The sequence below is a fragment of the Arthrobacter caoxuetaonis genome, assembly GCF_023921125.1.
GTDB lineage: Bacteria > Actinomycetota > Actinomycetes > Actinomycetales > Micrococcaceae > Arthrobacter_B > Arthrobacter_B caoxuetaonis.
The window spans coordinates 55,314-110,244 of record NZ_CP099467.1 but is presented as its reverse complement, the minus strand read 5'-3'; the positions used below and the strand labels follow the sequence as shown (position 1 = coordinate 110,244).

The 54,931-nt window shown below is 64.5% G+C and carries 64 protein-coding genes (2 of these 64 only partly in view); 44 read left to right on the top strand and 20 right to left on the bottom strand.

Annotated features, from left to right (window positions below; translation table 11 throughout):
- The 15 genes from NF551_RS17120 to NF551_RS17050 form a co-directional block, all read left to right on the top strand.
- On the top strand, nt 1–481 hold the 3' portion of the coding sequence (locus NF551_RS17120; protein ID WP_227897800.1) for a PspA/IM30 family protein. The gene continues 251 nt to the left of window position 1, outside the view; 481 of the gene's 732 nt are visible here — the last part of the coding sequence; its start codon lies beyond the left edge, outside the window; the stop codon is at nt 479–481.
- Between the two features lie 135 nt (nt 482–616).
- Nucleotides 617–1,237 (top strand): 3'-5' exonuclease, encoded by a 621-nt coding sequence (locus tag NF551_RS17115; RefSeq protein ID WP_227897802.1) that lies wholly within the window; start codon nt 617–619, stop codon nt 1,235–1,237.
- Nucleotides 1,234–1,854, top strand: a complete 621-nt coding sequence (locus NF551_RS17110) for a hypothetical protein (RefSeq protein ID WP_227897804.1) — start codon at nt 1,234–1,236, stop codon at nt 1,852–1,854. Before NF551_RS17115 ends, NF551_RS17110 begins: the two co-directional genes overlap by 4 nt.
- Entirely contained in the window at nt 1,851–2,891 is a 1,041-nt protein-coding gene (locus NF551_RS17105) for a matrixin family metalloprotease (protein ID WP_227897806.1), read from the top strand. The genes NF551_RS17110 and NF551_RS17105 overlap by 4 nt, the downstream gene beginning before the upstream one ends.
- 38 nt (nt 2,892–2,929) lie before the next feature.
- Nucleotides 2,930–3,295 (top strand): hypothetical protein, encoded by a 366-nt coding sequence (locus tag NF551_RS17100; RefSeq protein WP_227897808.1) that lies wholly within the window; start codon nt 2,930–2,932, stop codon nt 3,293–3,295.
- Between the two features lie 81 nt (nt 3,296–3,376).
- Nucleotides 3,377–4,261: a hypothetical protein gene (locus NF551_RS17095; RefSeq protein WP_227897813.1), complete on the top strand. Its 885-nt coding sequence runs from the start codon at nt 3,377–3,379 to the stop codon at nt 4,259–4,261.
- Between the two features lie 88 nt (nt 4,262–4,349).
- On the top strand, nt 4,350–4,667 hold the full coding sequence (locus NF551_RS17090; RefSeq protein ID WP_227897815.1) for a hypothetical protein: 318 nt from the start codon (nt 4,350–4,352) through the stop codon (nt 4,665–4,667).
- Nucleotides 4,668–4,933: 266 nt separating this feature from the next.
- Nucleotides 4,934–5,155 (top strand): hypothetical protein, encoded by a 222-nt coding sequence (locus NF551_RS17085; protein ID WP_227897816.1) that lies wholly within the window; start codon nt 4,934–4,936, stop codon nt 5,153–5,155.
- 54 nt (nt 5,156–5,209) lie between these two features.
- Entirely contained in the window at nt 5,210–5,437 is a 228-nt protein-coding gene (locus NF551_RS17080; RefSeq protein ID WP_227897820.1) for a hypothetical protein, read from the top strand.
- A gap of 105 nt (nt 5,438–5,542) precedes the next feature.
- On the top strand, nt 5,543–5,875 hold the full coding sequence (locus tag NF551_RS17075) for a DUF7455 domain-containing protein (protein ID WP_227897822.1): 333 nt from the start codon (nt 5,543–5,545) through the stop codon (nt 5,873–5,875).
- A 25-nt stretch (nt 5,876–5,900) separates the two neighbouring features.
- Complete coding sequence (locus tag NF551_RS17070) at nt 5,901–7,337, top strand: DUF5129 domain-containing protein (RefSeq protein WP_227897823.1); 1,437 nt, start codon at nt 5,901–5,903, stop codon at nt 7,335–7,337.
- A 102-nt stretch (nt 7,338–7,439) separates the two neighbouring features.
- The gene (locus NF551_RS17065; protein ID WP_227897825.1) at nt 7,440–7,901 is read left to right on the top strand and encodes a hypothetical protein; all 462 of its coding nucleotides are present in this window, start codon (nt 7,440–7,442) and stop codon (nt 7,899–7,901) included.
- A 43-nt stretch (nt 7,902–7,944) separates the two neighbouring features.
- Nucleotides 7,945–8,817: a hypothetical protein gene (locus tag NF551_RS17060; RefSeq protein WP_227897827.1), complete on the top strand. Its 873-nt coding sequence runs from the start codon at nt 7,945–7,947 to the stop codon at nt 8,815–8,817.
- A gap of 29 nt (nt 8,818–8,846) precedes the next feature.
- Nucleotides 8,847–9,272: a hypothetical protein gene (locus NF551_RS17055; protein WP_227897829.1), complete on the top strand. Its 426-nt coding sequence runs from the start codon at nt 8,847–8,849 to the stop codon at nt 9,270–9,272.
- A 35-nt stretch (nt 9,273–9,307) separates the two neighbouring features.
- The gene (locus NF551_RS17050; RefSeq protein WP_227897830.1) at nt 9,308–9,604 is read left to right on the top strand and encodes a DUF7455 domain-containing protein; all 297 of its coding nucleotides are present in this window, start codon (nt 9,308–9,310) and stop codon (nt 9,602–9,604) included.
- Here NF551_RS17050 and NF551_RS17045 read toward each other — a convergent pair.
- A complete protein-coding gene (locus tag NF551_RS17045; RefSeq protein ID WP_227897831.1) occupies nt 9,601–10,203 on the bottom strand; it encodes a recombinase family protein in 603 nt (200 codons plus the stop codon). The two genes, NF551_RS17050 and NF551_RS17045, sit on opposite strands and share 4 nt — an antisense overlap.
- A 254-nt stretch (nt 10,204–10,457) precedes the next feature.
- Between NF551_RS17045 and NF551_RS17040 the strand changes: the two genes are divergently transcribed.
- On the top strand, nt 10,458–10,625 hold the full coding sequence (locus NF551_RS17040) for a hypothetical protein (protein ID WP_227897832.1): 168 nt from the start codon (nt 10,458–10,460) through the stop codon (nt 10,623–10,625).
- 73 nt (nt 10,626–10,698) lie between these two features.
- On the opposite strand, the gene NF551_RS17035 is transcribed toward NF551_RS17040, so the two are convergent.
- Nucleotides 10,699–12,003: an AAA family ATPase gene (locus NF551_RS17035; protein WP_227897833.1), complete on the bottom strand. Its 1,305-nt coding sequence runs from the start codon at nt 12,001–12,003 to the stop codon at nt 10,699–10,701.
- A gap of 131 nt (nt 12,004–12,134) precedes the next feature.
- Between NF551_RS17035 and NF551_RS17030 the strand changes: the two genes are divergently transcribed.
- The 13 genes from NF551_RS17030 (at nt 12,135) to NF551_RS16970 (ending at nt 22,909) form a co-directional block, all read left to right on the top strand.
- Nucleotides 12,135–12,827: a hypothetical protein gene (locus NF551_RS17030; RefSeq protein WP_227897834.1), complete on the top strand. Its 693-nt coding sequence runs from the start codon at nt 12,135–12,137 to the stop codon at nt 12,825–12,827.
- A gap of 52 nt (nt 12,828–12,879) precedes the next feature.
- The gene (locus NF551_RS17025) at nt 12,880–13,977 is read left to right on the top strand and encodes a hypothetical protein (protein ID WP_227897835.1); all 1,098 of its coding nucleotides are present in this window, start codon (nt 12,880–12,882) and stop codon (nt 13,975–13,977) included.
- Nucleotides 13,978–14,077: 100 nt separating this feature from the next.
- Nucleotides 14,078–14,308 carry a hypothetical protein gene (locus tag NF551_RS17020; RefSeq protein ID WP_227897836.1) on the top strand — a complete coding sequence of 77 codons (231 nt, stop codon included), beginning with the start codon at nt 14,078–14,080 and terminating at the stop codon, nt 14,306–14,308.
- Between the two features lie 63 nt (nt 14,309–14,371).
- Entirely contained in the window at nt 14,372–14,560 is a 189-nt protein-coding gene (locus NF551_RS17015) for a hypothetical protein (protein ID WP_227897837.1), read from the top strand.
- Nucleotides 14,561–14,621: 61 nt separating this feature from the next.
- On the top strand, nt 14,622–15,962 hold the full coding sequence (locus NF551_RS17010; protein ID WP_227897838.1) for a vWA domain-containing protein: 1,341 nt from the start codon (nt 14,622–14,624) through the stop codon (nt 15,960–15,962).
- A complete protein-coding gene (locus NF551_RS17005) occupies nt 15,955–16,719 on the top strand; it encodes a hypothetical protein (protein ID WP_227897839.1) in 765 nt (254 codons plus the stop codon). Before NF551_RS17010 ends, NF551_RS17005 begins: the two co-directional genes overlap by 8 nt.
- Nucleotides 16,716–17,654 carry an RNase H family protein gene (locus NF551_RS17000; RefSeq protein WP_227897840.1) on the top strand — a complete coding sequence of 313 codons (939 nt, stop codon included), beginning with the start codon at nt 16,716–16,718 and terminating at the stop codon, nt 17,652–17,654. The genes NF551_RS17005 and NF551_RS17000 overlap by 4 nt, the downstream gene beginning before the upstream one ends.
- A gap of 72 nt (nt 17,655–17,726) precedes the next feature.
- The gene (locus NF551_RS16995) at nt 17,727–18,848 is read left to right on the top strand and encodes a MoxR family ATPase (protein ID WP_227897841.1); all 1,122 of its coding nucleotides are present in this window, start codon (nt 17,727–17,729) and stop codon (nt 18,846–18,848) included.
- A gap of 115 nt (nt 18,849–18,963) precedes the next feature.
- Nucleotides 18,964–19,206, top strand: a complete 243-nt coding sequence (locus NF551_RS16990; protein WP_227897842.1) for a hypothetical protein — start codon at nt 18,964–18,966, stop codon at nt 19,204–19,206.
- A gap of 53 nt (nt 19,207–19,259) precedes the next feature.
- Complete coding sequence (locus NF551_RS16985; RefSeq protein ID WP_227897843.1) at nt 19,260–20,804, top strand: KTSC domain-containing protein; 1,545 nt, start codon at nt 19,260–19,262, stop codon at nt 20,802–20,804.
- A 79-nt stretch (nt 20,805–20,883) separates the two neighbouring features.
- On the top strand, nt 20,884–21,474 hold the full coding sequence (locus NF551_RS16980; RefSeq protein ID WP_227897844.1) for a PH domain-containing protein: 591 nt from the start codon (nt 20,884–20,886) through the stop codon (nt 21,472–21,474).
- A 104-nt stretch (nt 21,475–21,578) separates the two neighbouring features.
- Nucleotides 21,579–22,346 (top strand): deoxynucleotide monophosphate kinase family protein, encoded by a 768-nt coding sequence (locus NF551_RS16975; RefSeq protein ID WP_227897845.1) that lies wholly within the window; start codon nt 21,579–21,581, stop codon nt 22,344–22,346.
- 41 nt (nt 22,347–22,387) lie between these two features.
- A complete protein-coding gene (locus tag NF551_RS16970) occupies nt 22,388–22,909 on the top strand; it encodes a hypothetical protein (RefSeq protein WP_227897846.1) in 522 nt (173 codons plus the stop codon).
- A gap of 61 nt (nt 22,910–22,970) precedes the next feature.
- Here the strand turns inward: NF551_RS16970 and NF551_RS16965 are convergent, their stop codons facing one another.
- The 14 genes from NF551_RS16965 to NF551_RS16900 all read right to left on the bottom strand — a co-directional run bounded on the left by NF551_RS16965 (nt 22,971) and on the right by NF551_RS16900 (nt 38,743).
- On the bottom strand, nt 22,971–23,699 hold the full coding sequence (locus NF551_RS16965) for a hypothetical protein (protein WP_227897847.1): 729 nt from the start codon (nt 23,697–23,699) through the stop codon (nt 22,971–22,973).
- Nucleotides 23,696–24,166, bottom strand: coding sequence for a hypothetical protein (locus NF551_RS16960; protein WP_227897848.1), 471 nt, complete (start codon nt 24,164–24,166; stop codon nt 23,696–23,698). The genes NF551_RS16965 and NF551_RS16960 overlap by 4 nt, the downstream gene beginning before the upstream one ends.
- The gene (locus NF551_RS16955) at nt 24,156–24,875 is read right to left on the bottom strand and encodes a hypothetical protein (protein WP_227897849.1); all 720 of its coding nucleotides are present in this window, start codon (nt 24,873–24,875) and stop codon (nt 24,156–24,158) included. Before NF551_RS16955 ends, NF551_RS16960 begins: the two co-directional genes overlap by 11 nt.
- 86 nt (nt 24,876–24,961) lie before the next feature.
- Entirely contained in the window at nt 24,962–25,504 is a 543-nt protein-coding gene (locus NF551_RS16950) for a hypothetical protein (protein ID WP_227897850.1), read from the bottom strand.
- 189 nt (nt 25,505–25,693) lie between these two features.
- Nucleotides 25,694–26,512 (bottom strand): fibronectin type III domain-containing protein, encoded by an 819-nt coding sequence (locus NF551_RS16945; protein ID WP_252604999.1) that lies wholly within the window; start codon nt 26,510–26,512, stop codon nt 25,694–25,696.
- 173 nt (nt 26,513–26,685) lie between these two features.
- Nucleotides 26,686–28,131, bottom strand: a complete 1,446-nt coding sequence (locus NF551_RS16940) for a fibronectin type III domain-containing protein (protein WP_252604998.1) — start codon at nt 28,129–28,131, stop codon at nt 26,686–26,688.
- Nucleotides 28,132–28,332: 201 nt separating this feature from the next.
- On the bottom strand, nt 28,333–31,401 hold the full coding sequence (locus NF551_RS16935; protein ID WP_252604997.1) for a fibronectin type III domain-containing protein: 3,069 nt from the start codon (nt 31,399–31,401) through the stop codon (nt 28,333–28,335).
- A gap of 57 nt (nt 31,402–31,458) precedes the next feature.
- Nucleotides 31,459–32,097 carry a prepilin peptidase gene (locus NF551_RS16930; RefSeq protein ID WP_227897226.1) on the bottom strand — a complete coding sequence of 213 codons (639 nt, stop codon included), beginning with the start codon at nt 32,095–32,097 and terminating at the stop codon, nt 31,459–31,461.
- Between the two features lie 103 nt (nt 32,098–32,200).
- Nucleotides 32,201–33,523: a type II secretion system F family protein gene (locus NF551_RS16925; RefSeq protein WP_227897227.1), complete on the bottom strand. Its 1,323-nt coding sequence runs from the start codon at nt 33,521–33,523 to the stop codon at nt 32,201–32,203.
- On the bottom strand, nt 33,520–34,683 hold the full coding sequence (locus NF551_RS16920) for a type IV pilus twitching motility protein PilT (protein WP_227897228.1): 1,164 nt from the start codon (nt 34,681–34,683) through the stop codon (nt 33,520–33,522). Before NF551_RS16920 ends, NF551_RS16925 begins: the two co-directional genes overlap by 4 nt.
- The gene (locus tag NF551_RS16915; protein WP_227897229.1) at nt 34,676–36,034 is read right to left on the bottom strand and encodes a GspE/PulE family protein; all 1,359 of its coding nucleotides are present in this window, start codon (nt 36,032–36,034) and stop codon (nt 34,676–34,678) included. The genes NF551_RS16920 and NF551_RS16915 overlap by 8 nt, the downstream gene beginning before the upstream one ends.
- Nucleotides 36,027–36,803, bottom strand: a complete 777-nt coding sequence (locus NF551_RS16910) for a hypothetical protein (RefSeq protein WP_227897230.1) — start codon at nt 36,801–36,803, stop codon at nt 36,027–36,029. The genes NF551_RS16915 and NF551_RS16910 overlap by 8 nt, the downstream gene beginning before the upstream one ends.
- A gap of 201 nt (nt 36,804–37,004) precedes the next feature.
- Nucleotides 37,005–37,826: a hypothetical protein gene (locus tag NF551_RS16905; RefSeq protein WP_227897231.1), complete on the bottom strand. Its 822-nt coding sequence runs from the start codon at nt 37,824–37,826 to the stop codon at nt 37,005–37,007.
- 59 nt (nt 37,827–37,885) lie between these two features.
- Nucleotides 37,886–38,743 carry a hypothetical protein gene (locus NF551_RS16900; RefSeq protein WP_227897232.1) on the bottom strand — a complete coding sequence of 286 codons (858 nt, stop codon included), beginning with the start codon at nt 38,741–38,743 and terminating at the stop codon, nt 37,886–37,888.
- A 176-nt stretch (nt 38,744–38,919) separates the two neighbouring features.
- On the opposite strand from NF551_RS16900, the gene NF551_RS16895 reads away from it, so the two are divergent.
- Nucleotides 38,920–39,339 carry a hypothetical protein gene (locus NF551_RS16895; protein WP_227897233.1) on the top strand — a complete coding sequence of 140 codons (420 nt, stop codon included), beginning with the start codon at nt 38,920–38,922 and terminating at the stop codon, nt 39,337–39,339.
- 116 nt (nt 39,340–39,455) lie between these two features.
- The gene (locus NF551_RS16890; protein ID WP_227897234.1) at nt 39,456–39,614 is read left to right on the top strand and encodes a hypothetical protein; all 159 of its coding nucleotides are present in this window, start codon (nt 39,456–39,458) and stop codon (nt 39,612–39,614) included.
- A 60-nt stretch (nt 39,615–39,674) separates the two neighbouring features.
- On the opposite strand, the gene NF551_RS16885 is transcribed toward NF551_RS16890, so the two are convergent.
- Nucleotides 39,675–40,340, bottom strand: coding sequence for a prepilin peptidase (locus NF551_RS16885; protein ID WP_227897235.1), 666 nt, complete (start codon nt 40,338–40,340; stop codon nt 39,675–39,677).
- A 167-nt stretch (nt 40,341–40,507) separates the two neighbouring features.
- On the opposite strand from NF551_RS16885, the gene NF551_RS16880 reads away from it, so the two are divergent.
- Nucleotides 40,508–41,206 (top strand): hypothetical protein, encoded by a 699-nt coding sequence (locus NF551_RS16880; RefSeq protein WP_227897236.1) that lies wholly within the window; start codon nt 40,508–40,510, stop codon nt 41,204–41,206.
- A gap of 53 nt (nt 41,207–41,259) precedes the next feature.
- On the opposite strand, the gene NF551_RS16875 is transcribed toward NF551_RS16880, so the two are convergent.
- Together NF551_RS16875 and NF551_RS16870 are read right to left on the bottom strand one after the other, a co-directional pair.
- Complete coding sequence (locus tag NF551_RS16875; RefSeq protein WP_227897237.1) at nt 41,260–42,354, bottom strand: type IV pilus twitching motility protein PilT; 1,095 nt, start codon at nt 42,352–42,354, stop codon at nt 41,260–41,262.
- 12 nt (nt 42,355–42,366) lie between these two features.
- Nucleotides 42,367–44,046: a GspE/PulE family protein gene (locus NF551_RS16870; RefSeq protein WP_227897238.1), complete on the bottom strand. Its 1,680-nt coding sequence runs from the start codon at nt 44,044–44,046 to the stop codon at nt 42,367–42,369.
- Nucleotides 44,047–44,205: 159 nt separating this feature from the next.
- Between NF551_RS16870 and pilM the strand changes: the two genes are divergently transcribed.
- The 5 genes from pilM (at nt 44,206) to NF551_RS16845 (ending at nt 48,007) form a co-directional block, all read left to right on the top strand.
- A complete protein-coding gene (gene pilM / locus NF551_RS16865; RefSeq protein ID WP_227897239.1) occupies nt 44,206–45,261 on the top strand; it encodes a pilus assembly protein PilM in 1,056 nt (351 codons plus the stop codon).
- Nucleotides 45,261–46,133 (top strand): hypothetical protein, encoded by an 873-nt coding sequence (locus NF551_RS16860; protein WP_227897240.1) that lies wholly within the window; start codon nt 45,261–45,263, stop codon nt 46,131–46,133. The genes pilM and NF551_RS16860 overlap by 1 nt, the downstream gene beginning before the upstream one ends.
- Nucleotides 46,130–46,900, top strand: a complete 771-nt coding sequence (locus NF551_RS16855) for a hypothetical protein (protein WP_227897241.1) — start codon at nt 46,130–46,132, stop codon at nt 46,898–46,900. The genes NF551_RS16860 and NF551_RS16855 overlap by 4 nt, the downstream gene beginning before the upstream one ends.
- Nucleotides 46,901–47,010: 110 nt before the next feature.
- Nucleotides 47,011–47,601 (top strand): hypothetical protein, encoded by a 591-nt coding sequence (locus NF551_RS16850; protein ID WP_227897242.1) that lies wholly within the window; start codon nt 47,011–47,013, stop codon nt 47,599–47,601.
- Nucleotides 47,602–47,854: 253 nt separating this feature from the next.
- Entirely contained in the window at nt 47,855–48,007 is a 153-nt protein-coding gene (locus NF551_RS16845; RefSeq protein WP_227897243.1) for a hypothetical protein, read from the top strand.
- Here the strand turns inward: NF551_RS16845 and NF551_RS16840 are convergent.
- Nucleotides 48,004–48,258, bottom strand: a complete 255-nt coding sequence (locus tag NF551_RS16840; RefSeq protein ID WP_227897244.1) for a hypothetical protein — start codon at nt 48,256–48,258, stop codon at nt 48,004–48,006. The genes NF551_RS16845 and NF551_RS16840 overlap by 4 nt on opposite strands.
- Nucleotides 48,259–48,423: 165 nt before the next feature.
- Here NF551_RS16840 and NF551_RS16835 point away from each other — a divergent pair, with 165 nt between their 5' ends.
- The 7 genes from NF551_RS16835 to NF551_RS16805 all read left to right on the top strand — a co-directional run.
- A complete protein-coding gene (locus tag NF551_RS16835; RefSeq protein ID WP_227897245.1) occupies nt 48,424–49,686 on the top strand; it encodes a type II secretion system F family protein in 1,263 nt (420 codons plus the stop codon).
- A 111-nt stretch (nt 49,687–49,797) separates the two neighbouring features.
- The gene (locus tag NF551_RS16830) at nt 49,798–50,286 is read left to right on the top strand and encodes a prepilin-type N-terminal cleavage/methylation domain-containing protein (RefSeq protein ID WP_227897246.1); all 489 of its coding nucleotides are present in this window, start codon (nt 49,798–49,800) and stop codon (nt 50,284–50,286) included.
- Nucleotides 50,287–50,412: 126 nt separating this feature from the next.
- The gene (locus NF551_RS16825; RefSeq protein WP_227897247.1) at nt 50,413–50,901 is read left to right on the top strand and encodes a prepilin-type N-terminal cleavage/methylation domain-containing protein; all 489 of its coding nucleotides are present in this window, start codon (nt 50,413–50,415) and stop codon (nt 50,899–50,901) included.
- Between the two features lie 71 nt (nt 50,902–50,972).
- A complete protein-coding gene (locus tag NF551_RS16820) occupies nt 50,973–51,161 on the top strand; it encodes a hypothetical protein (RefSeq protein WP_227897248.1) in 189 nt (62 codons plus the stop codon).
- 9 nt (nt 51,162–51,170) lie between these two features.
- Nucleotides 51,171–53,420 carry a hypothetical protein gene (locus NF551_RS16815; RefSeq protein ID WP_227897249.1) on the top strand — a complete coding sequence of 750 codons (2,250 nt, stop codon included), beginning with the start codon at nt 51,171–51,173 and terminating at the stop codon, nt 53,418–53,420.
- A gap of 8 nt (nt 53,421–53,428) precedes the next feature.
- On the top strand, nt 53,429–54,697 hold the full coding sequence (locus tag NF551_RS16810) for a hypothetical protein (RefSeq protein WP_227897250.1): 1,269 nt from the start codon (nt 53,429–53,431) through the stop codon (nt 54,695–54,697).
- Between the two features lie 86 nt (nt 54,698–54,783).
- Nucleotides 54,784–54,931 carry the beginning of a hypothetical protein gene (locus tag NF551_RS16805; RefSeq protein ID WP_227897251.1) on the top strand. The gene runs 2,981 nt beyond the window's last position, so 148 of the gene's 3,129 nt are visible here — the first part of the coding sequence; its start codon is at nt 54,784–54,786; its stop codon lies beyond the right edge, outside the window.

Sequence of the window (54,931 nt, the reverse complement as noted above, 5' to 3'; positions counted from 1 at the left end):
GGCGGACGAATTCCGTGCCGCCGGCCGTGAAGGCGATGCCGCCAAGTTCGACAACCTGGCCAAGGTCGCCATCGAACGCCAGATCGCCTCCGAGAAGGAAGCGTCCTCCGTCGAACCCACGATCGTCTCCCAGGAGGAAGTCGTCGAACGGCTGAAGACGGGCCTGAACCAGATGAAGGGCAAGCTCGGAGAGCTGAGCCGCAAGCGCGACGAGCTCGTCGCCCGCTCCCGCAACGCCGAAGCCCAGAACCGGATGCACGAAGCCATCAAGAGCGTCGGCATCCTGGACGCCACCTCGGAGGTATCCCGTTTCGAGGAGAAGATCCGCCGGGAAGAAGCAAAGGTCCGCGGCGCCAACGAACTCGCAGCCTCCAGCCTGGACGCACAGTTCGAGGCGCTTGAAGACCTCGGCGAGCAGACCGAAGTGGAAGCACGCCTTGCCCTGCTGAAGGCCGGACGCGCAGGAGCCATCGGAAGCTAGCAGCCTGCACGCGGCGGCCCGTTCCCTGAACCCCGGGGGACGGGCCGTTCCCATGCCCGGAGAGGTTTCAGCCGGCCGCCGCACACATAGGAGGTGCCGGCCCGGCGTGCCATCAACTTCAAGGAGACCCCCAGCGTGACCAACCCCCTGCCGATGAGCGCCAGGAACACTGTTCCCGGCCTCGATTTCGTTGCCATCGACTTCGAAACGGCCAACTCCAAACGCGCCTCCGTCTGCCAGATCGGCATTGCCAAGATCCGCAACGGCGTGGTCACGCACCAGTCCGCCGAATTCGTCATGCCTCCGCCGGGCTTCCAGAACTTCGGGCACTGGAACATCAAGGTCCACGGCATCACCCGCCGCATGGTCGACGGCGCCCCCGGATGGGAAGATATCCTGCCGCGGCTGATCAAATTCACCGGCGACCTTCCCCTGGTCGGCCACAACGTCTCCGTCGAGAAGTCAGTCATCGTCCAGGCCTCCGAAGCTCTGGGCATCATCCCGCCGGAATTCGAGTACCTGTGCACACAGAAGCTTGCCCGGTACCGGCTCCCGGACGCGCCCTCCTACAAGCTCGACAGCCTCATCACACTGCTGGACCTGCCCGGCTTCACCCACCACGACGCCGGCGAGGACGCGGTGGCCTGCGCCAACGTCGCCATCCACCTGGCGAAGGAAACGGGCATCAGCAACATCCGTGAACTCTTTCCCCCTGCCCGCAGGATGGCATCCAACTATCTCTGGGAGGCATCATGAGCACCGGCAGCGACGTCGAAATCCGTATTGGAACGCCCCTTCCCTCCAGCGTGCTGCTGACGGTCGGGTCGCTCATTGACGCAGCCTGGCCCGGCGCCGAAATCGCCACCAACCACGACCAGCGGGTCGACCAGATCATTTTCCGCATCAAGAACCGTCCGGCCCGGGCACTCACCGAGGAAGAGACCGAGGCTCTCGTCCAGGCACCTGAACCCGACGGGGACCTGGAAATCACCCGCCTGGGCGGCGACGGTGTCGGCGTCCTCACCCCGCAGGATGTGGCAGCGAACCTCCTTCCGGTCATCGAGCAGGCCTTCGAGGAGTTACCCGACGCGGAGAACTACCTGGAGATTCCCGTGCGGAACCCCGCAAACGGGCACCGGTACATCCTCACCTTCGCCCGCTCGGCCAGCCAGACGCCCCACGAACTGCGCATGGCCGCGGAAGTGAAACTGGAGAAGGCCTACGCGGACTGTTCTGCCGCTGAGCTGCGCGCAGTGCAGCGCCTCCTCGAGCAGCCCCGGGAATCCGGCAGCGAGGACACCTTCGAGGCCGGTGTCCGTGCAGCCATGGAAGCCATGCGTGGCCTGAACTTCGGGCGGCGTGCAGGTTCATGAGCCACGAAGGCCCCTTCGGCCCGTTTGATCCCTATCAGGCACCCGTTCCCAGGCCCGCCCCGGTCCCGGTCAGGCCCCGCCGCAGCTTTGGCGACTTCCTGGCCGGCGCGTTCCGGTTCCTGAGTTTCCTGGTCATGTCAGTGCTCGTTGTTGGGCTGAGCGGCATCGCCATGATGCTCCTTGCCCCGGACACTGCAGCAAAAGTCATGGCCTACGCCCCGCCCAGCTGGCAGCTGCCGCAGGCCCCGGGAGCCGAGTACTCCCCGGACCTGCTTGGCCCCGCGGAGGAACCGCCTGCCGTGCCTGACCTGAAGGATCCGGTCGCCGGCACGGGCCCGGAGTTCGTTCCGGCCGATCCCGACCAGACCCGGCCGACACCCGGGAGGGAAGCATCCGATACGCCCCTCGGTAAGCCTGCACCGCTGCCTGCCATCGACAACCGTTACAAGCTGCTGCGTGACGGCACAGCCTACGACCCGTGCCGGCCCATCCACTACGTGACCAATACCGACAACATGCCTCCCGGCGGCCGCGCGCTGATCGCAGAGGCTGTCGCTGAAGTGTCCAGGGCGACCGGGCTTGTCTTCATTGACGACGGGCTGACAACTGAGCCGGCTTCCGCGGAACGCCGCGCCTTCCAGCCCGAACGCTACGGTGACCGGTGGGCGCCGGTGCTCTTCATCTGGAAGACCGAAGCCCAGCAGCCCCGGTTCACGAACACGCAGTACGGCACCAACACCGTCGGCATCGGCGGCAGCGTCGCCTACACCCTGGAAGGAACCGGAAGCGTCTATGTCACCGGGGAAGTGCAGCTGAACGCCGCTGCCCTTTCCGAAGACCTGCAGAAGCCCGGGGGAGCAACCTCGGTCAGGTCCGTCATCGCCCACGAGCTGGGACACGTCGTTGGCCTGGACCACGTGGAGGACACCAGCCAGCTCATGGCACCCACCAGTACCGACGAAGTCACCAGCTTCGGCCCCGGTGACCTCAACGGCCTCGCCAAGCTGGGGCAGGGGATCTGCATACCGGAGCTCTGACCGCTCTTTGGGGCCACAGCCGCACACAGATAAGAGTGATGACTGAGACCCCTGCACCTGCCCCTGCATCCGAACCGCTGGTCCTTCCCGAGACGCCGGCCGACAAAATTGACCTGGGCCGCGGCTGGGATGCCGCCTGGGCTTCCCTGACTGATGGCTACCCGGGCCTGGGCAGCACCCTGGCCTTCGTCGGCGTTGCGGTCGTCGTCCTGTCCCTCATGCAGTGGGCATGGGCAGCCCGCCGCGGCCGCGCCCAGGGGCAGGCAGCCAAGCCGGTGTGGGGTGCCCTGATCATCGGGTCGCTGCTCACCGCACCAACGGTCATCGTCCCGCTCCTTCTGGGGGTCCTGAGCACGCTCATCAACATCGTGATCTCCCTGTTCCGCGGGGCAGTAGGGTTCTAGGCAACTCACAGACTGCCAGAGTTACAGACTGACAGAGTGACAGAGTTGGGCTGCGGGATGCCCAGCCGCACACAGCTGGGCATGAGCAACGTCATTGATTTCAGGAACCGCCAGCCCCAGGGAATCCCGGCCGGCGGACAGTTCGCAGCAACCGCCCACGGTGAAGCATCCGGTGTCAGCCTTGGCCGGCATGCAGAGCCCGCCCGCAAAATCCCCGAGAAACTCCTCATGGGCGCCGTCCCGGATCCGAAGGCGGCCGAGAACCTGCAGTGGCAGGTCCAGATGGCTTCGGACTACGGCAACCCGGAGCACTACCTCGAGAACTTCGCCGCCGCAGTGCCGAACCTGCCCCGCGGGGAAGCCGAAGAGCTGTTCTTCATGGCCCTGGACTCCCAGGATGGGGAAGGCGTCAAGGGATTCTGCGAGACGGCCGCCGAGCGCAACACCCAGCTGCATCCCGGCGGAACCGTCAGCCCCGGCTACATCCCGCCGAACTCGAAGATCGAGCCGGGATACCAGCAGGGCATCCTGCAGACGGGCGAGAAGTACACGGGATACCGCGATGCCGCCTACGTCGCCAAGGACATCCGCGCCGACCTGAAGGCAGCCACAGCAGGGAACTACCTGCCCAAGGACCTCACCTATTCGGTGCGGATCGACAAGTTCTCCGGAGGCCAGTCCATCGACGTCACCGTCCAGGGCCTCGCCGACGCAGACCGGCTCGACCCCGACAGCTACGACTTGGTCTACCGGCGCTACGACGAGCGGCCTGAAGCGAAGGAGCTGCGCAAGCGCGTGGAGGAAATCACCAACGCGTACAACCGTTCCGACACTGACGCCCAGTCCGACTACTTCAACGTCTCCTACTACTCCCACGTGCGCCTTGAGGACGACCGATCACGCGAATACCGCGAAGCTGAGGCCGAGAAGCGCCGGCTGAAACGGCAGCTGGCCAAGTCCGCCTAACCGGCATCCCGCCAGGGGCGTCTCCATCCAGGAGGCGCCCCTTCTTGATGTGGTGAGCGAGAGACATCCTGCCGCACACATAGAAGGCATGGACAAGACATTTGTGGGAGTACGGGAAGACGGCACAACCTACCTGAGCGGCGTCCGCCGGGAATACCCCGTCAGCGGCGACAGCCTCGTACTCTTTGGCTGGAAAGCCAAGAGCCGCCTCCTGGACCGTGCGACGAAGGTTTTCGTCGAATCCCCCGAACTGGTCTCCCGCGCCGCAGCCGCACTCGGCATCGAAACCGGCCCGGGCATGGAATACGACAGCTGGGCCGTCGCAGGACAGGTCCATGCCGTACTGCCCGGCGGAGTCCCCGCCTTCGTAGCCAGCGGCGGTGCCGAATACCCGAAAGCCGCCTAAGGAGCGTCTGTGTCAGCCGTCAACAAGCGGGTCATATCCATCACCCGCCACGAATACGTCATTCCCGCTCTGCCTGCTGGACGGACGTCAACAAAGCCTTCAGCCAGGCCGTCCGCGACCGTGAGGAAGCCGGATACCGCTCCCACAGTGATGACTCCATCCGCGTGGTCGGAGAGGCCGAGGAAACCGTGACCGTTTTCTGGGAGGAAGACCAGCGCAGGGTCCACCAGCCCGGGGCCGGGAACCTCTAACCTCAGGGAGCCGCGTTGAGCCTCAAGTACATCAGCCAGAACTTCAACGTTCCTGCCGTCCGGGATGCCCGGGTGGCCACCAAGGAACTGAACCCCCGCTTCGGCACCATCATCGGTGCACGGGGGACGCTTCTGCGTGTCCGGATCGACGGAGAGGACGACTCGGTCCTCCTGCACCCGCGCCGGGACGTCCACTACCTCCAGGCACCCGGGGAGAACCTGAAGCGCACCGCCTAGGGCCGCGGCATGCCCGCGGTGAGATACCCGTACCGTTCCGCACACATAGTTGCCATGACCAGAACCGCCGAATCAACGGCCGCTGCCGTGAAGACCGTGAACAGCCTGCAGGACCTGGACCTGCTTCCCGAAGGATCCATCGTTACCCTCGGCTCCCTGAGCGCAGAAGCGGGCCCCCACGGATGGCTTCTCCCGGGGAACAGGAAGCCCGTCCCCACCTGGGATATCGTCCGCCGTTCCGGAACGACCCATGCCTCCGTCCTGCGTGAAGGGAAAGGGTAGGCGGAACAGCAACCGGGTACGTCTCCGCATGTACGCGGGCAAGGACCCGCAGCCGGATCGGTCCCGGCGGTGAGCGTCTTGCACCGTTCCGCACACATAGGGGGTATGAGCACAAACACCATGACAGCACCGAACACCCTTACCGCCGACGCCGTGGAGAGCATCAAGAAGGTCATCCAGGAACAGAAGAAGTCCCCGGTAGATCCCATGGGCCTGTGTGACAGGTGCAGCAAGAACGCCAAGTCCCAGTTCCTGCTGCCCGGACATGAAACGCCCCTGCTCTTCTGTGCCCACCACATGCGCGCCCACCTCGGGGGACTCATGGCTGCCGGCCCGGTCAGCTTCTGGGTAGCAGCCGAGGACCTCTGGACCGTCCGGGGTGTTGAGGTGCCCGCCCAGAACCACCGCCGCTCCGGTGACGGCCTCACCGACGCCTAAACCCATCCGCTTCCTGAAGGAACCCATGCGCAGAACCCTCGCCGCGCTGCTGCTTGCAGCTACGGCAGTAACAGGCACGGCCACGGCCGCATTTGCCGACAAACCCGCAGAAATCATCGTCGAAGACACCGCCGGCGTCCTGGACACCAACACCCTCATCCCCGCGGTCAGCGACATCGACTTCTACGAGCCGACGACCGTGGCCATCTATACCCGGGCGGGGGAGTACGAAGACAACTTCAACGAAGAGGTCCTCGCCTACGCCCGGGAGGAGCACCCCGAATGGATCTCCGCCGACGGACAGAAATGGGCGGACGGGCTCTACCTCTTCGCCCTTGATCCGGTCGGCCGCCAGGTCGGCACCTATATGGGCGAAGACCGCAAGGTCGATCTGAACACCCGCAACGCCATCCAGGAATCGACGTACGACCTCCTGCGCGATGCACAGTGGACAGACGGTGTCATCCAGGGCATCGAGTCCGGGGCTGAGGTCATCAACCGGCCCTGGTACAAGTCCCCGGCGTTCATTGCCTTCCTCTCGTTCACAGGCCTGGCCGCCGCCGCCGGAACAGGCACGTGGCTGCTTCTGCGGGCCCGGAACCTGCGCGTTGGCCGGGAAGCAATCGCCAGGGCGGACGCCTCCTACGCCAGCGTGACCGCGGACCTGGACGTCACCGAGCTGAACGCCAATACGATTCCTGCCGGATCCGCCTACGGATCCCGGGTCCTGGAGAAGTACCGGACGTTCGGTGCGACGTACAGGAAGGCCACCGAGCTGAACAACGCCGCCCAGGCCCTCACGGACAAGGACCTCAAGAAGGGCCGGAACCGCAGACTGGCAGAAGAGTACGAGCGCATCGCCCTCCAGCTCGACGGCGATGATGACCTCATCGCGGACACCAACGCCCTGCTGAACCTCGCCCGCGGGTGGGAGAACGCATGGGACCGCCAGGTCGAACCGCTCCGCAAGGACCTCGCCGAGGTCCCGGCAGTGCTGCAGAAGCGCGGCGCACCGGCAACGGCGAACGCCCTGGCTGCCTTCACGAACCGCGTCACGGCGGACATTGCCGGCTGGCAGGCTGACCTTGCCGACAGGAAGATCACGCCCGAGACCGCCCTGGACCGGCTCCGGGATGCCCGCCAGCAGTTCTCCGAGCTTCTGCGCCAGCATGCCTATGCCGTTGCGGACGCCTATGCGAAGACCCAGGAGGAGCAGCGGATGATGCGGAGGGCCCTGGACGAATCGTTCCGCCGCCCGTACAGCAGGCACAACGGCATCCTGGACACGGCCTTCCCGTCGACCACGTTCATCACGGTCAACTCATTCAACAGCGGATACCAGAGCAGCCGCCAGCAGGTTAACTCGGCCCGTGAAGCTGCCTCGGCTTCGAGCAGCTCCAGCACCGGGTACGGCTCGTCCGGAGGAAGCTTCTCCGGTTCGGGATCGTCCTCCCGCTTCTAGGACTTCAGGGAAGGCCCCCGGAAACGACTCAGCCGAGTCCTCCGGGGGCCTTTTCCGTACCCGGCGTCCAGGGACTTCGCCTCTGCCGCACACATAGGAGCCATGCATCCGATCAGAGTCCTGAAATCGCAGTCCGAGCTTGCTGCCCTGCCCAACTATTCGATCGTCTCCTCCCCGGAGAACCCCGACTGGGGTGCCGTGAAGAACGGAGACGACTCCTGGATGATCTTCGGCGCCGAAGGTACCCGGGACAGTGCATGGGCCTGGGGCTGGCTGAGTGAAGGCATTCCCGCAGAGGCCTGGCTGCTGTGGGATCCCACCGGGCCGGCACCCCACGTCCCCGCCAAGGTCTGGCGCACGACCATCCCGGACCGCTCCCCGGAGGTCAAGCTCCACAAGACACTGGGCCACGCCCGCAGCGCCGTAACCAATCGCATCAGCTCCTACCCCGGCTTCGCCCACTACGACATGCGGATCGAGGAGCTCAACACGGCTACCAACCAGTTCTTCGTCCTGCACGACATCCGCAGCGGCACACGCCTGGACAGCCTGCCCTGGAAATAGCCGGGCGGTGAGCAGGCGGTACCATGCCGCACACATAGGCCATATGACACTCCTTCACGTGCCCAACGGATACCGCCTCGCTCCCGGCATCACACCCGGCGTTTTCCTGCCCCGGTTCGCCGCGGCCATGAACCCTGTCCGGGACGGCCTCGATGCCGACACGTTCATCGACCTGGCCGTCGACTCCATCGACAGGGCCGACGTGAACCTCAAGCCGCGCCCGGCCGCCCCCATGGACGACGCCTTCGGCAAGTGGACCGCGGAACAGGCGGACATGAGCCGGAACCTCGTCTGGTTCGACCCGCATTCCCTTGATGTGCGCATCGGACTGGATACCGTTACCGGCCGCCACCACATCCTTCCGGCCACGGATTGCCTTGCCTACCTTGAGGTGCTGGAAGCCATGCCGGAGATCGAAATGTACGGCTACCAGGCGATCATCGAGTTCATTCCCGAGGGCGTGACCGATGAGGAGTGGGGCGAACGCGCCGAAGCCTTGACCAGGCTGCTGCCCCGGGGCAGCTCCGCTGGCATGGACCTGTGGACCCTCCGCGGACCCGGCGACGCACGCACCGCCCAGATCGTCACCGCCCTCCAGATTGACGGGGAACTGCTGGCGTCCTTCAACCCTCCGTCCCTGCGGGCGCGCGCCCACCGGCAGGCGGCGGAGATATTCGCCCGCTGGCTCCATGAGCGCCACGGCTACGAGATGATGTCCGCCGTCATAAGTGCGGCGGGCATGGCACTTCCCGCCCTGCAGGAAGCTGTCGAATCCCGGCTGGCACCCCTGTCGGCTGATCTCCTCCGCGCCGGTACCGGGAAGACCCTGTTTGATGGCCTCAGCCGGGAAGAGTGGAATGTCCTTTGCGGGCGGGATTACGACGCCTCCGCTGCCGCGGACCTGGCAGGCTTGTGACCCTGCTGTATCGACGCATGTAGAAGGGCATGACGCCAGCTCACGAAACTCCGAAGCCCCCGCTGCTCCACCGTGCCGCCGCCGGTACCCTGACCGTCCTGTCCACGTTCCAGGTCCTGCTCGGGATCTTCTACGTGATCGACCTGGACCCTGATGCCCTGACGGCCCAGCTCCAGCATGCCAGCAGCACCCAGGTCGGCACATGGGCCGTGATTGCTGCCCTCAGCGCCTTCGGTACGTTCCGGGCCGTCGGATACATCATCCGTGCCGGGCTCGGCGGCTGGATCGGGTACAGGAGCCCTGTGGAGCCCGTCCTGGCCTCCTTGGCGCTGGGACTGCTGTGTATGGTCGTCGTGACCGGTGACGTCTTGGTGTGGGGAAGCTTCGCCCTGCTCACTGCGATGGTCTCGTCAGCCTGCTCAGAGGCACTGAGGGCGCCGAAACCGGCCGCCTGAAGAGGGGGCGTCTGCCTGCCGCACACATAGAACCCATGAGTATTTCCGCCGCGGCAGAGCCCGCCGCCAAGACACAGACCCTGACCGAACGCCTCAACGAAGCCCTGGCTTCCCAGCCGGCCGAAAGCCCCCTGGACTACCGCGACACCTGCGATAACTGCTCCACGCCGGCCAGTGCCGTGTTCGAGTTCCCGGTCGCTGAAATCCTGCTCTGCGGACATCACACGCGCCTTCATCTGGAGAGCCTGATGGCCAACAACCCGACCTGTTTCTGGGTCCGCCCGGAAGAGCTCTGGAACCTCAACGGGATCCAGTCGGCGGTGCAGGCCTAACCGACGTCAGCACCGCGGGCAGGCCGGCGCGGAGGAACGGCTGAGCCGCCTTCATACTCAAGGGCCCTGTAGACGGTGGCCCGGCTGACGCCCAGGGATTGCCCGATTTCCGCTACGGTCATCTCGCCGCGGGCATAGAGTTCCCGCGCCTTGGCTACCTGGTCATCGGTGAGAAGGGAAGGGCGCCCTCCGGTGCGGCCCATGGCCCGTGCCGCAGCGAGCTTCGCTGCCGTGCGTTCACGAATGACGTCGCGCTCCAGACTGGACAGGGCGGAAAAGACCGCATAGGCGTCCCCGGACGCCGAGGTGTCGATCCCGCTGGCCAGGACGCGAAGATGCACACCGCGTTCCTTGAGGGTTGCGGCGAGGTCCAGGGCATGACGCATGGAGCGTGCCGGCCGGTCCAAGGACCAAACTACGAGGGTGTCGCCGGCTTTGAGGACAGCTAGGGCCTGCTCGAGTGCCGGACGCGGCTCAACCGGCCCGGTGGCGTCGTCGCGGAAGATTTCAGCGCAGCCCGCGGCACCCAGGGCAGCCAGCTGCCTGTCTGGATCCTCGTCGACTGCGCTGACGCGCGCGTACCCAAATGTTTTCCCCATCGAAAGGAACATATCAGGTTAGTACCCGTGAGGACCGTCTCATAACCGAATGAAGTTCTGAGTTACGGAAAGAGTCCGAAAGTCTTGGGCGCTTGGGTTTCGTGCATCCGTGCCCAAAGGACTGCTGCTGGCGCTATCGAACAAAGGCGCAGGTCAGAGGCATTTTGATGGACCGCCTCTTTCTGGTATGCGTTGATCGCCGCACACAAAAGTAAGTGGAGAGAGACTTCAGGGGTTCCGCACACATAAGTGGTATGAACCCCGTGAAGATCACCCAAATCGCCCTCCTCTCCGCCGCTCTGACCATCGGCCTGCTGAACCCCGTGTACAACGGTCTGACGCTCCTGGCCCTGGGTATGACGGCTCTGACCGGATACCTCGGCTACCGCTTCCGCGGAACCACGGAAACACCCGCCGCCTAACCCGTAAAACCACAAAGGACGGTCCCCCCGAAGGGGACCGTCCTTTCCTGTGTGCCGGGGAACCCAGCCCGCCCTACTCGGCAGTCAGGGCGTAGCGGACCTTGCGGCCAAGGCGGGCTTCGTCCTGGTCAATGTCAGGGTCCAGCAGCGCCGTCTCCCAGTTGCCGTCGTGAACCCACGTCAGGTGGGTCATGTGCCGGGAAGCCATGACGCACAGGCGACCCGGAGAGAGCTGGTGGGAACCTGCATTGGTGTAGCCGATGAACGGGTCCATAGCCACCACCGCGTGCCACTGGCCGCCCTGCATCTTGTCGGCGGTGCCAACGAAGATTCCTTCCGCGTCAAGGGAGCGCAGGACAGCGGTGATGCCCGAGGACTGCGCGTTGTGCGCCACGACAATGGCAATGTCGGACGCTTCCAGCGGGCGGGTGAACGCCTGGCCGTCGGCATCGGTCTCCACCAGTTCCACGCCGATCAGGTCGGCAGCGTATTCGGCAACCTGGACCAGGGTCGGCAGGTCATCGAACGTCGCGGCAGGCTCCACGAGCAGCGGCACGATTTCGGAGACGCGGTTCCCCTCCTCGTCGGTCAGGAACCGGTCGGGGCGTGCGGAGCTGAACGGGAACTTGTACAGGCAGGAAATGGCATCGACGGTTTCCTGGCCGAGGCGGTACGTGGTGTCCAGGGCGTGGGACTCGGTGTAGTCCTGCTTGGCGAAAACTTCCGGTGCCCGCATCTGCGGGGCTACCTCGTAACCGCGGAAAGCGGACACATCGGCGGTGACAACGGGGCCGATCTGGCCGGGGTCGCCCACCATGAGGAGCTGGTCGGCGTTATCGGCTGCAGCGGAAATGTCAGCGAACGTCACCTGATAAGCCTCATCGACAATCATGAGGTCACAGGCCGGGGGAGTGGACGCCTTGCAGGAAGCAACCGTGCGGACGACCGGGATGTTCCGGCCCCCGTCGGCGGCACCGCCGGCGGAGACGCCGGGAGGCGGGTCCATCTTGCTGATGCTCATGGCGATCTGCGGGTTGCCGTCCTTGTCCGGTCCAAGCTCGGCACCAATGCGTTCGGCAATGTCGTAGGCACCGCGCCGGGTCGGGCAGGCGATGACGATTTTCAGGTCCGAACGTTCCTTCAGGTACGCGGTGAGCTGAGTGACCAGGGTGGTCTTGCCTGCACCCGGAGGGGAGTCAACAATCGTGACCGCCGCACCGGACCACACGCTGTACAGCGCCTTGGCGAGAGCGGAACCGTCCACGAGGGAGCGGCCCTCAGGCACCACGGCAGCACCGGCTGCGGGAGCGTCGGGTTCGTCGAAATCATCATCAGGCGCGAAGCCGAAGTCTGAGAGGTCAAGTCCAATGGTTGTCATATTTCCTATGTGTGCGGCGAGGGCATGAAACCTCCCCACGTCAGCCCCCGTAATACAGCCCCGCGCGGCCGCTCCTGTGGCATCCTGAGCGCACGATCTCCAGCAACCGTCCAGCCAACGTTCAGGATCCCATGAAGACTCTCCGCCGCACGGCGCCCCTGCTCATTGCAGTACTGTCCTTCACGGCCCTGGCCGGCTGCTCGGCCACTTCCTCGTCCTCCGGAGGCAGGGACGCCCTGGAGCGTGTCTACCCGCTGCTTTCCCCCGGGGAGTGCGGGTCACTGCTGGACCAGACAATGGGTGATGTCCGGGCAGGGGTATCAAACGACCGGGTCGATGATCAGATCGGGCTGCTCTCCGAAGCGTGCCCCGACGAGATGGACGTCTTTACCGGCTACGCGGCATCTTCCGACCTGCCCTTCGAAGTGACCTGTGACGAGATTTCCGGCCGCACCCACCCGGATGCCCTCGTAATGCTCCGCCAGGACGGCCACTGCCAGGATGCGGGCGCAGCGGGCGCGGTCCCTGCCGGCGGCTGGCCGGAAGGCGGGCTTGGATGGAATGAAGCCCCGGCGTATGCGGGAACCTATCAGCGGGTCTGCGGGCCGCTGGCCAGCATGAGGAACACGGCGGACGGCACCTTCGTCAACGTGGGCCTGGACTACCCGGACCCGGGACGCTTCACGTTCATTTTCTGGGGCTACCAGGGGCAGTCGCTTCCGGCCACGTCCGTACTCTGTGCATCGGGCACGATTTACATGTACGAAGGCACCACCGCGCAGATGGAAGTCGGCTCCCCGGACCAGCTCGAAATCTGGAACTAGGAAGGCATCCGCAGCGGGGAGGGAGAAGGGCCCTGCCGCACACATAGGAGGTATGACAGCCACAGCCTCCCCCAAAGAACTCCTTGCCGCGCACCGAACACAGAAGCGCATGGACGCCGCCGTGCACAACGCACCGCTTGACCGTTCAGTCTTCCCCGGCCTGCGCTGTGAAGCGACCGGCATTATTTACCTGCGTGCCAAGACCCTGACGTACCGGCCCCTGCACGGTGCCACGGCCGAAACCCTCACGCCGGACAAGCTGGCAGCCCTGCTCACCGGGGAAAGCACCAGCACCGTCGTCGCCGATCCGTACACCTTCTCCAAACTGCTGGTCATGGGCGACAACATGCCCTCGAACGATTTCAAGTCCCTCAGCCGCCGACTGAAAATCAGCCGCGGCCTGCCCGGTTCCGTGAAGCTTCCGATCCTGACCGAAGCCCTCAGCTACCGCTACTGGATGCAGGACGGACTGGCAGAGAACAGTGTCGAGGACTGGGCGGAAGCGTTCGGCCTCACCGGGCACAAGATGCCGACCCTCCTGCGGACGCTGATCGACCTTGCTTCCCAGGGGCGCACCACCGGAAACCTCGGCTACGACAAGAGCGCCAAAGCCCTCATGGCTATGGAAACCAAACTGATGGAGCAGTGCCAGTACTCCGGTATCTCGACCGACATTTACGTCTACCAGATGCTCGAAGCGTTCAACTCCAAGGCCAACGGGCTGCGTGCCGTGGACCCCGGACTGCTTGAAATGCACGCGATGGACGGCCAGGCGTGCAAGCTTGTCCCCATGAACGTTGTCCACTCCACCTTTACGGCATCGGTATCCTCCCCGTTCAAGCTCAAGGAAGGCCGCGAGGTCCGCCTGACGGACGGTAATTCGATTGCCGCAACGACACTGGAAACCCTCCGGTTCGGCGGCGGTGTCCTGCACGCTGTTCTGGCTACGCCCTCCGCCCGCGGCGAAGGCCCCCTGATGATTTCCCGCGCCAAGTCCGGAAACGGTGTCCTGTATGCCGTGGAAGGCGTCTTTGAGAGCCGGGGCAAGCCGCTGAAGAACAAGCGGTGGCTCGGCGGCGACGTGGAGCGCATTGCAGGCCGCGACGTTCCCCTCGACGTTGCTCTGGCAGGTGCCCCTATGGAGGACTAGCCCCTAATTCCCCATGCGCCCCGCACGGCTGTCACCTGGCGGGGCGCACTGGGTTTAAGGGGTGGGGAGAGATTCAGCCCCTGCCACACACATAGGAGGCATGAGCACTAAGCAGCTACCCAAGTCCCTCCGAAAGCTAAAGCCCGTCCTGCGCGAGCAAGACTGGGCCTACGAGCCGACCTCCAAGGGCCACATCGCCATTCTTGACGCTTCCGGCCGGACCGTCACCCACGCAGCGGGCACGGCATCGGACTGGCGCTCCACGAAGAACATGCTGGCCATCCTCAAACGCAACGGACTGGTCCTTCCTCCGGGATTCAAGCTCGACTAGCCCGCCCGTGCCGGGCCGGAACCACAGCGTCCCGGCCCGGCATACTGCTGCCCCAAGGAACCCATGAGCACGAAAACCGGCTGGTGCCTGACCGGCGACTGCGACTCTGCCGACACCCGCGGCGGATGCCCCGTCAAAACCGCATCCAACCCTGCCTGCACCTGCCCCTGCCCCTGCCACCAGGGTGCCGTCCAGCCGCGCACCTTCCTGGAAGAACGCACCCGCGTGCCGCGCAAACCTGCCGGAGAATAACGGGGCACCTGTGCCGGCCGGAGCGGTGAGACCTCTGGCCGGTGCCGCACACATAGAAGGCATGAGCACACTCACCACTCCCTCCAAATCCCAGATGCTTCTGTTTCAGGCATGGCGCGCGACCGCGCTGCAGATCATGCCTTACATGGCCTCCACCCTTTTCGCACTGCGCCCCGTCAACACCCAGGAAGTCGATACTTTCGCCATCGACGACGGCCTGCGCGTCTACGTCAACTTCGACAAGTGCGAACCGATGGGTGCCCAGTTCTGCGCAGAGGGCCTGCTGCACGAGTGCTCCCACATCCTGGCCGAACACTCCATGCTGGCCGAGGTCGCCGGTGTCACCGACGAAGAACGCCGCATGTGGAACATCGCCGGTGACATGGCAATCAACGACGACCTGCGCGACGCAGGATGCTCCGCCCTTGCCGCCCACGGTGTGTTCGCCGCACAGATCGGCCAGCCCGATTACCAGACCCCGCTGACCTACATGGAAGTCCTGCGCCGCAAGACTGCCGCACAGCAGAAGAAGCAGCAGCAGAACGGCCAGGGCCAGCCCGGCAAGAACGGCCAGCCGACCGACGATTCCGGTGCACCGATGAAGGGCTGCGGCTCGGGTTCCGGTTCCGTGGCAGGCGGGTTCGAACTGGGCGACGACGATATGAAGGGCAAGGCACCTGCGGCCAGCAGCGCCGAGAAGGCAATGGTCCGCATTTCGACCGCCGCTTCCGTCCGCCAGCACCAGGAACAGCACGGCATCGGTTCCGTTCCCGGCGGCATCGCGCAGATCGTGGATGAAATCCTCGCCCCGTCCGTGACCCCGTGGGAGCGCGTGCTGGCATCGTTTATCCGCCGCGCCGTCGCCCACAAGCTCGGCCAGCACGATACGACCTACGCCCGCCGCCACCGCCGCCGCATGAATGAAACCCTCCGCAACCGGCAGGGCGGAATCGTCGGCCGCGTGATCGCACCGGGCTACATCAAGCCGGTCCCGTCCGTTCACTTCTACCGGGACACCTCCGGCTCGGTGGACGACCACAGCCTTGCCGTAGCGACCAACGAAGTCCTCGCCATTGCCAAGAAGCTCGGCATCCGCGGCGACGACCTGCTCGTCTCCGACATTGACACCCAGGTCCACCAGACGCAGAAGTTCGCAGGTCTGGCTTCCGTGACGGACGTTCAGGGGCGCGGCGGCACGGAAATGGGCGAAGCCATCGTCCACGCCTGCAACCTCAAGAACAAGCCCTCCGTCATTGTGATCGCCACCGACGGTGAGACGTACTGGCCGACCGAACGCCCCTCGGTGCCGGTCGTGGTCCTGCTCGTGAACCTGCGTTCGGACTACTGGCGCGAGAACGTCCCGTCGTGGGCGCACGTGGTTGAGGTCAAGAACAATGACTGACTCCGACCTGGCTATCCTGCACGGCTACCGCCTGCCGAAGGGGGCCGACCCCCTGGAGCTGGCGGCCAGCCTGCGGGCAATGGCTGAACCGATCAGGACGAAGCTGGAACTGAAGGAAATCGCCCGCTTCGCAACGGGAATCCTGGACGAAGCCGACCTTGAAGGAACCAAGCGCCCCGCATCCGTCATTTTCGATGCGATCAGCGCCCAGGCAGAGCACGTCGCCGCCATCATGGCCGGCGAGCACAACTGCCCGACCGTAACCCTTGGCCTGGCCCTCACCGACGATCCCGTCTCCGGGGACCTCATGGCCCTGGCCTTCCACAGCCACGAGGAGTACGCGCGCGGCATCGACGACCTTGGTGTCGCCGAATACTTCCCGTACTGGGACGAGGAAGCCACCGGCGAGTCCCGCCCGATGGGCGTCGGAGCCACCGAATGGGGAGCACGCGGCATCATCTGGGAACGCGCCCTGCGCGGCACCGACCCGGACGACCCGACCGGCATGTTCCGCATCGAGTTCGGCTCACCGCTGCCCGGTGTGGACCTCCTGACCCGCGCCGACGAGATCCTGGCCGAAATCCCCGACCTGGAAACCCGCATCCACCACGCCCTGCACACGCTGGCAACGGAGCAGGAATTTGAGAGCCCGGCCGAAGCGATGGCCTTCATGGCTTCCATGCCCGCGCACCAGCAGCGCATTGCCAACGCCCTGAGACCCATCACCCTGAGCGACCTCGCAGGAGGAGAACGATGAGCCCCATGCCCATGCCGGCACCTCCGGCAAGCCGTTTTGTTCCCGCCATCACCGCTGTCACCGAGCGGCGCGGCGTCACGGTGGTCGTTGACCGCCAGCCCAACCTCTGCCGGTGGGCCGTCCACGCGCCCGACGTGTCAGGCAGGGACGTCGTTATTTCCGGTCCGTCCGGTTCCCAGGTGTCCAATCCGAGCAACCGGCAGCTCGCCGCACAGATCACCGAGGCCGTGGCCCGGGCGGTGCCGCTGGAGGAACTTGACCAGGTGTTCGCATCAGACTGGATGACCGCCGAACTGCTGCGGGCCAAGACGACCCTTCCGGTCTCGGGCCTCTATGCGCCCCCGTCGGCGCTGAGCGCGGCACGGGACGCCATTTCCAAGGTCGAATCGCGCATGGTGGAGAACCTGACCATCGCCTGCGACTCCTCACGCGGCAAGGGCCGGAACATCAACGGCTGCGGCTGGGTCCTGGCGTACTCCAACGGCGCGGATCCTGTCATCGGCTCCTACACCTCGGTCAGCACTCACGGCGGCATCCGTGCCGGGGAGCTTGCCGCTATCCGGCGTGGCCTGCAGTCCACCCTGAGCCTGCACCCGGTGCTGCGCGAAGGCGTCGGCTCCCTGAAGGTCCTCACCGACTCGAAGCCGGCCCTGGAACTGCTGGACCGGGTTGCCAGGGACGAGCATGATCCGGGCGAGGATTCCGACTCTGTTTCCGAGTGCCGGCGCATCCTTGGTTCGGCGCGCGGGGTCAACATCAGCTTTGAATGGGTGCGCGGCCATGACGGCCATCCCCTGAATGAACTGGCCGACCGCCTGGCTGTCCTTTCGCGCCGCAACAGGGAAATGAAGGTCGATGAACTGACCAACGCGAGGATGATTGCCGCTGTCCGGAAGGACGCCCGGGAAATCTGCGCAAGTCTCCAGGAGCGGTGAGAGACTGCCGGGGTGCCGCACACATAGGGAGTGTCAGGGCAACCGCCCAAACTACTTCTCTAGGAGAACCCCGTGGCTACACTCGTTTCCTCACCGTTCAACCGCTCGCTTGCCGCTGCAGTCCGCGCCAACGTCCCCGTCGTTATCGAAGGCGAGCCGGGCCAGGCCAAGACCGCCAAGATCACCGGCATGGCCGAGGGCTGGGGCTACCACCCCGAGGTGATCATCGGCTCTACCCGTGAAGCCACCGACTTCCTGGGTGTGATGATCGAGAACGACGGCGTTGTCAGCTACTCCTCGTTCAACTGGGTGGAGAACCTGAACGGTGCCGAAAAGGGTCTGGCCGTATTCGACGAGTTCAACACCGCCGGCCCGTCCACGATGAAGGGTATGCTCCGGGTTGTTCAGGAGCGCTTCGTCGGTGACACCAAGCTGGGCGACAACGTTGCCATTGTGGCGATCATGAACCCGACCGAGACGGCCGTGGACGCTTACGACCTTCCGGCCCCGATGGCCAACCGCATGCTTCACCTGACGTGGGCTTTCGATTCCGCCGAATGGCTGGACGGCGTTGGCACCGGCTTCGCACACACGGTTTACCCGTCCATGCGTGCCCTGCTGGCCGCTGACCCGGTTGCCCGCAAGGCTGCCGTCGCCGGTGCCGTGACCACGTTCCTGCGCCACAAGCCCGAACTGCTGACCCCGCCGGTCCCGACCGACCCCGCCAAGGCAGGCGGCGCATGGCCTTCCCCGCGTTCCTGGACCAACGCAATCAACGTACTGGCCCAGCTCGAAGCCGAGGACGACGAAGCGGCCCTGTACGTCCTGAACGGCCTTGTCGGTGACGGTGCCGCCACCCAGTTCCTTGTCTGGATGGAAGCCAACGACCTGTACAACCCGGCCGAGGTGCTGGAAGACCCGTCGATTGTTGATTGGTCCGATACCCGCGCCGACCGTCTGTTCTCACTGGTGAACTCCGTGACCACGATGGGCCTCTCCCGTGAGGAGGACTGGAAGAAGGCTGCTGCCGTCCTGACCGCCTGCGCCGCCAACGGCAAGCCGGACGTGGCGATGCCCGGAGCGCAGAAGCTTGTGAACAACAAGCCCTCCGACGCCCGGATTCCCGCATCGTTCAAGAACGCTTTCATGGAACTGTTCAGCCAGACGCGCTACAGCGTAGCCGCCGCGGCCTAGCCTTTCCCAAAAGGACCGGGACTGCCCTCACGGGTGGTCCCGGTCCTTTTGTGTGCGGTGAGAGACGCGGGACAGGCCGCACACATAGGTGATGAAGCTACCGAAGGAGACACCCTTGATCCGCACTCCCGCCGCCACCGTTGCCGCCCACGCCCAGACCGAGCCTGTCATTTCCAACCTGCAGAAGGCGGGCGTCTACCTCAGCCGCCTGGCAGCACCGTCCCTCGCAGACCGGGCCCTGGCCGCCGACTTCGATACCGCCATCGACCTGCACTGCGCCCGAATGGCCGGCGTCCCTGTGGATACGGGTTTCATCCAGCGCACCCATGAGGCAGCCAAGCGCGTCCTGGGCATCTAGGGACAACGCCCGGTATCTGCTCAAAAACGGTATCCGCCGCACACAGAGTAGGCATGAGACCAGCACAGAATCGCCAGCCCATGGGCATCCCCATCGGTGGGCAGTACGCACCCACAGCACACCCTGAAGCCGGAATCGCCCTCAGCGCCGCCGAGCACCGCCAGACCATGGCAGAACGGCGTGAACTGCTGCTGGCAGGCGGCTACGTCCCCGCCACCGCGCTCACGGCAGCCACCTCTCCGAAGACCGCTGCAGACCGCGAGGAATGGTGGAACCGGAACTTTGTCGGTGCCGAATACGGCGCACCCCAGGGCAAGAGCTACCCGCAGATGCCCGACGACTACACTCCCGCCCAGACCCTGGGGCAGGCAATGTCGGGCAAACGCCGCACCCACCGGATGAACTACAGCAACAAGGACATTGACCTGCGGATGCCCTCCGCCACGTCCATCAAGCGGTACTCCGGTGAACACGGCAACCCGACCTTCGACGTCCCGGTTTCCGTAGCCATCCGCGGGGGAGAGCCCAAGCAGACGTGGGTCCGCGTCACCAAGACCGGCCCGCACTCCTGGGAGACGTCCCATCTGGGCGGCCCCGAGGAAGCTGAAGCATCCATCATGGTTTCCGAAGCCGTCGCAGCGGTCCTGGAATCGCGCCGCCCATCCATGGCCCTGACCGGGGTGGACAACCTCCTGAAGGCCCGCCGCAAGCGTGAAGCCGCCAAGGGTGCTGAAATGGCTCCGGTCTCATCCTCGTCCTTCATTGACGAGGTCGGCTACGACCCTGCGACCAACACGATGGCGACCCGCATCGGCGACAAGCTCTATGGCCACCGCGTGAACCAGCACATGTTCGCTGCCCTGGCGAACTCTGAGCGCCCCGGGACCATCTTCAATAAGCTCATCCGCAATGTTCCGGGTGCCGGCGTCGAGAAGTGCCCCAAGTGCGGCCGCTTCAGCAACATCGAAGTGTCGCATGTCTGCCCCAAGGGACACCGTCCGGCAGCTGAGCTGAACCCGGAACACACCGAACGTGCCCGCCGCCGCGCCGAAATCGTCGCAGCCAGCCGGTCCCACGGCATCGTTCCCGAACCCAAGACGGAGCAGAAGGCTGCACCGGCAAAACCGGCAAAGCCCTCACCTGCCCCGGCACCAAAGCGTCCGGCTGCAGCTGCACCAAAGCCCGCACCGGCCCGCAAACCGATCAGCGGCCTGAAGAAGGCCCCTGCAAAGGCCGCGAAGCCGGCACCGGCGCGTCCGGCGCACCTGGTGAACCCGATCATGGACAACCGCGTCTACCGCCGCGAAGTCGATGCCCTGCAGACCGCCGGCAAGAGCGAAGGCTTCATTTTCCGCGGCAACGGCCCGGCCCGCCGTGCAGAAGTCAGCCTGGGCACCGGATCCTACGCGGCCCGCATCGACGTCGAGCCTGACGGCACGCTGAAGCGTTCCGTGGCCAACGTCCCTGTCGAAGCCTTCGACGCGGACCAGGCCGACGCCCTCCGCATGGAAGCGTGGGCGGCTGAGAACGCCCTGAAAATGGCCCGCATTACCGACGCTGAACGCCGCCGCCGGCCGCCGGCACCGGGCACCGTATAAGCCCCATCCACCCGGCCGGGTCCGCAGCAGCAGCGCGGGCCCGGCCTTTTCCGGCTTTACCAACACCAGATAGGAAACGATGAGCACCTTCGATACTGAGGCACCCGCGGCCACGTCACCGAACCCGGTGAAACTGCCCAGGGACCTGCGCCTCAACCCGGGCGAGGAAGCCATCTACCTCCTGCGCACCCACCCCAAAGTCCTGTTCCTTCCCGCCGTCACCTGGCTGATCCTGGTTGGCGCAGCCGTCGCCTGCTACATGTTCGTTCCGCGCGACATGCTCGAAGGCTGGCTCTACCTGGGTCTCCAGGCCGTCACCTGCGCCCTGACGATCCACTACGCCGCGTGGCCGATCCTGCAGTGGTGGAAGAAGGTCTACATCGTCACCACCAAGCAGCTGATCATCCGCGAAGGCGTCCTCTACAAGAAGTCGATCAGCTCCCAGCTGATCCGTGTCTCCGACATTCAGGTTGAACGCGGCATCCTGGACCGGATCTTCCGCTGCGGAACCCTCGTGATCATCAACGCAGCCAACGGTGAAGCCGCACAGGCTGCCAACCGCGTCATCTTCACCGACGTCCCCCATGCCCTCAAGGTCGAGCAGACGCTGAAGGACATGGTCTACCACAACTCCGCCGTGGCCCAGATGCCCGGCGCCAGCACCTACTAGCCCACGGGGCTGCAAAAGCCGGGCGGGGCCAGGAACCAAAAACCTGTCACCCGCCCGGCTTTTGCGCGCATAGAGATAAACAGGCCACCACTTCGAAAGGCACCATGAACATCACTGGACTCCACGGATTTGCACGCTCGGGCAAGGACACTGCCGGCCGGCACCTGATCGAACACCACGGCGCTGTCCGTTTCGCTTTCGGGGACACCCTGAAGGAGCAGGCTGCAGCCCTGGACTTCCGTCTCGACGGCACCGTTTCCCTTGCCGGGCTCGTCGAAACCTCCGGCAGCTGGGAGGCCGCCGCCGGCCACCGCGCCTACGGGGCTGAGGTCCGCCGCTGCCTGAGCGTGTACCAGGGGCTCATCTCAGCTGAGTTCGGGGACGACCGGGCCGCCGCAGACCTGGTGGATGATCTGCTGGTCCTGGATCCGATGATTGACGGGCACACCACCTTGGCCGGGCTGCTCCGCGAGCTGGACGGTGACTGGGAGCAGGCGAAGGACCACCGCCTTCACGGCCCCGAGGTGCGCCGGTTCCTGCAGGTCTATGCGACCGAGCTGTGCCGGATGAACTACGGTTCCGACTGCTGGGTGCGCAAGGTTGAGCAGAAGGTTCGCGCGTCGGGCGCCGAAGAGGTCGTGCTGACAGATGTCCGCTTCGACTCCGAGGCGGCCTGGATCGTGGAAAACGGCGGACGCATCATCGAGATCGTCCGGCCCGGCGTCGGCCCTGTGAACGGCCACTCCTCCGAACAGGGGATCGACCCCGCCTTCATTTCTGCGACCGTCATCAACGACGGCACCCTCGATGATCTGGCCAGCCGGATCGAGGAAGCCAAAAAGTTGTCACCCATCAGCGCGATGGCCGCATAGAAGCTATTAGACGAAAAACCGATCACGAGGAGCACGACCCCATGTCCCACGTAGTAATCGAAGGCACCTTCCCCGCCGAGCTGCCTGTCCGCGAAGACGGAACCCCGTTCCCGTTCTCTATGGCCACCCAGTCAGCAGCTGTGTTCGCTGAAACCCGCACCGAGCTGGTTGCACAGCTGGTCGAGGGGTACGACGAGCTGCCGGTAACCGGTGAAGGCGACGACACGGCCCTGTGGCTGCGCTACAAGGCTGCCGTAGCCCTGGCCAACATGCACCAGCAGGTCCTCGCCGGAGACGCCGTCAACGCCGGCACGTTCGACCCGTCCGTCGAGGACGAGGACACGCTGACGACCATCTTTACGGACCGCTCGGAGAAGATCGACGAGATCCCTTCCTGGGACCGCGACCTTCCCCTGGTGCTTGTCGCCTCCGGCTTCGCCCCGTACACGACGACGCCGCGGCCGGCCGGAAACGTTCTGTGGATCGACCCCTACACGGAGAAGACTTTCCTGGACGGGGTTCAGGCCCTGGGCCTGGCGGAAATCTTCGCCGCCGAAGACTAGGAACAGCTCAAGAGCCCCGGACTGCACTGAAGCGGTCCGGGGCTCTTTTGTGTCTGGGTGTTTAGCGCAGGTCCCCGTCCGGCACGGGGTGCACTGCAGCGTCGGGTTTCAGGGAGGCAGCAGAAATGGGGAGGTTGTCCGCTGTCTGCGCGAAACGGTAGTGCCGCCGGAGCGTTGTGGAGGATTTGATTTCAGTCTCCAGGGCGGCCGCTGCCGGAGCCTTCGATTCCCAGCCGGCGGTCCCGGTGCTTTCCGGCTTTACGGAGTCCCCGAAGCCCGTCCAGGCCCCTGCCTCGAAGCTCAGGGCCCTCCCTGCGGCGTTGGCATACGTGAACGTACTTCCTGGTGCTGCATCGTCCACGAGGACGGCAGAGACGGGTTCTGAGGCCTCACCGGTGCAGCGCGCGGGGACAGCTGAGGTGTCGATGCCAGGGTAGGAGGTGTTCTTGACGAGGATCCGGGTGTGCTCGCCGTCGTCCTCGATGGACCAGGCCGCCGTCTCGCAGCCCCGTGTGGGGCCCGGGACCGTGAATTCCACATGCCGGTCATCAATAGGCCTGACCGCTGCAGCCCACAGCACGTCATTGCGGAACGTGGTGTCCGTCAGGACCGCCTGGGTGGTGGCTTCGGCGCGCAGCTGCTGCTTGACCTGAAATTGGGTGATGCCGGTGATTCCCGCCGCGATGGTACCGATGGCGACGAGGGAAATGATGGATCCAAGCATCGCCTGGACCATGAAGTTGCCGCGTTCACTGCGCAGTGCCGCTGCCGGAGAAGTCCCCAGGCTCATTTGTTCTCCTCCTGGCTGGATCCGGATGGGCCGGGGAGCGGGCCCCATACTGGCTTGCCGTCGGCCGTGAACCCGGTGACCATGGCGCCGGCCGGCTCGGGGACGGTGAGCGTACGGGTTGCCGTTGCGCCGCCGACGGTGGCCTTGACCGTGACGGTACGGGTGCCGGCCGGGCTCTTCCCGGCGGTCACCGATGCGCACTGGTCCGAGATGCACAGTTCACCGTCAGTCGGGGGTGCGCCCTTAGCTGCCAGTGCCGCGTATTCGCCGGCTACGGCCGAGATGGTCTGGCTGGCCGCCGCGGTGTTCTTGGTCTGGGAGGCAGCACCCATGGCGGACATCAGGGATGTGACGATGATTCCCATGAACAGGGCCGTGAAGACGGCGTAGACGACCGTGGCGGGCATGTTCCCGGCTTCACCCCGCAGGGCCGCGGCGGGGGAGCGGAGCGTGAGCTTACTTGCCATCGGGAACCTCGTAGAAGGTGACAGCGTCATTGGCTGCGAGCTTGGCGGGGCCGCTGGTCTTCACGGAGACTGCAGAACCCGGTTTCACCAGGAGCCGGCCGTAGTAGTAGCCGGCGCCGTCCCTGGGGATCTCGACGGTAGCTTTCTTGCCGCCGACGCTGAACGTGATACTGGATGATCCTGATGCGGTGGCGACCTTGACGACGTAACCGAGCTCTTCCACACCGGAGGGAACGGTGGCCTTGTACCCGCTTCCGGATTTGGTGGCCTCAACCGGCTTGTAGACGGGCGTGGGGAGGGCCTGGACCGTGCGGACGGGAGTCTGGGCCATGACACAGTCCCGGACGCTTGAGGCGGGCCCTGAGCAGCTGCTGGCTGGACGGCCGGCCCGGGCAGTGGCTGCATGCAGGACGGACGGGTCGCCAGCCTCGTCCTTCTCCAGCCAGAGGCTCACCGCGGCTCCGTCTCGGGAGTGGATCTCGATCGGGTCAGTGCCGTACGAAGCGGCCCGGGGAAGCTCATCGGCCAGCGTGCTGTTGAGCAGGATGGTCCGGGAAATGTCGTGGTTGTTGGCGACGGAGGCTTTGGCTGCGACGAGCAGGAACGAGGCTGTCGCTCCCATGATGATTCCGACAACCAGGAGGCCAACAAGGGCGCTAACGAGAAGATCCCCCCGCTCGGATCGAAGAACTGTGGACAGCTTCTTCATGGTCTCCGTTCGAGAGGATCAGGTGGAGGGATGATGCGGCGATGGGCCGCCCGGAAACCGGGCGGCCCATCTGAGTGCTGGAGAGCTTACGGCTCTTCGGTGTCAGCAACCTCTTCGGTGATGCCGGCAGCCGTCTTGGCAGCCTCGAAGGCAGCGTCGAGGCTTTCAGCTTCGATTTCCTTCGGGGTGTTGTCCAGGCCGGAGACCTGGAAGAACTTGCCCGAACCGGATTCGGTGACGGCCACGAAGTTGCCAACGCCGCCGGCCATCTTGATGTCGCCGTCAGCAGCGATCTTGTCGCCGATCAGGTCAACGCCCGGAGCAGCCAGTTCGCCGAGGTTACCGGCGTAGGTGTTGACCTCTTCGCCGTACTGCTCGGTGGAAGCAGCAAGGTAGACGCCCTGAGCCGTCACAACGGCTCCGAGGTCCTGCTGAGCGCCCTTGTCCTGGGCGAAGGGGATGACACCGAAGATCGAGGCCAGAACGCCTGCGGTCAGGATGCCGACCACAACAACGCCGACGAGGATGGACGGGAGGTCGAATGCGCCGGCTTCGTTCTTGAAAGCGTCGGACATGCGGGCGTTAGCCGAAGCCTTGGAGGCGGTGGCCATGGAGAAAGCAGAGCTCAACGTATTTCCATTCTGTGTAGGAGGTGAGCCGGCTCCTCCCCAGATGCTCTTCGGAGGGCCTTTCTTTCGGGCTCACATACAGAAGGGGCCCAGCGCGCAAAAATGGAGAAAAAAGTTTGAAAATGTGATGCAGAATACAAAAACGGCGGCATCCGCAGGGGATACCGCCGTTTTTTAGGTTACCGCTGGCTATTCCTTCGCCACGAATGCGAGGTCGTCGAAGTATGTGGACACGACGGCGGGGTTATTGATGACGAGCTGGATCGTCTTGCCGGCGTATGCGCTGAAGTCCGCTTTGTACTGGGTCCAGATGCCCTCGGCCCGACCGGTCTTCACAGAGGTCATTGCCGTGTTTCCCGCCTGGACGACAGTTCCGCTCCCAGCCCAGTAGGTAAGGATCGGTGTTTCCGCCGGGACCGTCACGGTCTGGGTGAATTTGGATCCTGACTGCCGAGTGTAAGCAGAGTTCGATCCCCCGTGGGACTGGGTGTTCGTCACCCCTGACCAGTTCACAAACGTCAAATCCCATCCTGCAGCCCCGTACTCGAATCCGGGGTTTGAGATGGCTCCGCTGATGACCTGGATCAAGGCCGTAGGGGCGGATTCCGCGGATCTTCCGGTCTTATTGTTAGCCGCGACAGTGAATGTGTAGGACGAACCTGTTTTCACTCCAGTCAGGGTGGCGGTGAGCGTGCCCGCACCAACTTCGGTCTGGTCGCTTGCTTTGCCGTTCTGCCAGGCGGTGACGGTGTAGCCGGTAATAGGGCTTCCGCCGGTGAACACCGGCTGAGCCCAGGTCACCGTTCCTGAACCCAGCTTTGAGTATGCAACTGCCGCGGTGGGGGCGTCCGGAACCATGACAGGCTCGAATGCGAGGTCGTCGAAGTATGTGGACACGACGGCGGGGTTATTGATGACGAGCTGGATCGTCTTGCCGGCGTATGCGCTGAAGTCCGCTTTGTACTGGGTCCAGATGCCCTCGGCCCGACCGGTCTTCACAGAGGTCATTGCCGTGTTTCCCGCCTGGACGACAGTTCCGCTCCCAGCCCAGTAGGTAAGGATCGGTGTTTCCGCCGGGACCGTCACGGTCTGGGTGAATTTGGATCCTGACTGCCGAGTGTAAGCAGAGTTCGATCCCCCGTGGGACTGGGTGTTCGTCACCCCTGACCAGTTCACAAACGTCAAATCCCATCCTGCAGCCCCGTACTCGAATCCGGGGTTTGAGATGGCTCGCTGATGACCTGGATCAAGGCCGTAGGGGCGGATTCCGCGGATCTTCCGGTCTTATTGTTAGCCGCGACAGTGAATGTGTAGGACGAACCTGTTTTCACTCCAGTCAGGGTGGCGGTGAGCGTGCCCGCACCAACTTCGGTCTGGTCGCTTGCTTTGCCGTTCTGCCAGGCGGTGACGGTGTAGCCGGTAATAGGGCTTCCGCCGGTGAACACCGGCTGAGCCCAGGTCACCGTTCCTGAACCCAGCTTTGAGTATGCAACTGCCGCGGTGGGGGCGTCCGGAACCATGACAGGCTCGAATGCGAGGTCGTCGAAGTATGTGGACACGACGGCGGGGTTATTGATGACGAGCTGGATCGTCTTGCCGGCGTATGCGCTGAAGTCCGCTTTGTACTGGGTCCAGATGCCCTCGGCCCGACCGGTCTTCACAGAGGTCATTGCCGTGTTTCCCGCCTGGACGACAGTTCCGCTCCCAGCCCAGTAGGTAAGGATCGGTGTTTCCGCCGGGACCGTCACGGTCTGGGTGAATTTGGATCCTGACTGCCGAGTGTAAGCAGAGTTCGATCCCCCGTGGGACTGGGTGTTCGTCACCCCTGACCAGTTCACAAACGTCAAATCCCAATGCGCTGTGCCCTGCTCAAAGCTCGGGTTCTTCAGTACGGAGTCTGGTAGTTTCACAGTTGCTGTCGAAGGCTCGGACGTCTTCTCGCCGGTCAGCGCGTAGACCTGGACGCTGACGGTCTGCTCTGGGAGGGCGTTGATACTGATGCTGGTCGTCGTGGTCTTCTCTGCCTTGACGGTCCAGTCTGCAGAGTCTCCGACACGGTATTCGACCTTGTAGCCGCTGGCACCCTTAACGGCGTCCCAGGTGGCCTTGGCTTCGATTGCAGAGAACGCGGTGAACTTCAGGTCCTTCAGGGCACCAGCGGGTGCAGCATCGCCGATGCCGCCGACTTCCTCAACCAGTTCGGCCAGTTCCTCAGGCGTGAGGCAGCCGGTCTCGGTGTCGGCTTCGAAGATCTCCGGGTCAGTGCGGGTGTCGGTGGAGTAGAAGACCTTGCCGGTGCCGGATTTGGCCAGGGCAACGTAGCAGGTGCCCTTCTCATCGGACTTGACCTTGGTCTGCTTCGTGCTGGAGAGCTGCAGGTAGCCGATGTCCAGGAGCCGCTGGTGGTCCATGAACCGGTTGTCCTTGGCCTTGGCCACGCCTTCCGCGGTGCGGATGGAGGACAGGTCCTGCTTGGCGCCGTTGTTCTGGGCGTAGGGGATGACGCCGAAGATGGCTGCGAGGACGCCGGCGGCCAGGATGCCGACGACGACGACCCCGGTGATGATGGACGGAAGGTCGAAGGCCCCGGAGCTCCTCCTGAGGTCGGGTATGGCTGGTGGATGCAAGTCAGCTCCTGTGTAGTTGCCCGGTGCGGGCACTGTGAATTGGGCCAGCCAGGCATAGACGGGCCGGAGCCGCAGCCCATCGGGGCACGGGTTTCCACTAACAGAAGTGTCCGGGCGCGCAAAAACGAGCCATTATGTGACGCAGGTAACGCAAGAGAGGGTGTGGCGGTGATGGAGTTCATCACCGCCACGCCGTCTTAGCTACTCGATGTTGATGTCGTCGTAGTAGGCGCCGTTGCCGCCGAACCAGTATCGGGCCGTCTTGCCCTTGGAGGCTGCGATGTTGATGCTGTATTTGGTCCAGCCATCGACGGTCTCCAGGGCGGTGGCGGCCATTACCTTGTTGGTGTAGTCATTCGGCTTCACTGACGGCGTGCCCTTAGCCCAGAAGGTGAGGGAGGTAGCTGTCACGGGTACATCAACGGTCTGCCTGATGCCGCCGTACATGCCGCTGCCGAGAAGGGAGTAAGTCCCAGTCCGGGCAACCTTCGGGAAGCTGACGTTGTCACCGCTCTTCTCCCAGCCGGCCATGCCGTACTCGAAGCTTGCGTTGGCGAAGGCGCCCGCCCATATTTCAACCGGACCGTAAGCGTCGGACTTGACGGAGGTGCCGGCAGCGTTCACTGCCTCGACGGTGAACGTGTAGCTGGATCCTGTAGTCAGGCCGGTCAGCGTTGCGCTCAGAGCCGTTGTGGTGACAGAGTCCCGTGCTGCGCCTCCGGACCAGGCGGTTACCTTGTAGGAGGTTACCGGTGCACCGCCCGTAACCGCCGGGGCCGACCACGTAACGGTAGCTTTACTGTCCTTGGAGGAAGCGGAGACTCCCGTTGGCGCCCAAGGGGCAACAGGTGCCTTGAACTCGATGTCATCGAAGTAGACACCACCGTTCAGGCTTGCCAGGCCTATGGTTCGTGCCTCGCCCTTGTTGGCGTTAAGGTCCACGCCATACTGCGTCCAGATTCCGTCTGTCTGCAGTACGAAGGATGTGCGGGTGTTGCCCGCCAGGTATGCCTGGGCTGGTCCAGTGGCCCAGTAGGTGAGCAGCGGCTTGTCGGTCGGGATGACGACAGCCTGCGTGACACGGCCAGGTCCCCATCCGCTGCTCGGGCCGGAATAGAAGGACTGAACGCCGGAGTGAGCCGCACCAGTGCTGGATGATGCATTGTACAGCGTGGTCCAGGCTTCCAGCCCCTGCTCGAAGCCGGGGTTGGCGATCGGGCCGGAGGCGACCTGGAGAGCCGGTGTCGAAGCCGACTTGGAGGACTCACCACGGTCGTTGCTTGCCGTCACTGTGAACGTGTACTCGGATCCAAGTTTCAGGTCGTTGAAGGTTGCAGAGCGCATTCCCGGAGCGACATCCACACTGCTGACAGCCTTACCAGCAGCCCAGGCAGTTGCAGTGTAGGACGTCACTGGGGTTCCGCCGCCAAATATCGGAGATGTCCATGTGACAGTGGCCGTCTCAAGCCGTGAGCTTGCTGCTACTGCCGTTGGGGCGTCAGGGACGGTCGCACCCACCAGGGCGAAGTCGTCCAGGAAGAACCGGACGCTTCCGCTTTTCGCTTCAATGCCGAGCGTGGCCGTCTTTCCTACGAGGTCAGCGACGGCCAGTTTGTACTGAACCCATCCGTTCTCACCCTGCGCCATGACCACCGGTGTCCGGAGGCCGTTGTTGAGCTTGACCTCCATGCTGCCGGCGGTCGACCAGTAAGTCAGCACTGTGGCGTTTTCGGGAATTGCAATGGCCTGCTGGATCTCGGTGCCGGACTGCCCGTTGTACTGCATGGACATGCTCTTGGTTCCGGAATGACTGTTGAGCGTCGAGGCCGTGGCGGAGCCGCGGAGCTTCCAGGTCTGGGTGTCCTGTTCGAAGCCCGGGTTGGAAATGTGGCCTGCGTTGATTTCCACGGGCCCGTAGTGGTCAGAGGCGACCGATTCACCGGCAGTGTTGGTCGCTGTGATCGTGAAGGTGTGGCTCTTGCCGATGGTCAGCCCGTCAACGGTGGCTGAACGCTGGGCGCCGTCAACGGTCGCGCTGCCCTTTGCTTCGCCGTCCAGCCACGCGGTGACGGTGTACTCGGTGATCGGGGTGCCTCCGGTGAACGCCGGCTGAGCCCAGGTCGCGGTTGCTTTGCCGAGCTTGGACGTAACCGCGAGTGACGCGGGGGCATCTGCTTCTACCGCCCCGCCAAGGGCAACGTCATCCACGTAGGTTGCGTAATATTCGGTGGCGATCATCCTGAGGGTTGTGGCTGTTCCGGTGACGGCAGAAATGTCTGCACGGTACTGGACCCAGTCACCTTCCTTGGTTGTTGGCGCGGAAGGAATAGTCTTTCCGCCCATCTCGATGGAGACAGGCCGTGTGCTCCAGTAGGAGAGCACCGGCGTGCCGGCCGGGACGGTAACGATCTGTGAGGCGCCGGCAGGCTTGTCGATCACCAGTGATTTGGTGCCTGTGTGGGACTTGCCGGAGCTGATGTACGGCGAGGAGTAGTAGGGCGTCCACGCTGTCCAGTCTTCTTCGAAGCTGGGGTTCTTCAGGGCAGAGTCGGGCAGGGTCAGTGATGCGGTGGACGGTTCCGAGGCCTGTTCGCCCTTGATGGAGGAGACACGGACGGTGATCTTCTCTTCGGGGAGCGCGTTTATCGTCGCTGAGAGCCCGGTGGTGCGTTCGTGCTTGATGATCCACTCGCCGTCACCGACACGGTATTCGACCAGGTAGCCCCTGGCACCCTTCACAGATGACCAGGTCGCTTTGGCCTGCAGCGGGGAGACAGCCTTCAGCTTCAGGTCAGCCGGTGCGCCCTTCGCGGTTTCAAGGCCTCCGACTTCCTCAACCAGTTCGGCCAGTTCCTCAGGCGTGAGGCAGCCGGTCTCGGTGTCGGCTTCGAAGATCTCCGGGTCAGTGCGGGTGTCGGTGGAGTAGAAGACCTTGCCGGTGCCGGATTTGGCCAGGGCAACGTAGCAGGTGCCCTTCTCATCGGACTTGACCTTGGTCTGCTTCGTGCTGGAGAGCTGCAGGTAGCCGATGTCCAGGAGCCGCTGGTGGTCCATGAACCGGTTGTCCTTGGCCTTGGCCACGCCTTCCGCGGTGCGGATGGAGGACAGGTCCTGCTTGGCGCCGTTGTTCTGGGCGTAGGGGATGACGCCGAAGATGGCTGCGAGGACGCCCGCGGCGAGAATGCCGACGACGATGACGCCGGTCATGATGGAGGGAAGGTCAAAAGCACCCGAGCTCTGTTTGAGTCGGGGGATGGGCGGGCGTATCAAGGTAGTTCTCCTGGTGAATCGTTGGGGGGTGCGGAACGTATGTGTGCGGCTTAGGCGCTAAATCCCCAGCTGGACTGCGAGGAGGCCGTACGAGATGACCGTGATGACGGCGGCTGCAGCCATGTAGGGGCCCATGGCCGTGTGGCGTGTGGCGGGGTCGGTGATCCGGTAGTAGATCATTCCGCCGACGCACAGGACGAAGGTGAACAGCAGCCACAGCAGGGCGGCGACCGGTGAGATGGCGCCAAGGAGGGCAGCTGGAATGGGGGAGAGCTTGATGTCTCCACCGCCGGCGAAGCCTGTGTACATCGTCAGGACCAGGAAGAACGCGAAGGTGACCACGGCGCTGATCAGAGCCGGCAGAAGGATCTGGTGGTCCATGAACGTTTGGGTTGCCACCAGGAGGACGGCCGCGAAGATGCCGTAGATGACGTTATGTTTGTTCCTGATCAGCTGGGTGACGTGGTCCAGGTAACCCAGGAGGCCAAGGCCGGCGCCCAGCAGCGCCACGATGCCGAGGTAGCCGACGGGCAGCAGGGCAACCGAAGCCGCGCTGGCAGCCAGGCCAGTGAAAATGGCCCAGAGGGTTGCCACCAGCCAGTCCCTGCCGACGAGGGGCCGAAGACCGTCTTCATGGTCACGGATCGGATCCGGGGCGGTCTCTGCTGCCTTGGTTTCTGCGGTCTGTGTGCTCATGGTCTTTCCCCTCGTGGACGTCCGCGGGCTGCGGGCTCGGAAGGGGACATGCGTAGACAGGCTTTACCGGGCGGCAGGACGGGAACCCTGCCGCCCGGCGCGCCTAGCCCATTTCCATCAGGGCGGGGTAGACGGCGTACATCGGCAGGACGATGGAGATGATGAGCAGGCCTGCGATGCCGTAGACCATGTAGTTCACGATGGGGTCGATGGTCTTGTTCAGCGTGTCGAGCTGCACAGCGGCTTCGTCCCGGTATTCGGGGGAAAGCTCGTTCATGATCTCGATCTCCTGGCGTACCGACGGCGCCGAGGAGAGGATCTGGCGGGCATCCATTGGCACAAGCTTCGTCTGCACGAACCCCTTCAGCTCCACGCCTTCAGCCAGCATCTTCTCGGCGTAGTCCAGGCAGTGCTGCTTCAACGCGTTGTTGCCGCACCCGTTGGCCGCACTGCGCAGGGACTCAGGCTCACCAATGCCTGTGGCGAGGTTCGCGGAGAGGAGGCTGAAGAGGCGGCTGGCCGCGGACAGCTGCAGGATGGGGCCAATGGCGGGAGTCCGGATGGCCAGGGTGTCCATGGCGGACTTGAACCGGTCCGATTTGCGCCCCAGCGTCACCCAGTAGGACATGAACAGTCCGACGACGAGGCCAACGCCGAGCAGCCCCCACTTCACGTACTCAGCGACTGCCAGGATGACGATGGTCATCTGCGGTGTTTCGACGTCGAGTTCAGCGAAGGTGGCCACAAAGCCGGGGATGATGAAGGTGACTGCAGCGAAGAGCAGGCCGATGCACATCAGCAGCATGAAGCCGGGCTGGATGAGGTTCATCAGCAGCTTCTTCTTCACTGAGGTGGCATCGCCCATCAGCACGGCCGCCTGGTCCAGGTTCCGCTGCAGCGCCTGCGAAGTCTGTGCGGCTTCGATCAGTTCCCGGACCGTGCGCGGCAGGATCTCCTCGGCCATGAGCGCCTGCTTGAAGCTTGCACCCTCCTCGCGCATGGTCTTCGCGGCATGCTCGTAGGCGCGGCCGATTTCGAACTTGTGGTACTGCTCGCCCACGATTTCCAGGGCGCGCGCTTCCGGCTGGCCGACGCGCAGGACCATGGTCAGTGCACGCAGTGACCGGGCAATGGTTGCCGGCTTGGACTTCTTGCCCTTGTACATGACGAAGACCGGTGCCTTCTTGAGGGGAACCCCGTTTTCGTCGAAGCCCAGGTCGCCCTTCTTGGCGCGCTTGGCCGGCTTCGGGGGTTTTGGAGCCTTCGGCGCCTTGGCCGGCTTCTCCTTAGCTGGCTGCAGAGCCTTCCCTGCCTTCTCCGGCTTGGGAGGCTTTGGAGGTTTCACGGTCCGGGGCTTGCCTCCGCGCAGTTCGCGGCGCGGCCTCACTTCTGTACCCGTGTCCTCGGGCTGGATTCCGGTGCTCACAGGTTCACCCCTTTCCGGGCCAGGGTTTCCCGGAGGTCGTCCGGATTCTTCGCAGCACCGATCGCGGTTTCGATGGTGATTGCGTTTTTCACGACCAGGTCGGCCAGGGAATCTTCGAGGGTGAAGCAGCCTTTGGACCCGGCGATGCGTGCGCGGATCATCTGCATCTTGTCGTCGCGGATTATCTCGGTGAAGTTCAGGTCGTTGAGCAGCACTTCACGGGCAGCTGTGAGCCTGCCGTCCACGGTCGGAACGAGTTTCTGGACCATGATCCCCAGCAGCGACTGGGAGAACCGGGAACGGATCTGGGGCTGCTCGTCGGCTGTGAACTGGCCAATGAAGGAGTCCAGCGCCTCGGTGATGGAGCCGGCGTGCGCGGTCGTGATGACCAGGTGACCGGTCGTGGCTGCGTGCAGTGCGGCCTTGGCCGTTGCCGCGTTCAGGAGCTCACCGACGACGATGATGTTCGGCTTCGAGCGGAGTGCATCCTCGATGGCGGTGGGGTAGTCCACGACGTGGGTTCCGATCTCGCGCTGGACGATCGACGTCGCACCGATCTCTTCGTGAACGAATTCGGTGGGATCCTCCACCATGTAGATGTGCTTGTCGTAGGTCTTGTTGGCCAGCTTGATGAGTCCGGCAATGGCGGTCGTCTTGCCGGAGCCGGTGGGGCCTTCCATGATGAGCAGGCCCGAGTCACGGTGGATGAGGTTCTGGATGACCTGGGGCACCCCGATGGCATCGACGTCGGGTACGACACCGGGAATGATTCGGAACGTGACCGTGACACCCTGCAGCGACTTCCTGAAGGTGCCGCGGACACGGTACTTCTCGGTGGCCAGGGCTACGGAGGCGTGGCCGCGGGGGTTCAGCGGGTCATGCTTGCCTTCGGTCGCCTCATCCAGCCACATCATGATTTCGGCCTGGCTGAAGACAACCTCCGAGCCGTCCGGGATGAAGAGCTTTCCGCTGCGCAGCCGGCGCATGGGCTTATCCGGGTGGATGTGCATGTCGCTGACACCGGTGTCGCCGCATTCGTCGATGAGCCGGTGGAGGCGCGCGATGGCGGCATGGTGCAGGGTCTGGTTCAGCGGGTCGGGTGCAGTGTCGGCGGGCTGCGCCCCGCGCATTTCCCGGCGGGTCAGGACAGGGCTATCCACCGAGGACCCTCCTTGCTTCTTCGCGGTCCGTGATGCCGTCGGCGATGAGGCGTTCAACGTCCTGCCGGAAGGTGCTCCGGGAGCTTTCCTCGGCGATGGCGCGCAGGCGCGAGAGGGGGACGTTGGCCATGATCGCTTCGGTGATCGCGTCCGTGATGGTGAGGACTTCGTGGATGGGGACGCGGCCCTTGTACTTGGTCATCGGGTCCCGTCCGTCCCAGTCGGCGTTCAGGCGGCCGATCAGGCGCTGGGAGACAACACCCTTCACGGAGTCCAGGACGGAGAGCGGGGAGTCTTCGGCAAGGTCGATCAGGCGCAGCAGCGCGGTCACGTTGTTGTTGGCGTGGATGGTCGTGATGACCTGCCGGCCGGCCTTGGCCTGGCGCACCGCGGCAGCTGCCGTCGTGTTGTCGCGGATTTCGCCAATGAAGAGGGTGTCGTAGTCGGAGCGCACGAGGGCAGGGAGCAGTGCGTCGAAGCCGGCGTTGTTCTCTTCGTCGACTTCAAGCTGGATGAGCCCGGGCAGGTTCCGCTCCACCGGGTCTTCAACCGTCCAGACCGTGCGGGTTCCGGTGCTGACATGCATGAGGGCACCGTGGGCGGTGGTGGTCTTGCCCGAACCCATGGGCCCGGCGATGACGATCATGCGGTTGGCGGCGCCGAGCAGCTCTTCGAACAGCTCCTTGTTCAGTGGAGAGAAGGACAGTTCGCTGAGCCTGCGCAGTGCGCCGGCCGGCGGAAGCCTGAGCACGATAGCGTCCCCGCCGTCAGCGGTATGGAAAGACACGACGCGGGCTTTGCGCTCTTCACCGTCGACGTCGACCATGTAGATGGTTTCCTCCGGGATGAAGCTGACGCCGGTGGAGAGACCTGAGCCTGACTTGAACTTGCCGACGATCTGGCGTGCTTCCAGACCTTCGACGCGCCGGATGGGCCGCATGCGCCCGTCCACGCGTGCCTGGACGGTCAGTACCTTCCGCTCTGACTCGGTGGACAGGAGCACGTCGGAGGCGCCAATGTCCATGCACTCCTGGATGATGTTCTGGAACCAGCCGTTCACATCCGGGGAGATCTCGAGGTAGTTCTCCGGGTAGGTGATCTGCTCCTGCTCGTCCTCAGGTTCCGGTTCGGGCGTTTCCGGGACAGGCTCCTCGTACCCTTCGGGCATGGGCAGGGGCCCGATGAACGGAGCCTCTGGCAGGATGTCGAGCCCAGGTCCGGGCAGGGATGCTGTATCCGGTCCGGCGGCTGCGGCCTTCTTCGGGTACGGGAGGGTCCGGTCGCTGTAATCAGTTCCTGCCCGGTGGCGGGGGAACTCTGATTTCCTGCGGATCCCTGCGCGTTTAGCCAACGAGCTGCCTCATTTCCTGGTGGTGTGATTTGGCGATGCGGGTGGCGAACTTCTTCAGCGCCCTGCGGTGCCGGATGGAGGACTTGGGATCGAATGCCGGGTCCATCAGGTACGCGGCCATGAGGGAGTTCAGCTCGTTGTCAGGGCGGGAACCCAGGACGGCATTGGCGATCGCCAGGATTTCTTCCCGCACGAGACCCATTGAGGTGAGCTCCGGGTCGTTTGTGGCCTCCGTGTAGAGGTGGCTCAGGCGCTGGTGACCGCGCTCGGCGAAGTAGAAGACCGCTTCCTGCAGGATCGGCAGCGGGAACGCCGGCGCTGCCTGGGCCAGGGCGGCTGCAGTGAGTTCAGCTGCTTCGGCGACTGTCGCTGCCGGCCGGACGGGAACGGCCGTGCTGCCTTCGTAGAGGGCGGCTTCAGTGAGTTCGGTGCGGAAGTAGCCGCCGATTTCGCTGATCATTTCGCGCTTCAGGACGGTGGACAGGTAAGCCCACGGGTCCTCGGAGCGCTGGATATAGGCGGAGATGAACTCCTGGTGCAGCATCGTGAACGCGGTGTTGGCGACGTCCGCGGCTTCGTAGGAGACCCCGTACTGGCGGTTGATGTTGTAGGCGATTGGCCTGCCGACGCGTTCGGCAATCTCGCGGTAGAAAGACTGTCCTGCTTCGGTGCCCCACCACTGTCCGTAGTCCGGATCAGTGGACGGCATGGTGCTCACCGTGCGAACGAGATAGGTGTTCACGTTCGCCACTGAGGCGTTGTCTGGCAACAGATTTCCCTTCGGTAGCCGGTCAAGGTGGGGGTGACCGGGTCCGAACAGGTACATGCGTAGAGATATGAGGGGGTGGCTGCAGCAGTTTCGACGGTTTTGCGCGCCGGGGCACTTCTGTAGAGGCCCTTCGATTATTCCGGGCACGAAAAAGGCCCGCAGCGTCTGCTGCGGGCCTGGATCGGCTGGTTGGTGTGCCGGTTAGGGCGGGCTCATGTAACCCCATCGGGAGAGCCGTTTGCGCAGGGCCTCCCAGCCCTGGCCGGTGGCTTCCTCAAGATCCTGCCGGCTGGCGCCGAGAAGGTACCAGTGCGCGACCCGGGACGTGTACTCGACGGCTGACTCCAGGGCACCGCCGTCTTCTTCTCCGGCGACGCCGCGGTTCAGGTGGGCCTGGGCTGCCAGGTCCTTCAGGGCTGCAGCCTCATCGTTGGGGATGGAGACGGGAGGGGCGTCGGCGTACCGGGCGTTCCACGCGGTGGCTGTACTGCGCCGGGGCGGTGCCGGGTACTTCGGTGCCAGGGCATCCCCGTCCTTGCCGTGGTAGGTGGTGAACCTGGCGACGGCGCGCGGGTTCATGCCAAGGGGCAGGGCCAGTTCGTGCGGATCCCATCCGGCGTCCGATGCTGCACGCAGTGCCTGGAAGAACGCTTCGACGGCAGGAGCCAGCCCGTTGGCGGTCCGGTCGGGGGTTTGTTCGCTGACTGCCCGGCCCATGAGTTCCTGCAGGTCCTCGCTGATCTCACGGGGGAGTGGCCGCGGCTTTAGGACGGAGGCTGGCCGCGGCCGTGCGGGGATCTCGAATCCGAAGCCGGTGACGTTCCCGCTGGCCTGCTTGATGCGTGAGCTGACGTAGAAATGGGAGACGCCAAGGGCATCACCCAGCTGGCGGTACGACCAGCCTGCATCGTTGCAGGCCTTGAGCGCTTCATTGAAAACCTGTCCCGCATCCTCATCGGATTCGGCCCTGCGCTGGAGATCGGCCAGATGGCGGCGGAGTGCCTCGGGGAGCACGGCGGCCATGAGATTACCTTTCTTCAGACGTGTGCTTACTTTCCCGAAGGCTACACGTTCCTGAGTTTTTAGGCTGGCGTCTCTCGGGCTTTGCGGGCAGAAGCGTAGCCGGTCATTGACGGCGGCAGCTTCCCGTAACCGTGGCGGACGGCCCGGGCGCGGGCACCTCCGGTCCTGTATCCGCACGCCTCGTCCAACTCTTCCCAGCGCACGCGGCGGTCTTTGGCGGAGATGATCATGGCGCTGAGCTCTTCGGAGGCCCGGCGGGCTTCGAGGATGCGTTCAGCCTCCTGCGGGAGAGCGTCCCCGGTGACGGCCGGTTCCTTTCCGGCTGCCCGGGCTTTCACCGCCAGGGCGCGCATGCGGGTGCGTTCCTCGCCGCTGAGCGTTCCCCTCGGCCGCGGCCCGGGCTTGCCCTTAAGCGGGCGCCGGTACTCCGGGAAGTCCGGGACGGTGGCCAGGGAGGATGGGTCTTCGGTGTCATGCAGCTGGCGGATCCATTCACCGGTCGCCCCGACGATGGAACCCAGCACATGGAAGGGCCAGCCGGCGGAGTGGGCGGCCTGCACGAGCGCTGACATCCGGGCGCGGGCTTCCCGGCGGCGGGTGAGGACATCGCGTTCGATCCGGCGGAAGGTGTCCACAGCCTGCGGCGGGAACGGTTCCCCGCGCTTGTACCGGGGCAGCTCGCACTCCAGGGACGGCTCGTACTGTGCGATCTTCAGGACGCGGTCCCTGCTGATTCCCAGCTCGGACGCCGTCGTGCGGCGGGACCAGCCGGCCGATGTCGCAGCGTGGATGACGGAGGCGAAGCGGCGATTGGCCCAGGGATCCGCCGGGTCGTTGGCCGCAGCCAGTGCCCGATAGGCAGTCCGGAGTGCGCGGGTGCATTCGCCGGGCATGGGCGCCGGTGGTGTTTCAGCCATCTGGGCAGCAGCCTCTCTAGCTGATCCGGGACGGTTTGCCGTATTTGGTTCCTGATTCTACGGCAACAGGCCCGGGCCATGTCGACAGATCCGCCACCCGCCGCACACATAGGCGAGACGGGGCACGTTCAGCATGCCCTGGCTGCACCCGGTGCGGCTCCCAATGGAGGAAGAACTTGATCCCACAGCCCGTTTCGCTTGTCCCGCTGGCCGTCATCGTCATCCTCGCCGTGGGCGCCCTCGCGTACGCAGCGTTCAAGGCAGGCACCGGTGCCGCCCGCAGCGAACCCGGAAGCAAAGCACGCCTGGCCGGCTTCACTGTCACCGGTGTGGCCATGGCAGCCGCACTGGGAGGCCTGGCCATGATGGCCAACATCCTCCTCACCCATGAGGCGGCGTACGAGGCCGTGGTCTGGGTGAACCTGTACGAAAACTACGGGATCGCTCCCGCAGCAGGCACGGTGGAATTCATGCCCGGCGTCCCTTTCGAAGCCATCCTGGACGGTGAAGCGGTCTCCTGCACGGTCATACCTCCGGGATCAGTGGACTGTGACGGCGAAACCGTGCTGCCCCTGGCAGAGGGCGTGCAGGGATAGTGCCGCCTGTCTACGCATGTGGAAGGGAGACGTTGCTGCCAGGACCGTAAGACTGACTAGCCAAACCCATCGGCGGCACGCCTGTGACCACCGCCCCGCACCTCTTTGGAGATCCATTGATTAACCGCCTCAAGACCGAATTCGCCGGACTGTCCAAGAACAAGCGCATCGCCTACGGTGTAGGCCTTGCCGCTGCCATCATCATCGCCGCCCTCCTGCTTAGCGGCGTCTGGGATCCGGGAGCCGTCGAGACCGGCGTCGTTCCGGTCAAGTAACCGCCCCACACGAAAGCCCCGCCGGCTCCAATCCGGCGGGGCTTTCTGCTGCCCGGGAGGTTACCGGAAGAGATCCATCAGCCAGGGAACCATGCCGTCGGGCATCATGAGCACCGGGACCGCCGCGGCCACCATGAACGGACCAAAGGGCATCTCGACTTTGCCTCCGCCGCGGAACAGCATGGGGAAGCCGATGACGCCGCCAAGGATCATGGGCAGCACGAGCACCCCGTACACGGCATCCCACGGACCGGCGAGGCCAAGAGCCAGGCCCAGGACGCCGGCGAGCTTGACGTCGCCCCAGCCCATGCCCCCGGTGAAGAAACAGATGAGCCAGTAGACGGCGTAGCAGCCGGCCATGCATGCGGCGGCAATTCCCGCCTGGGCCCAGGTCACCTCACCGGCCAGCGCAGCTGCAGCGGCGGCCAGGCCCAGCAGCGGGTAGGCAGGAAGCACGATCGCGTCGGGCAGCCTTCTGGTCATCATGTCGATGACGGCAAGGATCACCAGTACGGCGCACAGCAGTCCGGCCGCGGCCGCCAGGATGGGCCCGTCGGGAGCCCGCAGCCAGAACGCCAGTGCACCGACGCCGGCGGCGACCGCAGCAGCCGGGAGGCCCACTTCGGGGTTCATGATCCGCGGAACCCATGGTTCATCGGTGAACGGGACGATTTCGGCGCCTTCGGGGTCCGTGTCCTCGAGTGTTTCGGGCTCAGGGGCGCTCATGCGGCGGCTCCTTTCAAATGGCCTTGGTTCGTTGTTGACAAATTCTCAAACTGATACAGTGATTTCCGGGGTCGGCCACTGTTCTTTGTGCGCTTTCGACCCGCGGCCCGGACGCCATCCGGATGGAACAAGACCGGTACTGCCGGTAGGAAACGAGCCCTGGACATATGAGGAAAAGCCCGGCTGAAGCCCTGATGGACATCGCCCGCAGCAAAGCGGAAGAAGGGGAAGGCTGGGACGCTCTCACAGCACAGCTCAGCGCCGACTCGTACGCCCTCGCGGACGTCATGGCCACGAACCCCAAAGCCCTCCTGGACGTAGGCCCCGCCTGGAAGCTGAACCTCGAATCCGGGAGCCTGCTGGGCGCGCTGACCGCCTACCGCGGACGCCTCATCGAATGCGCTGCCCCGTGGGACCTTGGCGTGGCACTGCGCAACAAGTGGGCACCGCTGGACGGCATGGCCGATGCAACCCTTGAAGCTGCCGGCGCCGCATCCTTCGCGGCCGGACTCCTCAAGGGCCGGGACACTGAATGGCTCGTGAAAAGCAGGCACTCCAAGGCGGCGCGGCTGCGCCTTCTGGCACTTCGGCTCTACGAGGACGGGAACATTGACGGTGCCCTGAACAGTGCCCGCGGCTCCGAGATGTCCCTGTTCGTCCACCACCATGCCCGCGAATCGCTGATCACCTCGGACCCGTCCCTGGCGATCGTCCGCACTGCGGTCATGCTCGCCGACTTCGCCGTGAAGGACCTGGATCCCGCCGCCGAACCGGGGCAGGCCATGGCCGCCTACCGTGAAGCCCTGGACTGGGCGACCCTTACCGCTGAACCCGTCGAATGGCCCGAACCCTACTTCCAGGACTGACCGCCCAGGAACGAGCCCCGCACCAGTGACCGGTGCGGGGCTCTTCTGTGCGCTCAACGCCGCCCTGCCGCCTTCTGGCGCATGTAGCTGCCCGGGGTGAGCTCGGCACGCAAAGCGGCGCTCTCGTTGACGATGCCGTCCGCAACAAGGTTCACCAGGGACACTTCGAAGGGGATGGAGCCGGAGGACTTCACCATGAGCTGGCTGGCGATGCCTTCCAGGTCGTTCTGGCGGATCATGTTGGCGATGGCGGAGTTCATCATCATGACTTCAGCCGCCAGCACGCGTCCCTCACCGCCCTTCTTCGGCAGCAGCTTCTGGTAGACGGCGGCCTTCAGGGAACGTGAAAGCTGGGCACGGACGTCGGCAACGCGCGACTCCGGCATGGAGTCCAGGATGCGGGTGGGGACGTCGGCTGTGGATTCGGCGTGGATCGTCGTGAGAACCAGGTGCCCGGAGGTGGCCGCCGAGATGGCAGCCATCATGGTTTCCGGGTCGCGCATCTCACCGACGACGATGATGTCCGGCGCTTCACGCATGGCGTCCTCGATGCCGAGGGCAAAGTTGTCGACATCGGGGCCGATCTCGCGCTGGATGATGAGCGATTTCGCATCCGTGTGCCGGAATTCAATCGGGTTCTCGATCGTGATGATCTTCTTGTTGAATTCGTTCTTGGCCAGCTTGATCAGCGCAGCCAGCGAGGAGGACTTGCCGGAGCCGGTGACCCCCACGAACGGGATGATCCCGGCCTCAAGGTGGATGAGCTTCTTCAGGACCGGGGGCAGGCCCAGGTCGTCGTAGTCAGGCACAGTGTTGGGGATGGTCCGGAACACTGCCATGGGCTGGCCGCCTGCGACGGCAAAGTGTGCGCGGAACCGCGACTGGGGGATCGCGTAGGAGAAGTCCAGGCGCTTCTTGGCCAGATACCGTTTCCATTCGCTTTCGGCAACCATGGGCTTGAACAGCGAGACCAGCTGGGCGCCGCTGAGGACGTTGGTGATGCCCTCCATGGGGGTGACGCTGCCGTGACGGCTCACCCACGGTGGCTTGCCGGCCGCCAGGTGGAGGTCGGACCCCTTCATCTCGAGGGTCCTGGCCAGCAGGGCGTCAATTTCTCGCACCGCCGCAGGGGCGTGTGTTTCGGTCATGGGGGAGTGCTCCTAGTCGATGAGGATGTGGCTGCGGATTTCGGACAGGCTGGTCACTCCGGCGCGTGCCTTGAGCAGGCCGTCCTCCTGGAGGGTCCGCATCCCGTTGCGGCGTGCTGCTTCGGCGATCAGCCGGTTGGGGACGTCTTCGGTGATGAGGTCCCGGATCTCGGCCGGGAAGGTCATCAGTTCGTGGATCGGGGTGCGGCCCTTGTAACCGCGGCCGGCGCAGACGCGGCAGCCGTCAGGGTTGGGTCCGAACCATTCGTTCGCTGCCAGGGATTCGGCGTCGAGCCCAAAGTCACGGATGAGCTGCTGGGACGGTGCCTCGGCGATCTTGCATTCGCACAGGGTCCGCGGCAGTCGCTGGGCACAGACGGAACGCATCGTGTCAGCCAGCACGGAGGGACGGATACCCATTTCGCGCAGGCGGACGACGGCGCCCGGGGCATCGTTGGTGTGCAGGGTCGAGAGGACGAGGTGACCGGTCATGGCCGCGTTGATCGCGGTGTGGGCGACCTCTTCCTTGTTGATTTCTCCGACCAGCAGGACAGAGGCTGCGCTTCGCAGGACGGTCTCCATGGCGCCCTCCCAGGTGAGTTTCTGTCCCGGGTTAATGGAGACCTGCGTGATGCCGGAGGGGAAGTTCATTTCCACCGGAGCTTCAAGGGAGACGATCTTGCGCTGTTCCTTCATGAGCTCGGCAAGGCTGGCGTACAGCAGGGTTGTTTTGCCCGATCCCATGGGCCCCACGGCCAGGGAGATGCCGTTGGGCTGGGAGAGGACCCGGCGCCAGCGCGATTCTGTGTCGGTGGCGAAGCCGATCTCCCTCAGGTCGCGGACTGTTTCGGCACCGAGACGCATCGTGATCGACTCACCCCAGTTGGTGGGCAGCACCGCGACACGGATGTCGTAGTCCTTGCCCTCGTAGGTGTGCCGGATGGCGCCGTCCTGGTTGGTCAGCGCAGCGGAGTTCATCTTGGCGCGCGTCTTGATCAGCGCAGCGAGGCGGGGTGCGATGGAGCGGGACTGGATGGGTTCTGCCACGAGCTTGCCGTCCACGGAATACCGGACCGAGAGGTGGTGCTCGGCCGGCTCAAGGTGGATGTCGGAGGCTCCTACGCGCAGCGCGCCTTCGATGATGATGTTCAGTGCATCGACAATCTCCCCGGTGTCGGCGATCTGGCCGATGCCTGTGTACCTGGCACTGTTTGCCTCCACGACCCGGGTGGCCAGCTCACCTTTGCGGCGGGCCTCGGCGGAGGTGGAGTAGTACTTGTGGACGGCACGCGTCAGCTCATCCTGTGAGGCATAGACGAGGTTGATGCTCAGCCCGGTCGCACCGCGCAGCATTTTCGAGACGTTCAGGTCCGAAGGGTTCCGGACGGCGACCGTCAGCTCATCCCCGTCACGGGCGACCGGTACCAGCTGGTGCTCCCGCGCGAACGGATCCTTCAGCAGCCCGATGATCTCTTCCGGGATCTCCAGCTCCTGGTCCAGGGGCCGGTAGGTCCATCCGCGGCTGTAGGCGAACCCTTCGTTGGCCTGGGCGGCGGTAATCAGCTTCGAGTCAACGAGGTGGCGCAGGACGTTCTTGCCCACGACCGAGGACTGGGCCACGGCACCGTCCCAGACATCCTGAGTAAGGATGCCCCGGGAGATGAAGAACGTGGAGAGCCTGGCTGTAGACATCGAGTGGCAGTTCCTGACTGGAGAGGGGCTGGGCTTACCCCTTTCCATGCGTAGACACAACCGCCTCAGCCTCCCCGGTGCCGGCGGGAGGGCAGCCGTGGAATCTACGCATGTCCCTGGCCGAGCACACCTACGTCCACACGAAAGAGGGGCATCTCCTTGGCCGACAGCGTCATCGGTATCGACTTCGGGTCATCGGGCATCAAGCTCGCCGAAGTCCGGACCGTCAAAGGAATCTCCACGGTCCTCAAGCAGGCGTACATGCCGCTGGAGCCCGGCCAGATCGTTGACGGTGCACCGGATCCGAAGGCTGCCGGCAACATTGCCGCGGAGCTGAAGACCCTCCTCTCGACAGAGAAGTTCACGACCCGCGACGCTGTCATGGGACTGAACTCCGTCGACGACATCTTCGTGAACCGGGCCAGCGCGCCCTGGCACGCACCCCGGGATTTCCACTCCGCGATCGCGTTCGACATCATTGCTGACCCGTCCCTGCTCGTCGGAGCACCGGAGGACGTCATCATCGACGCGGTGGTCTTCGACGAATTCACTGACCCCGCCACAGAGAAGCGCCGGCTGGACGTGCTGCTGTGCGGAGTGACCTCCAAGCTGGTGAACACCCAGGTCGAGATCCTCCAGAAGGCCGGACTGAATCCCTCGGGCGCTGACCTGTCGGGACTGGCTTCGCTGCGCGCCCTGGGGAAGGTGCACCGGCCGGCCGACAATCTGGACGTCATCGTCGACGTCGGCAGGGACGCCCTGTCGGTGCTCATCCACGACAACGGCAAGCCCTACTCGCTTACCCTCCAGACCGGAGCCGCCGGCGAAGCAGCCAGCCTCGAGATCGCCGAAGCCATCCAGGACGAAGACACCGAGCGCATCAGCCGCGAAAAGGTCGTCTTCTCCCGTGACTACCGGGTCCGCCGGGCCGTTGACGACTACTGCTTCACGGCCACGGGAGCTATCCGCGGCGCCATCCAGTCCTACCTGGACCTGCGCAAGTCCCCGGCATCCCTGGCGGGCATCACACTGATCGGCGGCGGCGCGCTGCTGCACGGCCTGCGTGAAGCGGTCCAGGACTCACTGGGCATCAGCACGGTCATCGGAAAGTTCGACCCCTCCATCCAGGGGGACCCTGCACGGTACTACCTCGGTCCGGTGCTTAGCGCCGATTACACGGCCGCAGTCGGCCTGGCGATGGGAGCAACAGCCTGATGGCACCCGAAAAGAAAACCCCGAAAGCACCCAGGGCGAAGGCACCAAAGCCTCCGAAGCCGGCCAAGCCCGTGAAGGTAAAGGCCCCGCCGGCGGCCAAAGCCCCGAAGCCTCCGGCAGCGCCGAAGGTACCCAAGCCGGACAAGGCGGCAGCGGCAGCAGCATGGCCGGACAGCACCCGCCCGTCACTGATGTTCCTGCCGGACAAGATCCGCGGGGCACGCTCACGGCGCCGGGCAACCCGGAAGGCAACACTGATGGCAGCCGGAATCCTCGGTCTCACAGCTGTCGCGTACGTTTCGGTGGCCTCCGGGACAGCTGCAGCCCAGTCCGACCTGGATGCAGCCAACGCGGTGACAGCCGAACACACCGCCTTCCTGGAGGAGCATTCGGCATTCCAGAACTACTACGACGGGTTCATCAAGCAGAAGAGTGCGGTCGCCGGCATCCTCGAGCACGACATGACGTACTCGAAGGTCATCAAGGCGCTCAACGATGCGAATACGGTCAACGCCGTGTTCACGACCATCACGAAGGCCGAGTCCGCGGATGCATGCCCGAGCAGCGACCTGTTCGCGCCGTCCGTGTCCGTGGGCTGCCTCGAAGTAGGCGGCCACCTGCCTACTATCGCCGACGTCGGAACACTGGCAGCTTCGCTGGGATCCTCCAAGGAATTCCTGACCGACCCGTACGTCACCGAGTCCGCTGCCGGAGATGAGGGGGATGCCCAGTTCAAGCTCCACATCGGATACACGGATAAGGCATTCAGCTTCAAGGGCGAGAAGTTCCGCCCGACAGACGAGGAGCTCGACTCCATTAGCCAGGTGCCTGCCCCGGCGGCCGCCGAAACCATCGAGGAGCCGGCCCAGTGAAGCCACAGTCCCGCCACATCGCACCCTACGTCGTAGCCGCAGCAGTGGCAGCGTTCTTGGTCTTCCTTGCCTACCTGATGTTCTTCGTGCCCAAGCTCAATGACACCAAGGCGCTGGAAGACCAGACCGCCACGGTTGCCGCTTCCAACGAGGCACTGGCTGTGAAGAAGGCCATCCTGCAGGAGAACGCTGCGAACATCGGCGACCTGGAAGGCCGGGTGGCTGATTTCAATGCTGCTTTCCCGCCCGGCTCATCCCAGAAGGAGCTGGTGGCGGCTATTACCAAGGCAGCCGACGAGGCTGGGGTGAAGCTGACGACCCTGAACCCCGCGGTTCCGTCGGTAGCGATGATCGCCCCGCCTGAAGCAGCTGCGGAGGGTAATGCGGGTGTCGAGACCGGTGAAGCCGATGTCGATGCGGCCCTTGAATCCGTCCAGTCTGAGGCTCCGGTGGAAATCGCTCCGGAGGATCTTGAAGGTTCGACTGTTGCCATGGTGGGACTGACCATCAACGCCCAGGGGGATCCGGCAGCGCTGCAGCGTTTCATGGAGAAGCTTGAGCAGCTGGACCGCCCGATCCTCATCAAGACTTTCGGCTTCGACGGTGAGGGTTCGAACGCGAACCTGAGCATCACGGCTGACTCGTTCTTCGTCGCGCCGCTGGCCACACCGGAGCAGGCAAAGGCCGCTGAAGAGGATGCCGCTGAGGGTGCTGTCGAGGGTGGGGCCGCAGATGCCGCGGCCGCCGGTGAGGGCGCTGAGGGCTAACCCCCTTACACCAACATGACGCAAAAAGGTACACGTCAGCTTGCTTTACGTCATTTCTCTCACGTAGCTTGTCAAACAACACCAACGACTTGACAAACTAAGGAAACGACATGAAGAACGCATCGAAGTACCTCGGCACGATCGTGCTGTCCGCCGGCCTGCTCTTCGGTGCCACCGCCTGCGGCGGAGCTGAGGAACCCTCCAAGGAGTCGACCGCTGCAGCTGCAGAGGAGAAGGCTCAGCTCACGCCGGCCAAGGCTGCGGAGACCATCGAGAAGTTCTTCGAGGCGACCACTTCAGACGAGATTGCTGCTGCCTTCCCGGATGACGCCGATGAGAAGACCTTCTCCGAGGCTGTTCAGCTCACCGATCCGGAGGCGAAGGTTTCTGACGTTGCCGCTGCAATGGCGGACTTTGCGCTTGTAAAGGTCCTGGACCCCAAGGCTGAGCTTTCGATTGCCGTGGATGAGTCCAAGATTGTCGTCAAGGACCGCAAGGCTTCTGTGCCTGTTGAGGCTATCTCCGTGAAGTCCGGCGACAAGGCTGTGGCCAACTCTGCTGAACTGGCTGATGAGGTCAATGACCTGGTCTTCCGCGACGGCTCCTGGCTCATCGCGTTCCCGCAGGCTCCGGAAGCTGATGCCTCTGAAACTGCTTCCCCGTCCGCATCTGCCGAAGCTTCTGCTGACTCCAAGAAGTAGTTCATAACCATCCCTTTCGCCGGTGTACCTGACACTCTCTATGTGTGCGGCAGAAGGGTAAAGTCTCACCGTTTCCAGTACCTCAGTCGAGTTGTTTGAGGCCCTGTTCCGCACTACTTCTATGTGTGCGGACAGGGCCTTTTCTCTGCCCGGTTCACGGCCCGGGCGGATGGCCCGAACGCTTCCCGGCCCCGGTCTACGCATGTCCCGGTATGGTCCGGCCGAACGGCGGGTACCGGATGAAAGGAACAGCTTGAAGACCAAGAACCGGGCAATCCAGGTCCAGAACCAGCGCCGCGACGCTGCAGCCGAATTCACTGCCCCGAAACAGCCCGCCGCCGTCCGGATCCTTGCTGGCGTGCTGGTTGCTGCCCTGGTCGTGACCGGGCTGCTGGGCGTCCTTTAGATCCCTGCCCGCCGGACCTCTTTCAGCCCTGGAAGCCCCTGCAGGGTGGCTGCCTCGTTCTGATCCTTGGCAGAGGCCAGGATGACGCACGCCGCCGATGCCTCCCGGGCTGAATAGAACTCCACCTTCCGTGCCTCGGCGGCGCCGTCCTGGAACGCCAGGTGCACGGTGCTTCCCGCCGGTCCGCGCGCAATGACCACCAGCTCCCACGGGATGCTGGTGTCTTCGGCGATGCTCAAATGTCCGTCCATGGTTTCTCCTTCGTAGCCGGATCCGGTGCGGACCCTGCCCTGGAACATGCGTAGGCAGCCCGTCGCGGGGGCGGTGCGCGGGACGCGTCCGTCTACGCATGTCCATCCCTGACATCTGCCCGGCGGGAAGCACTCCTGCCGGATGCCAAGCATCAGGGAGCTTCATTGACCACCACAGCCGAGGCGCCGGGAAAGCCCAAGAACATCGAGTACTTCTACCGGGTGAAGCTAGCCGGCGGTAAAACCGAATCAGGCAAGGCCTCCTACCCGTCCCGGGCAGCGCTCATCGCCAAGCTCACCAGGATGGACGGCTACGAGTCCATCATTGAAGTGCGTGAGTCCGGCCTGCCGACCGTCGGCAAGAAAGCACGCCCGAAACAGCGGTCCCTGGTGGCCGCCTCACGGCAGCTCTCCCTGTGCCTGGAAGTCGGCATGGACGACCGCGCCTCCATCGACGCAGTTGCCGGCGGCGGGGAAATCGAGGACCCGGTCCTGGCCTACGGCCTCGCGCAGGTGTCCAAGGACATGGGTGCCGAAGGCATGAAGATGTCCGAGGCCATGGCCCAGTACCCGTACATTTTCCCGCAGCTGATGACCGAGACCCTTCACGCCGGCGAAGAGGGCGGCTTCGTGGCCAAGGCCGCCGCGCAGGCCGCCGATGATCTCGAGGCAGCGGATGACCAGCGCGCGAAGCTGAAGAAAGCCATGACGTACCCGATGGTGATCCTGGTGCTCAGCGCCGCGATCTTCGTCTTCATGATGATGTACGTCGTCCCCAAGTTCGGCGGACTCTACGACGAGCTCTCCGGCGGAACCGCGGAACTGCCGAAAATCACCCAGATGGTCATGGCGGCTTCCGACCAGATGATCTGGGCCGTGCCCACGGTCGTCATCACCGGCATCATCGCCGGCATCTGGTACCGCAGGAACTCCCAGGAGCAGAAAGTCCGCGAGTTCATCGACCCGCTGAAGTTCAAGCTGCCCATTTTCGGCGGGCTCTTCCGCAAGATCGCCCTCGCCAAGTTCTGCTCCGTCCTGGCGTCCCTGACCGAAAACAGGGTCCACGAGATCCAGGCACTGACGATCACCGCAGGATCTGTCGGCAACGTCGCCATGGAGAAGGCCATCCTGGCGGCCCGTGACGGCAAGCTCCGCGGCGAATCCATCGTCGAGCCACTGTCCAAGGAGCCGCTCTTCCCGAAGCTGCTCATCCAGTTCATGGCGATCGCTGAAGAAACCGGCGGCATGGCCAAGTCCCTGCGCGCCGTCGGCCGGCTCTACGAGCGTGACGCTGACGCCACGACCAACAACATGGAAGCCCTCATCCAGCCGATCTTCCTCATCGGCATCGCGGTCATGGTCCTGATCATCGCCCTGGCCGTCTACCTGCCGTACTTCTCGATGGGCGACATCGTCTCCCCCTACTAGCGGGGAGAGGCCGGGGAAAAGCTGCGCATGTACTCAGGCGCGGGCGGGTACAGCCAGGCGGTCCGCAGCTCTGCTTCCAGCCACGGCCCATCTTGAAAGAGGTTGCTTCCGTTGACCACCTCCACCCTGACCCTAGATCCGCACAAGCTCCGGGCCCGCGCGCTCGGACGCAAGGACAAAGACGGGGAAGCCCGCACTGACGGCGGCTTCTCGCTCATCGAAATCATGGCCGCCATGGCAATCATCGCCATCCTGGCGCTGGCCATCCTGCCCCAGTTCGGCAAGTTCTTCGAGCGGGCCGCCGTACAGAACCTGGCGGGTGAAGTCTCCAACGCAGCGCTGCTCGTTGAATCCGACTACTCCCTGACCGGCAAGTCCACGTACTCCGCCGCAGGTGTCAGCGCCTCGGTGGCCAACTCCAAGAAGAGCACCGACACCACCCTGTCAGCGACAACCCTGAAGGCGGACGGCACCGCAGCGAGCGGCACCAACCCCGGTTACGGCTACCGGATCACCGGCACCAACCCGGGCGTCACCAACTACACGGTGACCTACACCTCCATCGGAGCGACCCCGGGTCTGGTCATCACCCCGAAGTAACTGACTGATTCCGGGGGAGCGGTGCTCACCGTTTCCCCGGAATCTACGCATGGAACAGGTTGCGGGCAGTTCGTGAGGGCCCGCAGTGATGCAGACCCGCAACCAACCTTGAAAGAGGGCTATCCGTTGACCAGCTCCACCCTGACCCTAGACCCGGCCAAGCTCCGGGCCCGCGCGCTCGGCCGCAAGAACCCGGAAGCGGAAGCCCGCACCGACGGCGGCTTCTCGCTCATCGAAATCATGGCCGCCATGGCAATCATCGCCATCCTGGCGCTGGCCATCCTGCCCCAGTTCGGCAAGTTCTTCGAACGTGCCGCGGTACAGAACCTGGCCGGTGAAGTCTCCAACGCAGCGCTGCTCGTTGAATCCGACTACTCCCTGACCGGCAAGGCAACCTACAAGCTGCCCGGCGTCACCGCTTCCGTCGCCGACTCCAAGCGCAGCACGGACACGACCCTGGTCGGATCCCTGCTCACCGAGGCCGGTGCTGACGCCGCAGCAGGCGCCAACGGCTACGGCTTCAAGATCGTCGGAACGAACCCCGGCGTGACCAACTACACGGTCATCTACAAGTCCACGGGCACGACCCCCGGCCTTGTGATCGCACCGAAGTAATCACCTGGGGAGGCGGCTTCGGCCGCCTCCCCTCAGAGGTTCCCGCAAGACGAATAGAGAGTGCCCGCCTGATGACAGCAGGAACATCCACCCCAGCAGATATTGACGCTGTAGTTGCCGGAACAGGTATCGCACTGCTCAAGTCGCTGCCCTCCCGCTCCAGCATCCAGGACCGCAGCCCGGCTGGGTGGGGCGACTTCATCCGGTTCGCCTCCAGCGAGGCCACCCTGTTCACCCCCGTCACCCAGCTGAACGACTAGAGGCCCGCCGTGAAGAGGTTCAGGGGATTCCCCCGGAAGAAGGACAGGGGTTCGGTGCTGCTCGAAGCCATCGTGTCCCTGGGGATCATCTCCGTGCTGACCCTCGGGTACACGGCCGCGGCCACCAGCGCCACCATCACCCAGCGCACCGCCGTCAACGACTCCATCGCCACCCAGGTCACCCAGGACATCTTCGAAACCGCCCGCGCCACCACGTGGTCCAAGCTCGGCACGAAGACCGCACCTGCAACCGGCCTGCTCGCTTCCGGCGCCACTGCCGTCTACGAGAGCACTGACGCACTCGATGCCACCAGCACGAAGACCCTCCGCGGCCTGAACGTCACCGTGAAGACCGCCGTCGGATGGCAGGACAAGCCCGGCGGAACATCCCAGTTCGGCACGAAACTCGTCGTCGTCGACGTCTCATGGCGCGACAACGAAGGGGACGCCGGCTCAGCCCACAGCCGCCGCGAAAGCACGATCATCACCCCCGGCATCGGTGAGGCTGCCCCCTCCAAGGTCCGTTCCGCCAGCGAGGCTCCTGTACAGGACCCTCCGGCCATCCCGGCGCTGACTGGGGCAATCGTCTACGAAGGTCCCAAAGCCAAGGCAAGCTGGAACGCTGTTGCGGGGGCTGACGCCTACACCATCCAGTACCGGATCAACGGCGGCGGCTGGGTCACGAAGAACTACGGCGGCTCCCTGCGCACCGCCCTGATCGACGGCGCGTACGGCGACAAGGTCGAAATGAAGATCAAGTCTGCGGGCCCGACAGGGGAGTCTTACTACAGCCCCGTCGTCACCGTGAACCTTCCGGTGCCCCCTGCCATGCCGGTAGTCACCGGAACGGTCAAGAATGTCCTGAACGCCGAATTCACCTGGCCCGCTGTCCCGACGGCAACCTCGTACTGGGTGGAACAGCGCATCAACGGCGGGACCTGGACCGTCGTAAACAGCGCCCAGACCGGCCGCACGCTCTCCGTGGGTGCTGCAGCCGGCAACAAGGTCGAAGCGCGGGTGAAGGCGAACCTGTACTCCATCAGCGGCCCCTACTCAGCCATCGTGGCCGTCAAGATTGAAGAGCTGCCCGGGGTCCCCGTCCTCACGGGCAAGGCAGAGAGCCACACGAGCGCTACGTTCACCTGGCCGGCCGCTGTAAGGGCAACCGCCTACCGGGTCGAGAAGCAGATCAACTCCGGTGCCTGGACGGTCGTCAGCGCAAGCACCACGACCCGTTCGGCCACCATTACCGGAGTCGGCGGCAACACCCTGAAGCTTCGCGTCCGCTCCATTGGCCCTGCTGGTTCCTCGGCCTGGTCTGCTACCGGGTCCGTGACCCTCCCGAATCTGCCGGCCGCCCCGGTCGTCACCGGAAAGCTGGCGCCGGCCACCGAATCTGCTTCATTCACCTGGCCGGCAGTGAACTTCGCCGCCTCCTACCGGGTCGAGTACAAGTACGGCACAGGCGCCTGGCAGGTCCTGCAGGCCGCATCGAAGACGAACTCGGCGACCATCGCGGCCAAGGGCAACGCTCTGGTGACAGTACGCGTCCGTGCCGACAACGGGGTTGCGTCCTCCGGCTGGAGCAACAGCGCTGCAGTCACCGCCCCAACCACGCCGATCGGCTGGAAGTACGAACTCATGAACGGTGCCAAGGTCCTTGGCGAGGCGACAGGTGCAGAAGTGTCCAGTGTCAAGGGCGGCAAATACCGGCTGTACGAAAAAGGGGCTATCCTCTGGCACCCCTCCTACGGCGCCTTCGCCAACATTGACGGACCGATCCGCGTCAAGCACCTGGCGTTGGGCGGCCACGCCTCGGGCCTCGGCTACCCTCTCGGAGATGAAGTCACCGGGCTGAAGGGCGGCGGCAAGAGCCAGCGGTTTGAACTCGGATACATCTACTGGAGCCCCTCCACAGGTGCCTTCCACAGCCTTGCCGGCATCGGTGCCAAGTGGATCTCGATGGGGCGCGAGGACGGACAGCTTGGCTACCCGACCTCCGATGAGGTCTATGGGCTGAAGCAGGGCTGGGCCTACCAGAACTTCCAGGGCGGAGCCATCCTCTGGAATCCGGCAACGGCAACCGGGTACGCCAGTGTCGGCGCCATCCGCTCCGCCTGGGCTGCACAGGACTACGAACGGGGCCCCATGGGCTTCCCGCTTTCCGATGAATACATCTGGAACGGGGTCGTGCGCCAGAACTACCAGGGCGGCTACTACACGTGGACAGAAAAGGGAGGGGTGGTGAAGCACCGATGAAGGCACGCATGATCGAGCGCCTCCGCACCATGCGGCAGAAGGGCGCCAAGGACCGCGGCGTCATCATGATGTCCACGCTCATCCTCCTCGTCCTGATCTCCGGAACGACTTACGCCATGGTCTCCACCACCGGCCGTTCCATCATGAGCTCAACCCTGAACAAGGACTTCGGCCAGGCAGGCCAGCTTGCTGACCGGGCCGTTCAGGAAGCGATTTACCAGCTCAACGAGAAGCCAACCGCGACCAAGCCGACCGCGTCATCGCGTGCGTACAGCACCAAGGACGAGGACGGTGACGGCGTCAAGGACTGGAACTGGTACCTGGAGCCGATCGCTGCCACCGGGCCCAGGAGCACGGTCATCCACGCCGAAGGCACCTACCGCGGCACCACCCGGAAGGTTGAAGTGAAGGCCGGTGCACTGCTTGTCGGCGGCTTCACCTCCCGGGCAGCTGACCAGCTCACCTACGAGGTCTCACCGGAAACCGCGTTCAGGCATGTTGCCCTGGGCCGGTTCATCACCATGCAGAACGGCATCGGAATTAGCGCCGACACCAAGTTCGTCGACGGCCGCGTCGGAGTGCTGAAGGACAAGCCGGTCATGACCCTGGCTTCCGGTACCAGCGCGAAGAACGGGGCAACCTACCTGCTGTACGGCACGGAAGCGTCCCGCTCGGTCCTGTCCCCGTCCTCCCGGATCCCGGCCGGCCTGAAGCTGGACTCCAAGTTCATCGACGACAACATCAACCGGTGCGGGGGAGCGACCCTCGTGCCCTGGATTGCCTCCGAGCACGGCGGCGTCCTCGTCGCCAACGGCAACACCGGCTGCTACTCGACCATGACGTTCGACGTCCCCACGACGATCCTCGGGTCCGGGGCCTTCAACGCGTTCGTCAACGGGGCCACCACCATCAAAGCCAACATCACCGGTGCAGCCACCGCCGGCCTGAACATCTACACGAAGGGAGGGGTCGACTTCAGGACTGAAGACTCTGCCGGCACCTCACTGACCGTCAGCAACACGTTCATCTATGCGCCGAACGGAACCTGCCGCACCGTCGTCAACAGCGACGCAGCACAGTTCCGCTCCACTTCCAAGAGCCTCACCTTCACCGGCTCCCTGGCCTGCGACACCGTGAAAGCCGCCGGCCGCTTCACAGCCCGTGAACCCATCAGCCCCCTCGGTGGCCGGAGCGCCGCCATCAAGCCCGGGGACACCTACAACAGCGAGGTCTGGTACCTCATCGACTACAAGCAGCCCTCCGGCGCCCGCCGATGAGGGACCGCGGAACCACACATCACGCGGAAGCCCCTTCAGCCGCACACAGGATGAACATGGCAGTGAATAAGTTCAGGAACAGGGTAATGCGCGGCAAAGACCGCGGCGCGGTACTGACCGAGATCCTCATCGGCATGGCCGTAGGCATCATCGTGCTCGGCGGCGGGGCACTGTTCTTCGTCAACGTGAACAAGAACAACGCCAACAACGCTGCCCTCCAGGAGAAGAACACCT

Excerpts from the sequence above, each read along its gene's own strand:
- NF551_RS16945 (WP_252604999.1), bottom strand. The coding sequence starts at position 26,512 with ATGACCTCTGTGAAGACCGGTCGGGCCGAGGGCATCTGGACCCAGTAC.
- NF551_RS16970 (WP_227897846.1), top strand. The coding sequence starts at position 22,388 with ATGTCCCACGTAGTAATCGAAGGCACCTTCCCCGCCGAGCTGCCTGTC.
- NF551_RS17090 (WP_227897815.1), top strand. The coding sequence starts at position 4,350 with ATGGACAAGACATTTGTGGGAGTACGGGAAGACGGCACAACCTACCTG.
- NF551_RS17050 (WP_227897830.1), top strand. The coding sequence starts at position 9,308 with ATGAGTATTTCCGCCGCGGCAGAGCCCGCCGCCAAGACACAGACCCTG.
- NF551_RS17030 (WP_227897834.1), top strand. The coding sequence starts at position 12,135 with ATGAAGACTCTCCGCCGCACGGCGCCCCTGCTCATTGCAGTACTGTCC.
- NF551_RS17080 (WP_227897820.1), top strand. The coding sequence starts at position 5,210 with ATGACCAGAACCGCCGAATCAACGGCCGCTGCCGTGAAGACCGTGAAC.
- NF551_RS16850 (WP_227897242.1), top strand. The coding sequence starts at position 47,011 with ATGAAGAACGCATCGAAGTACCTCGGCACGATCGTGCTGTCCGCCGGC.
- NF551_RS16975 (WP_227897845.1), top strand. The coding sequence starts at position 21,579 with ATGAACATCACTGGACTCCACGGATTTGCACGCTCGGGCAAGGACACT.
- NF551_RS17105 (WP_227897806.1), top strand. The coding sequence starts at position 1,851 with ATGAGCCACGAAGGCCCCTTCGGCCCGTTTGATCCCTATCAGGCACCC.
- NF551_RS17040 (WP_227897832.1), top strand. The coding sequence starts at position 10,458 with ATGAACCCCGTGAAGATCACCCAAATCGCCCTCCTCTCCGCCGCTCTG.
- NF551_RS16860 (WP_227897240.1), top strand. The coding sequence starts at position 45,261 with ATGGCACCCGAAAAGAAAACCCCGAAAGCACCCAGGGCGAAGGCACCA.
- NF551_RS16875 (WP_227897237.1), bottom strand. The coding sequence starts at position 42,354 with ATGACCGAAACACACGCCCCTGCGGCGGTGCGAGAAATTGACGCCCTG.
- NF551_RS16965 (WP_227897847.1), bottom strand. The coding sequence starts at position 23,699 with ATGAGCCTGGGGACTTCTCCGGCAGCGGCACTGCGCAGTGAACGCGGC.
- NF551_RS16930 (WP_227897226.1), bottom strand. The coding sequence starts at position 32,097 with ATGAGCACACAGACCGCAGAAACCAAGGCAGCAGAGACCGCCCCGGAT.
- NF551_RS16820 (WP_227897248.1), top strand. The coding sequence starts at position 50,973 with ATGACAGCAGGAACATCCACCCCAGCAGATATTGACGCTGTAGTTGCC.
- NF551_RS17010 (WP_227897838.1), top strand. The coding sequence starts at position 14,622 with ATGAGCACACTCACCACTCCCTCCAAATCCCAGATGCTTCTGTTTCAG.
- NF551_RS17075 (WP_227897822.1), top strand. The coding sequence starts at position 5,543 with ATGAGCACAAACACCATGACAGCACCGAACACCCTTACCGCCGACGCC.
- NF551_RS17025 (WP_227897835.1), top strand. The coding sequence starts at position 12,880 with ATGACAGCCACAGCCTCCCCCAAAGAACTCCTTGCCGCGCACCGAACA.
- NF551_RS17000 (WP_227897840.1), top strand. The coding sequence starts at position 16,716 with ATGAGCCCCATGCCCATGCCGGCACCTCCGGCAAGCCGTTTTGTTCCC.
- NF551_RS17035 (WP_227897833.1), bottom strand. The coding sequence starts at position 12,003 with ATGACAACCATTGGACTTGACCTCTCAGACTTCGGCTTCGCGCCTGAT.
- NF551_RS17065 (WP_227897825.1), top strand. The coding sequence starts at position 7,440 with ATGCATCCGATCAGAGTCCTGAAATCGCAGTCCGAGCTTGCTGCCCTG.
- NF551_RS16905 (WP_227897231.1), bottom strand. The coding sequence starts at position 37,826 with ATGGCCGCCGTGCTCCCCGAGGCACTCCGCCGCCATCTGGCCGATCTC.
- NF551_RS17020 (WP_227897836.1), top strand. The coding sequence starts at position 14,078 with ATGAGCACTAAGCAGCTACCCAAGTCCCTCCGAAAGCTAAAGCCCGTC.
- NF551_RS17055 (WP_227897829.1), top strand. The coding sequence starts at position 8,847 with ATGACGCCAGCTCACGAAACTCCGAAGCCCCCGCTGCTCCACCGTGCC.
- NF551_RS17110 (WP_227897804.1), top strand. The coding sequence starts at position 1,234 with ATGAGCACCGGCAGCGACGTCGAAATCCGTATTGGAACGCCCCTTCCC.
- NF551_RS16810 (WP_227897250.1), top strand. The coding sequence starts at position 53,429 with ATGATCGAGCGCCTCCGCACCATGCGGCAGAAGGGCGCCAAGGACCGC.
- NF551_RS16985 (WP_227897843.1), top strand. The coding sequence starts at position 19,260 with ATGAGACCAGCACAGAATCGCCAGCCCATGGGCATCCCCATCGGTGGG.
- NF551_RS17100 (WP_227897808.1), top strand. The coding sequence starts at position 2,930 with ATGACTGAGACCCCTGCACCTGCCCCTGCATCCGAACCGCTGGTCCTT.
- NF551_RS17015 (WP_227897837.1), top strand. The coding sequence starts at position 14,372 with ATGAGCACGAAAACCGGCTGGTGCCTGACCGGCGACTGCGACTCTGCC.
- NF551_RS17070 (WP_227897823.1), top strand. The coding sequence starts at position 5,901 with ATGCGCAGAACCCTCGCCGCGCTGCTGCTTGCAGCTACGGCAGTAACA.
- NF551_RS16880 (WP_227897236.1), top strand. The coding sequence starts at position 40,508 with ATGAGGAAAAGCCCGGCTGAAGCCCTGATGGACATCGCCCGCAGCAAA.
- NF551_RS17045 (WP_227897831.1), bottom strand. The coding sequence starts at position 10,203 with ATGGGGAAAACATTTGGGTACGCGCGCGTCAGCGCAGTCGACGAGGAT.
- NF551_RS17005 (WP_227897839.1), top strand. The coding sequence starts at position 15,955 with ATGACTGACTCCGACCTGGCTATCCTGCACGGCTACCGCCTGCCGAAG.
- NF551_RS17060 (WP_227897827.1), top strand. The coding sequence starts at position 7,945 with ATGACACTCCTTCACGTGCCCAACGGATACCGCCTCGCTCCCGGCATC.
- NF551_RS16840 (WP_227897244.1), bottom strand. The coding sequence starts at position 48,258 with ATGGACGGACATTTGAGCATCGCCGAAGACACCAGCATCCCGTGGGAG.
- NF551_RS16870 (WP_227897238.1), bottom strand. The coding sequence starts at position 44,046 with ATGTCTACAGCCAGGCTCTCCACGTTCTTCATCTCCCGGGGCATCCTT.
- NF551_RS16885 (WP_227897235.1), bottom strand. The coding sequence starts at position 40,340 with ATGAGCGCCCCTGAGCCCGAAACACTCGAGGACACGGACCCCGAAGGC.
- NF551_RS16955 (WP_227897849.1), bottom strand. The coding sequence starts at position 24,875 with ATGAAGAAGCTGTCCACAGTTCTTCGATCCGAGCGGGGGGATCTTCTC.
- NF551_RS16900 (WP_227897232.1), bottom strand. The coding sequence starts at position 38,743 with ATGGCTGAAACACCACCGGCGCCCATGCCCGGCGAATGCACCCGCGCA.
- NF551_RS16980 (WP_227897844.1), top strand. The coding sequence starts at position 20,884 with ATGAGCACCTTCGATACTGAGGCACCCGCGGCCACGTCACCGAACCCG.
- NF551_RS17095 (WP_227897813.1), top strand. The coding sequence starts at position 3,377 with ATGAGCAACGTCATTGATTTCAGGAACCGCCAGCCCCAGGGAATCCCG.
- NF551_RS16960 (WP_227897848.1), bottom strand. The coding sequence starts at position 24,166 with ATGGCAAGTAAGCTCACGCTCCGCTCCCCCGCCGCGGCCCTGCGGGGT.